Annotated in this window: 51 protein-coding genes and 1 pseudogene (2 of these 52 running past the window's edge); 29 read left to right on the forward strand and 23 right to left on the reverse strand. The window is 61.0% G+C overall.

Annotated elements, in window-relative coordinates; genetic code table 11:
• The 6 genes in view from BK665_RS01495 to BK665_RS01520 are tightly spaced (at most 29 nt apart) and all read left to right on the forward strand, a layout consistent with a single transcriptional unit that may run on beyond the window.
• A protein-coding gene (locus tag BK665_RS01495; protein ID WP_185076397.1) for a hypothetical protein crosses the window boundary here: on the forward strand, positions 1-337 show its 3' portion. It extends 284 nt beyond the left edge of the window; only the last 337 of its 621 coding nucleotides appear in the window; its start codon lies off the left edge, out of view; it ends in the stop codon at positions 335-337.
• The gene (locus tag BK665_RS01500; protein WP_123402527.1) at positions 334-1,530 is read left to right on the forward strand and encodes a beta-ketoacyl-[acyl-carrier-protein] synthase family protein; all 1,197 of its coding nucleotides are present in this window, start codon (positions 334-336) and stop codon (positions 1,528-1,530) included. Before BK665_RS01495 ends, BK665_RS01500 begins: the two co-directional genes overlap by 4 nt.
• Complete coding sequence (locus BK665_RS01505) at positions 1,527-1,985, forward strand: hotdog family protein (protein ID WP_123402528.1); 459 nt, start codon at positions 1,527-1,529, stop codon at positions 1,983-1,985. Before BK665_RS01500 ends, BK665_RS01505 begins: the two co-directional genes overlap by 4 nt.
• Positions 1,985-2,713, forward strand: a complete 729-nt coding sequence (fabG, locus tag BK665_RS01510) for a 3-oxoacyl-ACP reductase FabG (RefSeq protein ID WP_123402529.1) — start codon at positions 1,985-1,987, stop codon at positions 2,711-2,713. The genes BK665_RS01505 and fabG overlap by 1 nt, the downstream gene beginning before the upstream one ends.
• The gene (locus BK665_RS01515) at positions 2,713-3,939 is read left to right on the forward strand and encodes a beta-ketoacyl-ACP synthase (protein WP_123402530.1); all 1,227 of its coding nucleotides are present in this window, start codon (positions 2,713-2,715) and stop codon (positions 3,937-3,939) included. Before fabG ends, BK665_RS01515 begins: the two co-directional genes overlap by 1 nt.
• 29 nt (positions 3,940-3,968) lie before the next feature.
• The gene (locus BK665_RS01520; RefSeq protein ID WP_123402531.1) at positions 3,969-4,415 is read left to right on the forward strand and encodes an excinuclease; all 447 of its coding nucleotides are present in this window, start codon (positions 3,969-3,971) and stop codon (positions 4,413-4,415) included.
• Positions 4,416-4,623: 208 nt separating this feature from the next.
• Here the strand turns inward: BK665_RS01520 and BK665_RS01525 are convergent, their stop codons facing one another.
• Positions 4,624-5,007, reverse strand: a complete 384-nt coding sequence (locus BK665_RS01525) for a type II toxin-antitoxin system PemK/MazF family toxin (RefSeq protein ID WP_123402532.1) — start codon at positions 5,005-5,007, stop codon at positions 4,624-4,626.
• Positions 5,008-5,160: 153 nt separating this feature from the next.
• Complete coding sequence (locus BK665_RS01530; protein WP_123402533.1) at positions 5,161-6,063, reverse strand: LysR family transcriptional regulator; 903 nt, start codon at positions 6,061-6,063, stop codon at positions 5,161-5,163.
• 168 nt (positions 6,064-6,231) lie between these two features.
• On the opposite strand from BK665_RS01530, the gene BK665_RS01535 reads away from it, so the two are divergent.
• Positions 6,232-7,458: an MFS transporter gene (locus BK665_RS01535; protein ID WP_375538921.1), complete on the forward strand. Its 1,227-nt coding sequence runs from the start codon at positions 6,232-6,234 to the stop codon at positions 7,456-7,458.
• A gap of 173 nt (positions 7,459-7,631) precedes the next feature.
• Here the strand turns inward: BK665_RS01535 and hemE are convergent, their stop codons facing one another.
• The 11 genes from hemE to BK665_RS01600 form a co-directional block, all read right to left on the reverse strand.
• Positions 7,632-8,699, reverse strand: a complete 1,068-nt coding sequence (gene hemE, locus BK665_RS01540) for a uroporphyrinogen decarboxylase (RefSeq protein WP_123402535.1) — start codon at positions 8,697-8,699, stop codon at positions 7,632-7,634.
• Between the two features lie 253 nt (positions 8,700-8,952).
• Positions 8,953-10,371: a glutamate synthase small subunit GltD family protein gene (locus BK665_RS01550; protein ID WP_123402536.1), complete on the reverse strand. Its 1,419-nt coding sequence runs from the start codon at positions 10,369-10,371 to the stop codon at positions 8,953-8,955.
• 33 nt (positions 10,372-10,404) lie between these two features.
• Positions 10,405-14,850 (reverse strand): glutamate synthase large subunit, encoded by a 4,446-nt coding sequence (gltB, locus tag BK665_RS01555; RefSeq protein ID WP_123402537.1) that lies wholly within the window; start codon positions 14,848-14,850, stop codon positions 10,405-10,407.
• Between the two features lie 351 nt (positions 14,851-15,201).
• Complete coding sequence (locus tag BK665_RS01565) at positions 15,202-16,785, reverse strand: AAA family ATPase (RefSeq protein ID WP_123402538.1); 1,584 nt, start codon at positions 16,783-16,785, stop codon at positions 15,202-15,204.
• Between the two features lie 10 nt (positions 16,786-16,795).
• Entirely contained in the window at positions 16,796-17,896 is a 1,101-nt protein-coding gene (gene aroB / locus BK665_RS01570) for a 3-dehydroquinate synthase (protein WP_123402539.1), read from the reverse strand.
• Positions 17,897-18,047: 151 nt separating this feature from the next.
• The gene (aroK, locus tag BK665_RS01575) at positions 18,048-18,566 is read right to left on the reverse strand and encodes a shikimate kinase AroK (RefSeq protein ID WP_123402540.1); all 519 of its coding nucleotides are present in this window, start codon (positions 18,564-18,566) and stop codon (positions 18,048-18,050) included.
• Between the two features lie 4 nt (positions 18,567-18,570).
• Positions 18,571-20,646, reverse strand: a complete 2,076-nt coding sequence (locus BK665_RS01580; RefSeq protein ID WP_123402541.1) for a type IV pilus secretin PilQ — start codon at positions 20,644-20,646, stop codon at positions 18,571-18,573.
• A gap of 13 nt (positions 20,647-20,659) precedes the next feature.
• On the reverse strand, positions 20,660-21,187 hold the full coding sequence (locus tag BK665_RS01585; protein WP_123402542.1) for a pilus assembly protein PilP: 528 nt from the start codon (positions 21,185-21,187) through the stop codon (positions 20,660-20,662).
• A complete protein-coding gene (pilO, locus tag BK665_RS01590) occupies positions 21,184-21,807 on the reverse strand; it encodes a type 4a pilus biogenesis protein PilO (RefSeq protein WP_123402543.1) in 624 nt (207 codons plus the stop codon). Before pilO ends, BK665_RS01585 begins: the two co-directional genes overlap by 4 nt.
• Positions 21,804-22,370 carry a PilN domain-containing protein gene (locus tag BK665_RS01595; RefSeq protein ID WP_123402544.1) on the reverse strand — a complete coding sequence of 189 codons (567 nt, stop codon included), beginning with the start codon at positions 22,368-22,370 and terminating at the stop codon, positions 21,804-21,806. Before BK665_RS01595 ends, pilO begins: the two co-directional genes overlap by 4 nt.
• Entirely contained in the window at positions 22,370-23,434 is a 1,065-nt protein-coding gene (locus tag BK665_RS01600; RefSeq protein ID WP_123402545.1) for a pilus assembly protein PilM, read from the reverse strand. Before BK665_RS01600 ends, BK665_RS01595 begins: the two co-directional genes overlap by 1 nt.
• Positions 23,435-23,649: 215 nt before the next feature.
• On the opposite strand from BK665_RS01600, the gene BK665_RS01605 reads away from it, so the two are divergent.
• Complete coding sequence (locus BK665_RS01605; RefSeq protein ID WP_123402546.1) at positions 23,650-26,094, forward strand: penicillin-binding protein 1A; 2,445 nt, start codon at positions 23,650-23,652, stop codon at positions 26,092-26,094.
• 341 nt (positions 26,095-26,435) lie between these two features.
• Here the strand turns inward: BK665_RS01605 and BK665_RS01610 are convergent, their stop codons facing one another.
• From BK665_RS01610 to rpmE, 3 genes are all read right to left on the reverse strand, one after another.
• The gene (locus BK665_RS01610) at positions 26,436-27,704 is read right to left on the reverse strand and encodes a malic enzyme-like NAD(P)-binding protein (RefSeq protein WP_010464435.1); all 1,269 of its coding nucleotides are present in this window, start codon (positions 27,702-27,704) and stop codon (positions 26,436-26,438) included.
• A 183-nt stretch (positions 27,705-27,887) separates the two neighbouring features.
• Complete coding sequence (locus BK665_RS01615; RefSeq protein WP_123402547.1) at positions 27,888-28,688, reverse strand: thermonuclease family protein; 801 nt, start codon at positions 28,686-28,688, stop codon at positions 27,888-27,890.
• 14 nt (positions 28,689-28,702) lie between these two features.
• The gene (gene rpmE / locus BK665_RS01620) at positions 28,703-28,933 is read right to left on the reverse strand and encodes a 50S ribosomal protein L31 (RefSeq protein WP_054054615.1); all 231 of its coding nucleotides are present in this window, start codon (positions 28,931-28,933) and stop codon (positions 28,703-28,705) included.
• Between the two features lie 291 nt (positions 28,934-29,224).
• Here rpmE and BK665_RS01625 point away from each other — a divergent pair, with 291 nt between their 5' ends.
• The 10 genes from BK665_RS01625 to BK665_RS01675 all read left to right on the forward strand — a co-directional run bounded on the left by BK665_RS01625 (position 29,225) and on the right by BK665_RS01675 (position 42,256).
• A complete protein-coding gene (locus tag BK665_RS01625) occupies positions 29,225-31,444 on the forward strand; it encodes a primosomal protein N' (RefSeq protein WP_123402548.1) in 2,220 nt (739 codons plus the stop codon).
• Between the two features lie 237 nt (positions 31,445-31,681).
• Positions 31,682-33,418, forward strand: a complete 1,737-nt coding sequence (gene argS, locus BK665_RS01630; protein WP_123402549.1) for an arginine--tRNA ligase — start codon at positions 31,682-31,684, stop codon at positions 33,416-33,418.
• Between the two features lies 1 nt (position 33,419).
• Positions 33,420-34,127, forward strand: a complete 708-nt coding sequence (locus BK665_RS01635) for an SPOR domain-containing protein (protein ID WP_123402550.1) — start codon at positions 33,420-33,422, stop codon at positions 34,125-34,127.
• Between the two features lie 255 nt (positions 34,128-34,382).
• Positions 34,383-34,913 (forward strand): ATP-dependent protease subunit HslV, encoded by a 531-nt coding sequence (hslV, locus tag BK665_RS01640; RefSeq protein ID WP_007899242.1) that lies wholly within the window; start codon positions 34,383-34,385, stop codon positions 34,911-34,913.
• Between the two features lie 55 nt (positions 34,914-34,968).
• Entirely contained in the window at positions 34,969-36,309 is a 1,341-nt protein-coding gene (gene hslU, locus BK665_RS01645; RefSeq protein WP_123402551.1) for an ATP-dependent protease ATPase subunit HslU, read from the forward strand.
• Positions 36,310-36,459: 150 nt separating this feature from the next.
• Entirely contained in the window at positions 36,460-36,837 is a 378-nt protein-coding gene (locus tag BK665_RS01655) for a gamma-butyrobetaine hydroxylase family protein (RefSeq protein ID WP_092274514.1), read from the forward strand.
• A gap of 259 nt (positions 36,838-37,096) precedes the next feature.
• Entirely contained in the window at positions 37,097-38,776 is a 1,680-nt protein-coding gene (phaC, locus tag BK665_RS01660; protein ID WP_123402552.1) for a class II poly(R)-hydroxyalkanoic acid synthase, read from the forward strand.
• 148 nt (positions 38,777-38,924) lie between these two features.
• The gene (gene phaZ, locus BK665_RS01665) at positions 38,925-39,779 is read left to right on the forward strand and encodes a poly(3-hydroxyalkanoate) depolymerase (RefSeq protein WP_123402553.1); all 855 of its coding nucleotides are present in this window, start codon (positions 38,925-38,927) and stop codon (positions 39,777-39,779) included.
• A gap of 114 nt (positions 39,780-39,893) precedes the next feature.
• Positions 39,894-41,576 (forward strand): class II poly(R)-hydroxyalkanoic acid synthase, encoded by a 1,683-nt coding sequence (gene phaC / locus BK665_RS01670; protein ID WP_123402554.1) that lies wholly within the window; start codon positions 39,894-39,896, stop codon positions 41,574-41,576.
• Between the two features lie 59 nt (positions 41,577-41,635).
• Complete coding sequence (locus BK665_RS01675) at positions 41,636-42,256, forward strand: TetR/AcrR family transcriptional regulator (protein WP_123402555.1); 621 nt, start codon at positions 41,636-41,638, stop codon at positions 42,254-42,256.
• A gap of 266 nt (positions 42,257-42,522) precedes the next feature.
• Here BK665_RS01675 and BK665_RS01680 read toward each other — a convergent pair whose 3' ends face one another.
• The 3 genes from BK665_RS01680 to BK665_RS01690 all read right to left on the reverse strand — a co-directional run bounded on the left by BK665_RS01680 (position 42,523) and on the right by BK665_RS01690 (position 44,351).
• On the reverse strand, positions 42,523-43,395 hold the full coding sequence (locus BK665_RS01680; protein WP_123402556.1) for a phasin family protein: 873 nt from the start codon (positions 43,393-43,395) through the stop codon (positions 42,523-42,525).
• A gap of 10 nt (positions 43,396-43,405) precedes the next feature.
• Positions 43,406-43,828 carry a phasin family protein gene (locus BK665_RS01685; RefSeq protein WP_123402557.1) on the reverse strand — a complete coding sequence of 141 codons (423 nt, stop codon included), beginning with the start codon at positions 43,826-43,828 and terminating at the stop codon, positions 43,406-43,408.
• A gap of 247 nt (positions 43,829-44,075) precedes the next feature.
• Positions 44,076-44,351, reverse strand: a complete 276-nt coding sequence (locus tag BK665_RS01690) for a polyhydroxyalkanoic acid system family protein (RefSeq protein WP_123402558.1) — start codon at positions 44,349-44,351, stop codon at positions 44,076-44,078.
• Between the two features lie 155 nt (positions 44,352-44,506).
• On the opposite strand from BK665_RS01690, the gene ubiE reads away from it, so the two are divergent.
• The 11 genes and pseudogenes from ubiE to BK665_RS35295 all read left to right on the forward strand — a co-directional run bounded on the left by ubiE (position 44,507) and on the right by BK665_RS35295 (position 52,704).
• On the forward strand, positions 44,507-45,277 hold the full coding sequence (gene ubiE, locus BK665_RS01695; RefSeq protein WP_007948968.1) for a bifunctional demethylmenaquinone methyltransferase/2-methoxy-6-polyprenyl-1,4-benzoquinol methylase UbiE: 771 nt from the start codon (positions 44,507-44,509) through the stop codon (positions 45,275-45,277).
• Positions 45,277-45,900, forward strand: coding sequence for a ubiquinone biosynthesis accessory factor UbiJ (locus BK665_RS01700; protein ID WP_123402559.1), 624 nt, complete (start codon positions 45,277-45,279; stop codon positions 45,898-45,900). Before ubiE ends, BK665_RS01700 begins: the two co-directional genes overlap by 1 nt.
• Positions 45,897-47,501 carry a ubiquinone biosynthesis regulatory protein kinase UbiB gene (ubiB, locus tag BK665_RS01705; protein ID WP_123402560.1) on the forward strand — a complete coding sequence of 535 codons (1,605 nt, stop codon included), beginning with the start codon at positions 45,897-45,899 and terminating at the stop codon, positions 47,499-47,501. Before BK665_RS01700 ends, ubiB begins: the two co-directional genes overlap by 4 nt.
• 78 nt (positions 47,502-47,579) lie before the next feature.
• On the forward strand, positions 47,580-47,981 hold the full coding sequence (gene hisI / locus BK665_RS01710; protein ID WP_054054645.1) for a phosphoribosyl-AMP cyclohydrolase: 402 nt from the start codon (positions 47,580-47,582) through the stop codon (positions 47,979-47,981).
• Complete coding sequence (locus BK665_RS01715; RefSeq protein WP_007899279.1) at positions 47,974-48,306, forward strand: phosphoribosyl-ATP diphosphatase; 333 nt, start codon at positions 47,974-47,976, stop codon at positions 48,304-48,306. Before hisI ends, BK665_RS01715 begins: the two co-directional genes overlap by 8 nt.
• Positions 48,307-48,331: 25 nt before the next feature.
• Positions 48,332-48,610: a twin-arginine translocase TatA/TatE family subunit gene (locus BK665_RS01720; protein WP_123402561.1), complete on the forward strand. Its 279-nt coding sequence runs from the start codon at positions 48,332-48,334 to the stop codon at positions 48,608-48,610.
• Between the two features lie 10 nt (positions 48,611-48,620).
• Positions 48,621-49,073 (forward strand): Sec-independent protein translocase protein TatB, encoded by a 453-nt coding sequence (gene tatB, locus BK665_RS01725; RefSeq protein WP_123402562.1) that lies wholly within the window; start codon positions 48,621-48,623, stop codon positions 49,071-49,073.
• On the forward strand, positions 49,070-49,864 hold the full coding sequence (gene tatC / locus BK665_RS01730) for a twin-arginine translocase subunit TatC (protein ID WP_123402563.1): 795 nt from the start codon (positions 49,070-49,072) through the stop codon (positions 49,862-49,864). The genes tatB and tatC overlap by 4 nt, the downstream gene beginning before the upstream one ends.
• Positions 49,861-50,568, forward strand: coding sequence for a 16S rRNA (uracil(1498)-N(3))-methyltransferase (locus tag BK665_RS01735; RefSeq protein WP_123402564.1), 708 nt, complete (start codon positions 49,861-49,863; stop codon positions 50,566-50,568). Before tatC ends, BK665_RS01735 begins: the two co-directional genes overlap by 4 nt.
• Positions 50,569-50,787: 219 nt before the next feature.
• Positions 50,788-51,846: pseudogene (locus BK665_RS35290) on the forward strand (methyl-accepting chemotaxis protein); the annotation flags it as partial.
• Positions 51,847-51,990: 144 nt separating this feature from the next.
• On the forward strand, positions 51,991-52,704 hold the full coding sequence (locus BK665_RS35295) for a methyl-accepting chemotaxis protein (protein ID WP_375538922.1): 714 nt from the start codon (positions 51,991-51,993) through the stop codon (positions 52,702-52,704).
• Between the two features lie 159 nt (positions 52,705-52,863).
• Here the strand turns inward: BK665_RS35295 and BK665_RS01745 are convergent, their stop codons facing one another.
• From BK665_RS01745 to mdoH, 4 genes are all read right to left on the reverse strand, one after another.
• Positions 52,864-53,598 carry an amino acid ABC transporter ATP-binding protein gene (locus BK665_RS01745; protein WP_123402566.1) on the reverse strand — a complete coding sequence of 245 codons (735 nt, stop codon included), beginning with the start codon at positions 53,596-53,598 and terminating at the stop codon, positions 52,864-52,866.
• A complete protein-coding gene (locus BK665_RS01750; protein ID WP_123402567.1) occupies positions 53,591-54,550 on the reverse strand; it encodes an amino acid ABC transporter permease in 960 nt (319 codons plus the stop codon). Before BK665_RS01750 ends, BK665_RS01745 begins: the two co-directional genes overlap by 8 nt.
• A 139-nt stretch (positions 54,551-54,689) precedes the next feature.
• On the reverse strand, positions 54,690-55,487 hold the full coding sequence (locus BK665_RS01755; RefSeq protein ID WP_123402763.1) for a transporter substrate-binding domain-containing protein: 798 nt from the start codon (positions 55,485-55,487) through the stop codon (positions 54,690-54,692).
• 290 nt (positions 55,488-55,777) lie between these two features.
• Positions 55,778-57,671, reverse strand: partial view of a glucans biosynthesis glucosyltransferase MdoH gene (mdoH, locus tag BK665_RS01760; protein ID WP_123402568.1) — the 3' portion only. The gene runs 677 nt beyond the window's last position; 1,894 of the gene's 2,571 nt are visible here — the last part of the coding sequence; its start codon lies off the right edge, out of view — the gene reads right to left on this strand; the stop codon is at positions 55,778-55,780.

Raw genomic sequence — 57,671 nt, forward strand, 5'->3', positions numbered from 1 at the left:
GTTGGTGATTCAGCAGGAAGGCCCGGCCCTGCGTTGGTCGATGATGGATTTGCTCGGCATTCCCCAGGCCCGGCAGAAGCTGATCGACGGTGAGTGGAAGGCCGATGGTCTGTTGCCGCCCAATCCGGAAGCACGAGAGCTGTTCGCCGCGCTGCTGTTCGCGTTGACGCCTGAAGGCGAGTTGCAGAACAACTATCCCGCTGCCTGGCAACATGGCGGGCAACGCTCTCTTCCAGAGCATTGGGATGTACGTTATTCACGCCCCATGAGTTTTGAATTGAACCTGCCCAAAGGCCCTAAATACCAAGTCACGCCACTGAGCGGGGACACGCCATGACCGTCTGGCTGAACGCCCTCGGGGTGATCTGCGCCTTGGGTCGCGACAAGCAGGAAGTCGCGCGCAATCTGTTTGCCGGCGATTGCTCCGGCATGCGCAATGAGGCCGGTTGGGTGGCGGAACGTTCGTTGCCGGTGGCGGCGGTTCAGGGTGAATTGGCGCCCATTCCGCCGGAGCTGGCCGACCAGCAAAGCCGTAACAATCAACTGCTGCTGGAAGCGGCGCTGCAAATTCGTCCGGACATCGACCGGGCGATCCAGACCTACGGTCGTGAGCGCATCGGCATTGTGCTTGGCACCAGCACTTCGGGCATCGACGAAGCCAGTCGCGGCCTTGCCCATTACATTCGCGAGCATGAGTTCCCCGCCGACTACGACTACCAGCAACAGGAACTCGGCGCGCCGGCCAATTTCCTCGCCGACTGGCTGCAACTGAGCGGCCCGGCCTATGTGATTTCCACGGCCTGCACCTCCAGCGCCCGGGCCTTGATGAGTGCTCAGCGCTTGCTTGAACTGGGCATGTGCGACGTGGTGCTGTGCGGCGGCGTCGACAGTTTGTGCCAGCTGACCCTCAATGGTTTCTCGGCCCTGGAAGCGGTGTCCGGGCAGCGCTGCAATCCGTTTTCCGTCAACCGCAACGGCATCAACATCGGCGAAGCGGCGGTGCTGTTTTTGATGAGCAAAAGTGCCGGCGATGGCCCATCGATTGCCCTGCTCGGCAGCGGTGCCAGTTCCGATGCGCACCACATTTCCGCGCCGGAACCCACCGGCCGTGGCGCCCAGCAGGCCATGCACAAGGCCTTGGCCCGCGCCCACCTGCAACCGTCGCAGATCAACTACCTGAACCTGCACGGCACCGCCACCCAGCACAACGACGCCATGGAAAGCCTGGCGGTCGCGGCGCTGTTCCCGGACGGTGTGCCCTGCTCGTCGACCAAACCGATGACCGGCCACACCCTCGGCGCCGCCGGCGCCCTGGAAGCGGCGTTCTGCTGGTTGAGCCTGAGCGCGGACAACCCCGAGCACGCCCTGCCACCGCACATCTGGGACGGCCAGCCCGACCCCGACCTGCCGCCACTGAACTGGGTGACCCCGGCCCATCGCCTGGCGTCCATTGCACCCCGCTACCTGATGAGCAATTCGTTTGCCTTCGGTGGCAATAACGTCAGCCTGATTATCGGAGACGCCCCATGATTGACTGGCCGCTCGCCGAACTGCTGCCTCACGCTGGCGACATGATCCTCATCGAGCAGATCCTGTCGTTCGATGACGAGCAGATTCACACCCGCCTCACCGTCAAGCCCGGTGGCCTGTTCAACCGTCCCGACGGCAGCCTGCCGGCCTGGGTCGGCATCGAACTGATGGCCCAGAGCGTGGCCGCCTACGCCGGTTGCCATGCACGGGCCCGTGGCGATGCGGTGGAACTGGGCTTTTTGCTCGGCACCCGCAAATTCGAATGCAATGTGGAACACTTCCCAGCCGGCACCGAACTGACCATCCACGGTGTGCGCTCCCTGGAAGACGACAGCGGCATGGGCGTGTTCGAATGCCACATCAACGCGCCCGGCATCCACGCCACCGCCCGGCTCAACGTGTACCGCCCGCCGCAAGCGGCGCAATACCTTCAAGAAATCCAAGGAGTCGAGTGATGACTGAATCCGTACTGGTCACCGGTTCCAGCCGTGGCATTGGCCGCGCTATCGCATTGCGTCTGGCCCAGGCCGGGCACGACATCGTGCTGCATTGCCGCAGTGGGCTGGCCGAGGCTATCGCCGTTCAAGGCGAAATTCAGGCGTTGGGCCGCAATGCTCGCGTGCTGCAATTCGACGTGTCCGACCGCGCCAGTTGCAAAGCCATTCTCGAAGCCGACGTCGAAGCCCACGGCGCCTATTACGGCGTGGTGCTTAACGCCGGGCTGACCCGCGACGGTGCTTTTCCAGCGCTGAGCGAGGATGATTGGGACGTGGTGATGCGCACCAATCTCGACGGTTTCTACAACGTGCTGCACCCGGTGATGATGCCGATGATCCGTCGTCGCGCCGCCGGGCGGATTGTCTGCATCACTTCGGTTTCCGGGTTGATCGGCAATCGCGGGCAGGTCAACTACAGCGCCTCCAAGGCCGGTTTGATCGGCGCCGCGAAAGCGTTGGCGATCGAACTGGGCAAGCGCAAGATTACCGTCAACTGTGTCGCACCCGGCCTGATCGACACCGCAATGCTCGACGAAAACGTGCCGGTGGAAGAACTGATGAAAATGATCCCCGCACAACGCATGGGCACCCCTGAAGAGGTGGCCGGCGCGGTGAATTTCCTGATGTCGGCGGAAGCCTCGTACATCACCCGCCAGGTTCTGGCCGTCAATGGAGGCCTGTGCTGATGAAGCGCGTCGTCGTCACCGGCATGGCCGGCATCACCTCACTGGGCAGCGATTGGGAGACCATCGCCGGCAACTTCGCGGCCAACCGCAGCGGCATTCGCCGGATGGACGAGTGGGATCGCTTCACCGAACTCAATACGCGGCTGGCCGGGCCGATCGACGACTTCAAAGTCCCGAGCCACTGGACCCGCAAACAACTGCGCAGCATGGGCCGCGTCTCCCGGCTCGCTGTCGGCGCGGCGGAACAAGCACTGGCCGACGCCGGGCTGTTGGGCGATGAATCGATCAAGGACGGACGCATGGGCGTCGCCTGCGGTTCGTCCACCGGCAGCACCGACGAGATCAAGGCATTCGGCAACATGCTGCTCAACTCGGTGGCCGAAGGCCTGAACGCCAACTCCTACGTGCGCATGATGCCGCACACCACGGCGGCGAATATCAGCATCTTCTTCGGCCTCACCGGCCGACTGATCCCGACCTCCAGCGCCTGCACCAGCGGCAGCCAGGGCATCGGCTACGCCTACGAGTCGATCAAGTTCGGTCGCTTGCCGTTGATGCTCGCCGGCGGCGCCGAAGAACTGTGCCCGACCGAAGCCATGGTCTTCGACGCGCTCTACGCCACCAGCCTGAAAAACGACGCGCCGCAAACCAGCCCACGCCCGTACGACAAGGGCCGCGATGGCCTGGTGATCGGCGAAGGCGGCGGCATGCTGGTGCTCGAAGAACTCGAACACGCGTTAGCACGCGGTGCGCACATCCACGCCGAACTGGTCGGCTTCGGCAGCAACGCCGACGGCCAGCACACCACTCGCCCCGAGCAAGCGACCATGCGCCGGGCCATGGAACTGGCCCTGGAAGACGCTGGTTTGCAGCCGTCGGACATCGGCTACGTCAACGGTCACGGCACCGCTACCGAACAGGGCGACATTGCAGAAACACTGGCCACCAGTGCGTTGTTCGGCGAACACATGCCGATCAGCTCGCAGAAGAGCTTCCTCGGCCACACCCTCGGGGCCTGCGGCGCGCTGGAGTCCTGGTTCAGCATCGAAATGATGAACCGTGACCTCTACGCCCACACCTTCAACCTCGACGAAGTGGACCCGCACTGCGGCAAGCTCGACTACCTGCGCGGCGAGTTCCGGCAGATGAGCAACCAATACGTCATGAACAACAACTTTGCCTTCGGCGGCGTCAACACTTCGCTGATCTTCCGCCGCTGGTCGTAACCGAATTAATCCGGGTCAAGGAGACCTCCATGCACTTCAAGAAACTCGCTACCGCCGCCACCCTGCTGATCTGCGCCCTGCCGGCCGTCAGCCAGGCCCGTGACACCGCCGTGTACCTGCCCTTCGACAAAGCCGTCGCCGAAGCCACCCGCACCGGCAAAATCGACGGCAGCGTGAAGTTCTACCTGGCGGGCCACAACCCGACCGGCAACGTCACCATCGTCAGCGCCGGCTCGGTCACCAACAAGAAAACCAACGCCTTCAACAAGACCGACCAAGTCGCCTGCGAATGGGTCGCGCAATCGGCTATCATCAGCCTGCACCAAGCGGCCAAAAGCGCCGGCGCCAATGCCGTGACCAACATCGTGAGTTTCTACAAGAGCAATGAACGCAAAGACGCCACCAACTATGAATGCCACGCCGGGGCGATCATGGCGGGTGTTGCGTTGAAAGGGGATTTGGCGAAGGTTCAGTAAGGCCAGAAACGACAAAGGGCGCCTTTCGGCGCCCCTTCACAAACAGGTCGGCTTGTCATCGCCCTTCACCTGTCTGGCTCTGCGATGGCTGGTTACCCAGGATCCTCAGAGTCTCACAAGCCCCTTTCGGGAACGCCCGCAGTATTGCTTTAAATTGAACGAGCGACAACCGCTGGCAATTCGCCGTGTCGTGCCACTTCTGATGACATCACAGGCCCAGAGCACTGCGCACCGCAGCTTTGATCGCAAAAAACTCATCTGTTGCAAGTTGTGAAATGAGATAAACGCGCTTTCCCTGGCGATCCCTGCTTTTGATCCGATCCAACCTGGAGAGACTCACTGTCGCAACCATGTCGCATTTTGCCCAACAAATCGGACTGGCACCCTGCAGATGACTCGCGAGCTTCAGATGGTGGTCCAACACACTGTCCGGGGCGGTGGTACTCAGTGGCACGACGGTCACCAGTAGGCTATTGGTCCTGTGTTTGCGTATCACGACAACAGGTCTGACCTTGATCATCTCGGGGATCTCATACCCCCTGAAGTCGCAAATCAGCACGCTGCCTTCCTTAGGCTGATATCGAAGTGTCATCCATTGCACTCATCGAAAAAAAAATCGATTTTGCTCAAGAAATGGCTAAATCACTAAGGCATATCCGTTACCTCAAATGTCCCATCCTTGAGACGCTCAGGCCAGGGTATGGTCTGGAGCAAGCGAACCTGCTCGCGAATGATGGCGAAGCCGTCAAACTGTTAACGGCTCAACCTTCCTCGTCAACAACTCCACAAACGCCTTCGCCATCGGCGACTTCTGATCCTTGCGCTGTACCAGCCACACCGCCGATACCGCTTCCGGATCAAGCAATGGCCGGTAGACCACGCCATCAATCCTCATCCGCTGGTACGACGCCGGCAGCACCGACACCCCAAGCCCCGCCGCCACCAATCCAATAATCGTCATCGCCTCGCCGGCCTCCTGGGCGAAGTGCGGGCTAAACCCGGCATCTCGCGCCAGGCTGAGTAATTGGGCGTACAGACCACTGCCATAGCTGCGTGGGAAAAAGACGAAAGGTTCGAGGGCAAGGGCTGACAGAAACAGGCCTTCTTCGCTGTCGTTCGCCAATGGATGCTTGGAACTGAGCACCGCCACCAGGGGCTCGCGCATCAGTTCCACGACGCAGAGGGAATCCGGCAACCCAAGCGGTCGCATGATCCCGACTTCGATCGACTCATCCACCAGCGCGTCGGCCACTTGGGTGCTGCTCATCTCCCGCAAGTTCAGGTGCACAGCGGGAAAGCGCTGGCGAAACGAGAAAATCGCTTGGGGGATGGTCGAGTTGAACGGCGCCGAGGAGGTGAAGCCGATTTTCAACTCGCCCAGTTCACCGAGTTGCGCTCGACGGGCGACATCCGCAGCTTTATCGACCTGGGCCAATACCAGCCGCGCCTCTTCCAGAAACAGCCGACCGGCCTCGCTGAGTTCGACCCGACGATTGGTCCGCTCGAACAGGCGTGCGCCAACCTCGGCTTCCAATGCCTGAATCTGCTGGCTCAGCGGTGGTTGGGAGATGCCCAACACCTGGGCGGCGCGGCCGAAGTGCAGTTCTTCGGCGACGGCGATGAAGTAGCGCAAATGGCGCAATTCCATGAAAACTCCATTAGGTCGTAAAACGTCTTAAACAGGTCGAATAATATATTGGATTGAATCGTTAGGCAGCTATATGCTTTTTTCCATTGCCTGACCGGCTGCGCCCTCCCGAGGTCCGAAGTGAAAACTGCTGTCGCCCCACTCGCCCATGAAGTTACGCCCACTGCGCTGGACGATGTCGTCGCCGAGCTGAACGAGATCTACATCGAGAAAGGCACGCCGATGTTCATGCGCACGGTGCTGGCGCTGTTCTCCGGCGGCTTCGCGACGTTCGCCCTGCTGTATTGCGTGCAGCCGATGATGCCGCTGCTGTCCCACGAGTATTCGATCAACGCGGCGCAGAGCAGCCTGATTCTGTCGGTGGCTACGGGCATGCTCGCCATCGGTCTGCTGATCACCGGCCCGATTTCCGATAGGGTCGGGCGCAAACCGGTGATGGTGACCGCGTTGTTCGCCGCAGCGCTGTGCACCATGGCCAGCGCGATGATGCCGAGCTGGGAAGGCGTGTTGATCATGCGGGCGCTGATCGGGTTGTCGTTGAGCGGTCTGGCGGCAGTGGCCATGACTTACCTGAGCGAAGAAATTCATCCGCAGCACATTGGTCTGGCGATGGGCCTGTATATCGGCGGCAACGCCATCGGCGGGATGAGCGGACGGCTGATTACCGGCGTGTTGATCGACTTCGTAAGCTGGCACACGGCGATGCTGGTCATCGGCGGCCTGGCAATGATAGCGGCGACGGTGTTCTGGAAAATCCTTCCCGAATCCCGCAACTTCCGCGCTCGTTCGATGCACCCACGCAGTCTGCTCGACGGCTTCACCATGCACTTTCGCGATGCCGGCCTGCCGCTGTTGTTCCTCGAAGCCTTTGTGCTGATGGGCGCGTTTGTCACGCTGTTCAACTACATCGGCTATCGCCTGCTGGCCGAGCCTTACAACATGGATCAGGCCTTTGTCGGGTTGCTGTCGGTGGTGTACCTGTCGGGGATTTACAGCTCGGCGAAAATCGGTTCGCTGGCGGACAAACTGGGGCGGCGCAAAGTGCTGTGGGCAACGATCACCTTGATGCTCGCAGGCCTGGCGCTGACCCTGTTTACGCCGCTACCGCTGGTGATCATCGGCATGCTGATCTTCACCTTCGGCTTCTTCGGCGCGCACTCGGTGGCCAGTAGCTGGATTGGGCGGCGGGCGATCAAGGCCAAGGGGCAGGCGTCTTCGCTGTATCTGTTTAGCTACTACGCCGGATCAAGTATTGCCGGGACGGCCGGCGGCGTGTTCTGGCACCTTGGTGGGTGGAACGGGATTGGGTTGTTTATCGGCGGGTTGCTGGTGATTGCGCTGTTGGTGGCGTTGAAGCTGGCGAAGTTGCCGCCACTAGGCAATGTAAAAGCCTGACACAGACCCTGTGGGAGCGGGCTTGCTCGCGAAAGCGGTGGGTCAGTCGACATCAATGTTGAATGTTCAACCGCTTTCGCGAGCAAGCCCGCTCCCACATTGACCGCGTACGATCTGATATCCCAAACAAAAACGCCCGGCATAAGCCGGGCGTTTTCATTTTCGGGCGACGGTCACTCGTGATACTGCGCCGACAGTTCATGCACAGCACGCAGGAACGCGCCGGCATGCTCCGGATCGACTTCCGGGGTAATCCCGTGACCCAGGTTGAATACGTGCCCGCTGCCCTTGCCGTAGCTGGCGAGGATGCGGCCGACTTCGGTGCGGATGGCTTCTGGTTTGGCGTAGAGCACGGTCGGGTCCATGTTGCCTTGCAGGGCGACTTTGTTGCCAACGCGGGCGCGGGCGTTGCCGATGTCGCAGGTCCAGTCCAGGCCCAACGCATCAGCGCCGGCATCGGCGATGCTTTCCAGCCACAGTCCCCCGCCCTTGGTGAACAGGATGACCGGCACCTTGCGGCCTTCGTGTTCGCGGATCAGGCCGCTGACGATTTTGCGCATGTAGGCCAGGGAAAACTCCTGGTACGCCGCTGCCGAGAGGTTGCCGCCCCAGCTATCGAAGATCTGCACCGCTTGGGCGCCGGCCATGATCTGGCCGTTGAGGTAGCTGGTGACCGACTGAGCCAGCTTGTCCAGCAACAAGTGCAGGGCCTGCGGGTTGTCGTAGAGCATGGTTTTGGTCTTGCGATAGTCTTTCGACGAGCCGCCTTCGACCATGTAGGTGGCCAGGGTCCAGGGGCTGCCGGAGAAGCCGATCAGCGGCACGCGGCCGTTCAGTTCGCGGCGGATGGTGCTGACAGCGTCCATGACGTAGCCGAGGTCTTTGTGCGGATCCGGGATCGGCAGGGCTTCGATGTCGGCCATCGTGCTGACGACTTTCTTGAAGCGCGGGCCTTCACCGGTTTCGAAGTACAGGCCTTGGCCCATGGCGTCCGGGATGGTCAGGATGTCGGAGAAGAGGATCGCCGCGTCCAACTGCGGGTAGCGGTCGAGCGGTTGCATCGTGACTTCGCAAGCGAACTCCGGGTTCATGCACAGGCTCATGAAGTCACCGGCCTTGGCGCGGCTGGCGCGGTATTCCGGCAGGTAGCGACCGGCCTGACGCATCATCCATACCGGCGTGACGTCTACGGGTTGCTTGAGCAGGGCGCGAAGGAAACGGTCGTTCTTCAGGGCAGTCATGTCGGCATCCGGAAAAAAAGTGCGGGCATTTTCTCAGAGCGCGACGCAAAAGGCACGGTTGCAGGTCAGCCTTTTGTCTATCGGGTCAATTTGTCGCGGTGAAAATCCGGTATTCGCAACACCCTGAAACCAATGTGGGAGCGGGCTTGCTCGCGAAAGCGGTGTGTCAGTCGACATCAATACTGACTGTTACACTGTCTTCGCGAGCAAGCCCGCTCCCACATTTTGATCGCATTCCAGTTCAGGAAAGCGATCAGACCTCCAGGTAATCCAGGATCCCTTCAGCCGCATTGCGGCCTTCGAAGATCGCCGTCACCACCAGGTCAGACCCGCGAACCATGTCGCCACCGGCGAAGATTTTCGGGTTGCTGGTCTGGTGCTTGTATTTACCCTGCTCCGGGGCCACGACGCGGCCCTGGCTGTCGGTCTGGATCTCGAACTGCTCGAACCACGACGCCGGGCTTGGACGGAAGCCGAAGGCGATGACCACGGCATCCGCCGGGATGATCTCTTCGGAACCCGGGATCGGCTCAGGGCTGCGACGGCCACGGGCGTCCGGTTCGCCGAGACGGGTCTCGACCACTTTCACGCCTTCGACACGGTCTTCACCGACGATGGCGATCGGCTGGCGGTTGTAGAGGAATTTCACGCCTTCTTCCTTGGCGTTCTTCACCTCTTTGCGCGAGCCCGGCATGTTCGCTTCGTCGCGACGATACGCACAGGTCACCGACTTGGCGCCCTGGCGGATCGACGTGCGGTTGCAGTCCATCGCCGTGTCGCCGCCGCCCAGGACCACAACCTTCTTGCCTTTCATGTCGACGAAATCTTCCGGCGACTTTTCAAAGCCCAGGTTGCGGTTGACGTTGGCGATCAGGAAGTCGAGCGCGTCATGTACGCCCGGCAGGTCCTCGCCGGCAAAGCCGCCCTTCATGTAGGTGTAGGTGCCCATGCCCATGAACACGGCATCGTATTCTTCGAGCAGTTGCTCGATGGTCACGTCCTTGCCCACTTCGGTGTTGAGGCGGAACTCGATGCCCATGCCGGTGAAGACTTCGCGACGATTGCTCAGCACGGTCTTTTCCAGCTTGAACTCGGGGATGCCGAAGGTCAGCAAACCACCGATTTCCGGGTTCTTGTCGAACACCACCGGGGTCACGCCGCCACGTACCAGCACGTCGGCACAACCCAGGCCGGCCGGGCCTGCGCCGATGATCGCAACACGCTTGCCGGTCGGCTTGACCTTGGACATGTCCGGGCGCCAGCCCATGGCGAACGCGGTGTCGGTGATGTACTTCTCCACCGAACCGATGGTCACCGCGCCAAAACCGTCGTTAAGGGTGCAGGCACCCTCGCACAGACGATCCTGCGGGCACACCCGGCCGCACACTTCCGGCAGGGTGTTGGTCTGGTGCGACAGCTCGGCAGCCTGGAGGATGTTGCCCTCGGCCACCAGTTTCAGCCAGTTGGGAATGAAGTTGTGCACCGGGCACTTCCATTCGCAATACGGGTTACCGCAACCCAGGCAGCGGTGGGCCTGGTCGGCCGAATGCTGGGGTTTGAAGGGTTCGTAGATTTCCACGAACTCTTTCTTGCGTTGACGCAACAGTTTCTTCTTCGGATCTTTGCGCCCGACATCGATGAACTGGAAGTCGTTATTCAGACGTTCAGCCATTGTTAAAACCTCATCAAACTCTTCAGGCGCATATCACTGCGGATTGGCACGGGTGCTGGAAAGCAACGATTTCAGGTTGGCAGCCTTGGGCTTGACCAGCCAGAAACGACGCAGATAGTCATCGAGGTTTTCAGCGAGGTTACGACCCCATTCGCTGTCGGTTTCCGCGACGTATTCGTCCAGCACGCGTTGCAGGTGGCTGCGATAGGCTTCCATCGCTTCGCCGCTGATCCGCTGGATTTCCACCAGTTCGTGGTTGACCCGGTCAACGAAGGAGTTGTCCTGATCGAGCACGTAGGCGAAACCGCCGGTCATGCCTGAACCGAAGTTGTAACCGGTCTTGCCCAATACGCAGACGAAACCACCGGTCATGTACTCGCAGCAGTGATCGCCAGTGCCTTCCACCACGGTGTGGGCACCGGAGTTACGCACGGCGAAACGCTCGCCCGCGGTGCCAGCGGCAAACAGCTTGCCGCCGGTGGCGCCGTACAGGCAGGTGTTGCCGATAATCGCACTGTCCTGGGTTTTGTAGACGCTGCCCTTCGGCGGAACGATGACCAGTTTGCCGCCGGTCATGCCTTTGCCGACGTAGTCGTTGGCGTCGCCTTCCAGGTACATGTTCAAGCCGCCGGCGTTCCACACACCGAAGCTCTGACCGGCCGTCCCTTTGAAGCGGAAGGTGATCGGCGCGTTCGCCATGCCTTGGTTGCCGTGCTTGCGCGCAATTTCACCGGAGATCCGTGCGCCGATGGAACGGTCGCAGTTGCAGATATTCAGCTCGAAATCAGCACCGCTCTTGTCGTTGATCGCCGAGGTGGCCATGTCGACCATTTTCTCGGCCAGCAGGCCCTTGTCGAACGGCGGGTTGCGGTCGACCTGGCAGAATTGTGGCTTGTCTGCCGGGATGTGATCGCTGCCGAGCAACGGGGTCAGGTCCAGGTGTTGCTGCTTGGCGGTCTGGCCCTCGAGAATTTCCAGCAGATCGGTACGACCGATCAGCTCTTCGAGGGAACGCACGCCCAGCTTGGCCAGCCACTCACGGGTTTCTTCGGCGACGTAGGTGAAGAAGTTCACCACCATGTCGACGGTGCCGATGTAGTGATCCTTGCGCAGCTTCTCGTTCTGAGTGGCGACGCCGGTGGCGCAGTTGTTCAGGTGGCAGATGCGCAGGTATTTGCAGCCCAGGGCGATCATGGGCGCGGTGCCGAAGCCGAAGCTTTCAGCGCCGAGGATCGCAGCCTTGATCACGTCGAGGCCGGTTTTCAGGCCGCCGTCGGTTTGTACCCGGACTTTGCCGCGCAGGTCGTTGCCGCGCAGGGTCTGGTGGGTTTCGGCCAGGCCGAGTTCCCACGGTGCGCCCGCGTATTTGATCGAGGTCAGCGGCGATGCACCGGTGCCGCCGTCGTAGCCGGAGATGGTGATCAAGTCCGCGTAGGCCTTGGCCACACCGGCAGCGATGGTGCCAACGCCCGCTTCTGCCACGAGTTTCACCGAGACCAGGGCCTTCGGGTTGACTTGTTTCAGGTCGAAAATCAGCTGCGACAAGTCTTCGATCGAGTAGATGTCGTGGTGCGGCGGCGGCGAAATCAGGGTCACGCCCGGCACTGCATAACGCAGCTTGGCGATCAGACCGTTGACCTTGCCCCCTGGCAACTGACCACCTTCGCCGGGCTTGGCGCCCTGGGCGACTTTGATCTGCAGCACTTCAGCGTTGACCAGGTATTCCGGGGTCACACCGAAACGGCCGGTCGCAACCTGCTTGATTTTCGAGCTCTTGATGGTGCCGTAGCGCGCCGGGTCTTCGCCGCCTTCGCCGGAGTTGGAACGCGCACCGAGGCGGTTCATGGCTTCGGCCAGGGCTTCGTGAGCCTCAGGCGACAGGGCGCCCAACGAGATGCCGGCGGAGTCGAAGCGCTTGAGCACCGATTCCAGCGGTTCGATCTCGCTGATGTCCAGCGCCGTGTCCAGGGTCTTCACCTTGAACAAATCGCGGATCATCGACACCGGGCGGTTGTCCACCAGCGCCGTGTATTCCTTGAACTTGCTGTAGTCGCCCTGCTGCACAGCGGCTTGCAGGGTGCTGACCACGTCCGGGTTGTAAGCGTGATATTCGCCACCGTGGACGAACTTCAGCAAACCGCCCTGCTGGATCGGCTTGCGCGGGCTCCAGGCTTCGGCGGCGAGGGCTTTTTGCTCGGCTTCGATGTCGACGAAACGCGCACCCTTGATGCGGCTCGGCACGCCACGGAAGCTCAGTTCGCAAACTTCTTCGGACAGGCCGATGGCTTCGAACAACTGCGCACCGCGGTACGACGTAATGGTCGAGATGCCCATCTTCGACAGGATCTTCAGCAGACCTTTGGTGATGCCTTTGCGGTAGTTCTTGAACACCTCATAGAGGTCGCCCAGCACTTCGCCGGTGCGGATCAGGTCGCCCAGCACTTCGTAGGCCAGGAACGGATAGACCGCCGAGGCGCCGAAACCGATCAGGACCGCGAAGTGATGCGGGTCGCGAGCGGTGGCGGTTTCTACCAGGATGTTGGAGTCGCAACGCAGGCCTTTTTCGGTCAGGCGGTGGTGCACTGCACCCGTGGCCAAGGATGCGTGGATCGGCAACTTGCCCGGGGCAATGTGACGGTCACTCAATACAACCTGGGTACGACCGGAGCGCACGGCTTCTTCAGCCTGATCGGCAACGTTGCGGATCGCCGCTTCGAGGCCGACGCTTTCGTCGTAGTTCAGATCGATGATCGCGCGCTCGAAGCCCGGACGATCGAGGTTCATCAGCGAACGCCACTTGGCCGGGGAAATCACCGGCGAGCTGAGAATCACGCGCGAGGCGTGTTCCGGCGACTCCTGGAAGATGTTGCGCTCGGCACCGAGGCAGATCTCCAGCGACATGACGATGGCTTCGCGCAGCGGATCGATCGGCGGGTTGGTCACCTGCGCGAATTGCTGGCGGAAATAGTCGTACGGCGTGCGCACGCGCTGGGACAGCACGGCCATCGGCGTATCGTCGCCCATCGAGCCAACGGCTTCGTAGCCTTGCTCGCCGAGCGGACGCAGCACCTGGTCGCGCTCTTCGAACGTGACCTGATACATCTTCATGTACTGCTTGAGCTGGTCGACGTCGTAGAAAGCCGAACCGTGGTCGTTGTCTTCCATGGTCGCCTGGATGCGCAGGGCATTCTTGCGCAGCCATTGCTTGTACGGATGACGGGACTTCAAGCGGTTGTCGATCGCATCGGTGTCGAGGATCTGACCGGTTTCGGTGTCCACGGCAAAGATCTGGCCCGGGCCTACGCGGCCCTTGGCGATCACGTCTTCAGGCTGGTAGTTCCAGACACCGATTTCCGAGGCCAGGGTGATGAAACCGTTCTTGGTGGTGACCCAACGCGCTGGACGCAGACCGTTACGGTCGAGCAGGCACACCGCGTAGCGACCGTCGGTCATTACTACGCCGGCCGGGCCGTCCCACGGTTCCATGTGCATCGAGTTGTATTCGTAGAACGCCCGCAGATCCGGGTCCATGGTTTCGACGTTCTGCCACGCAGGCGGAATGATCATCCGCACGCCACGGAACAGGTCGATGCCGCCGGTGACCATCAGCTCGAGCATGTTGTCCATGCTCGAAGAGTCGGAACCCACGCGGTTCACCAATGGGCCGAGTTCTTCCAGGTCCATCAAGTCGTTGGTGAACTTGGTGCGACGGGCCACGGCCCAGTTGCGGTTACCGGTGATGGTGTTGATCTCGCCGTTGTGGGCGAGGAAGCGGAATGGCTGGGCCAGCGGCCATTTCGGCAGGGTGTTGGTCGAGAAGCGCTGGTGGAACACGCAGATCGAGGTTTGCAGGCGCTGGTCGCTGAGGTCTGGATAGAAGGCGGTCAAATCCGCCGGCATCATCAGGCCTTTATAAATGATGGTCTTGTGAGAAAAGCTGCAGACGTAGTGATCGGTGTCGGCGGCATTGGCCACGGACGAGCGACGACGGGAGGTGAACAGCTTGACGGCCATGTCCTGATCGCTCAGGCCTTCGCCGGCGATGAACACTTGCTCGATCTGCGGCAGGCGCTCAAGGGCCAGACGGCCAAGGACGCTGGTGTCGATCGGCACTTTGCGCCAGCCGACCAGGGTCAGGCCGGCCGCAATGATCTCGCGGTTCATGTTCTCGCGAGCGGCTTCGGCTTTCACCGGGTCCTGGTTGAAGAACACCATGCCCACGGCATATTGCTTGGGCAGCTCGACGCCGAAGGTTTCCTGGGCAATGGCTCGCAGGAACACATCCGGCTTTTGAATCAGCAAGCCGCAACCGTCACCGGTCTTGCCGTCGGCGTTGATCCCACCGCGGTGGGTCATGCAGGTCAGGGCCTCAATGGCCGTTTGCAAAAGGGTATGACTGGGCTCGCCCTGCATATGGGCTATCAGGCCAAAACCACAGTTATCCTTGAATTCATCTGGTTGGTACAGACCTGCTTTCATAGACACTTTCTCACCAGGCTGCCTCTTTTCGAGGCAAATTTCTTTTCAATTCAACCACTTGCCATCCACGCCGAACGTACGTCGGCTTTGCGGGGGCAAAAGGGAGGTCATTGTACACACCGACACTTACGCTCACAAATTTGACGACGAAATGTCGCAAATCTATGTCGCATTTGTGAAAGGTTTAAAGCGATATGCTGTGCTAGTCAAAACTTTTTTAATTTTGACCGCAACGACTCAAAGACCACTATGACGCAGACACCACAAGGCACGCGGCCTGTAGAGGCGGCATGCGCTTGCGGAATATTTTGAGGTGCCGGGAGAGGCGGCCTGGGTAAGGCCGCCGAATCATCAGCGAGCTGTAGCCAGTTCCTGTTGGACGCTGGCGACGGAGCGAGGCCAAGGTTTACCAGCCTGAACCTTCGCTGGCAAGGCCTTGATAGCGGTAACGGCTGCATCGCGGTTGGCGAAGCTGCCGTAGGTGATGACGTAAAGCGGTTTGCCGTTCAGCACTTTCTTGAAATAACGGTACTCGCCGCCCTGCTCCTTGACGAAGGTTTGGGCAGTGGCTTCGGAGCTGGTGCCGAGGATCTGCACCACGTAGTTGCTCGTCGGCTGCCCGGCGTACCAGGTGCCACCGGCAGCCTTGGCCACGGTAACCGGCTTCTCGGCCGGTTTGGCGGCGACCACAGGCTTGGCTGGCGCTGGCGCCGGTTTGGCCACTGGCGCAGGCGCTGGCTTGGCGGTAGCGACCTGGGTCGGTGCCGGGGCCGGTTTGGCGGCAGGCGTCGGCGCAGGGCCAGGCTGGATGCCCGCAGGCGGCGCAACAGTGGTCACAGTCGGCGGTGTAGCGCTGGAGCCTTCGACCGGCACGCCGTCGTCGCCTTCAGTGATACCACCGGCCGCTTCGGCCAGTGGGCTGCGCATGACCGGTTGCTGCTGGCCGACCAGCGGCAACGGCATCGGTTGCGTGTTACCGGCGAACTCCACCGAAGGCGCGCCCCCGGCAGCGTTAGGTTTTGGCGTGCCCAGTGGCAACTGCGCCTGTTCGTTGGCCGGTGCGCCGGTGGTCGGTGTCTTGCTGCGGCCCGGCATCAGCCAGGCGGCGGCTACCGCGACCACGACTACGGCGGAAATCGCCAATACGTGTTTCTTCGGCATGTTGAACCCCATACTTGGACGCTTAACCGCTGTGCGGCTGGCAATCATGGCTTCGATCATCGCATCGCGGGCGACCTGGTTGATGTTGCCAGGCCAACCGTCGGAGCTTTCGTGAATATCAGAGATCTGATCCGCGGTGAAAAGTTCGATACCCCGACCGGCGCCTTCGAGACGCTGGTCCAGATATTCGCGGGTTTCTTCTTCGGTGTAGGGCTGCAATTCGATGACGTGGAAGCGCTCTTCCTCAAGGCTCAACGCCTCCAGTTGCGCAATCAGCGACGACTCGCCGAACAGGAACACATGAGGGCGACCCTCCGGTGCACCGGCGGCCAGGGCCATCAAGGCTTCCAGGGCGGATTCATCGAGTTGTTCGGCGTCGTCCACCAGCAAATAGACTTCCTGTCCGGTCAGCGCGAGCTGCACCACTTGGGACAGGATCGCGCCGATTTCGGCCTGGGCCACGTTCAGCGCCTGGGCGATTTGACGCAGCACACCCGCCGCATCGCCGGCGCCACGGGCGGAAACCACCACGCTTTGCACGGACTGCTTGTTGGTGCTGGCCACCAGGGCCTGGCGCAACAGGGTCTTGCCGCTGCCTTGCGGGCCAGTGACCACCAGCAGCAACTGGCTGTAACGGGCCAGGTGATGCAGTTGCCCCAGCACCGGTTTGCGCTGGGCCGGGAAGAATTTGAAGCCAGGCACCCGTGGAGCAAAAGGGTCATGACTTAACTGGAAATGGCCGAGGAAAGCCTCGTCGGCATGCAAACTAGTCATCGGGATCTTATTAACCTTTAAGCTGAGCCAGGGCGCGGTAATCCGCTCCCAGCGTGGCCTGTAGAACCTCTTTCGGATAATCGTCGGTCACCACCGCTTCGCCCATGTGGCGCAGCAGCACCAGGCGCAAACGACCGTCGATCACTTTCTTGTCAATTGCCATGTGTTCGAGAAAATCGGCTTCGGTCATCTCCTCAGGTGGGATGACCGGCAGGCCGGCACGCTGGAACAGGCGAATACCGCGATCTCGCTCTTGTTCGCTGATCCAGCCCAGGCGCGCGGACATTTCCAGCGCCATTACGGTGCCAGCAGCGACCGCTTCACCGTGTAGCCACACACCATAGCCCATGTGGGTTTCGATGGCGTGGCCGAAGGTGTGCCCCAGGTTCAACGTGGCGCGCACGCCGGTTTCTTTTTCGTCGGCGCCCACTACCTCAGCCTTGGCCTCGCAGGAGCGCTTGATAGCGTACGTCAGGGCGACCTGATCCAGGGCGCGCAGGCGATCGACGTTTTCTTCGAGCCAGGTGAGGAACGGCTCGTCGCAGATCAGCCCGTACTTGATGACTTCGGCCAGGCCCGCAGACAGTTCGCGGGCCGGCAGGGTATTGAGGGTGGCGGTATCGATCAGCACCACGTTGGGCTGATAGAAGGCGCCGACCATGTTCTTGCCCAGGGGATGGTTGATCCCGGTCTTGCCGCCCACCGAAGAGTCGACTTGCGACAGCAGTGTGGTCGGCACCTGGATGAAATCGACGCCGCGCTGGTAGCAGGCGGCAGCAAAACCGGCCATGTCACCGATCACGCCGCCACCGAGGGCGATGACCGTGGTGCGGCGGTCGTGCCGGGCGGTCAGCAGGCCGTCGAAAATCAGTTGCAGGGTTTCCCAGGTCTTGAAGGCTTCGCCGTCGGGCAACACCACCGAGACGACGGAGAACTGTGCGAGGCTTTTGGTCAGACGTTCGAGATAGAGCGGCGCCACGGTCTCGTTGGAGATGATCGCCACTTGCCGCCCGCGAATATGCGGGGCCAGCAGCTCGGGCTGATCCAACAAACCTTCGCCAATATGAATCGGGTAGCTGCGCTCGCCTAGATCGACCTTGAGTGTCTGCATGTGTCCCCACAGTGAAGATGGAATCAGGCGTCCTGCCTTGAGTTAACAAATGTGCGCGGCGCCTGCTGGTGTAACGCCGTTTGATAGCCATCCGCCACAACCTCGGGCGGCCATGACAGGACGCCGAGGATAGCGCATTTCGCGCCGCGCTTTAACGGGGCGGAAGTTGCTGCAAGCGTTCGAGGATGTCTAGCACGACCATTCGCGGCGGCCGCTCATCGGTTTCCACCACCAGATCGGCGATTTCCCGATAAAGCGGATCGCGGATCGCCAGCAGGTCACGCAGGGTCTTGGCCGGATCGGCGGTGCGCAACAGCGGACGATTGCGATCACGGGAAGTGCGACCGACTTGCTGCTCGACGGATGCGTGCAGATACACCACGCGCCCCCCGGCATGCAGCGCCCGACGATTGGCTTCGCGCATCACTGCACCGCCGCCAGTCGCCAGCACCACGCCGTCGCAGGCGCACAGCTCTTCGATCATCGCTTGCTCGCGATCACGAAAGCCGGGCTCGCCCTCTTTATCGAAGATCCACGGGATATTGGCGCCCGTGCGCAATTCAATTTCCTTGTCGGAATCTTTGAATGGCAGGCGCAGCTCTTTGGCCAGCAACCGGCCGATGGTGCTTTTTCCAGCCCCCATCGGTCCAACAAGAATCAAATTTCGCACAGAATCAATGACTCACAGCAATCGCCTGGTTGTTCATGATACGCGGAGTGAGAAATACCAGCAGCTCGGATTTTTTCTCCGAAACCACGTCACGCCGGAAAAGGCGGCCAAGATACGGCACATCGCCCAGAAATGGCACCTTATCTACAACCTTGCTCTGAGTATTTGAGAAAACCCCGCCGATGACGATGGTCTCGCCGTCGTTGACCAGCACCTTGGCGTTGACCTCGTTTTTCTTGATCGGCGGCACGTCCTGGACCTTGTTGAGGTAATCCGGTTCGTCCTTGGTGACCTTGACCTCCATGATGATGCGGTTGTCCGGGGTGATTTGCGGCGTCACTTCCAGGGACAGCGAGGCTTCCTTGAACGATACCGACGTGGCGCCGCTGGAGCTGGCTTCCTGATAGGGAATCTCGGTGCCCTTGAGGATTTTCGCGGTTTCCTTGTCGGAGGTGACCACCTTGGGCTGCGAGACAATTTCGCCGTTGCCGGTCTTCTCCATCGCCGTCAATTCAAGGTCGAGCAGCACGTTGTCGGTGATGAAGGCGATGCCGATCCCCGAGGTGTTACCCGCCGTGCCCATGTCGACGAACGGCGAGTTGGTACTGGTGCTGCCCGGCGTGCCGATGGTGGTGGAAGAACCGTTGCTGACACCCGAAGTGTTCCAGTTACCCTTGTTCTGCACCGAGCCGCCCCAGCGCACACCGAGACTCTTGTCGTAATCGACGTTGGCTTCGACGATCCGCGCTTCGATCATCACCTGGCGCACCGGGATATCCAGTTGCGCGACGATCCGCCGAAGCTCGTCGAGGCGATCCTGGGTCTGGTAGGCGATGATGTTGTTAGTCCGCTCGTCGACGGTGATCGAACCACGCTCGTCGATTTTGGCCTCGGCACTGGTCACCGAGGTAAAGAGCTTGGCGATATCGGCAGCCTTGGCGTAGTTGACCTGCAACAGCTCCCGACGCAGCGGCGCCAGCTCGGCAATCTGTTTCTGCGATTCCAGTTCCTGGCGCTCACGGGCGGCGATTTCATCCGCCGGCGCGACCAGCAGGACGTTGCCGATCATGCGCTTGTCCAGGCCTTTGGTTTTCAGCACCAGGTCCAGCGCCTGATCCCACGGCACGTTCTGCAGACGCAAGGTGATGCCGCCCTGCACCGTATCGCTGGCCACCAGGTTGAGGTTGGTGAAGTCGGCGATCAGTTGCAGCACCGAACGCACGTCGATGTCCTGAAAATTCAGCGAGAGCTTCTCGCCGGTATAGGCAAACCGTTCGGCGTTGCGCTTTTGCAAGTCGTCGGGGGTCACCGGGCGGATGCTGACGGTCAGTTTGTTGTCGGTCTGGTAGGTCGAGTACTCGTAGGCGCCGACAGGCTCGATGCTGATCACCGCCCGATCTCCCGTGGCACTGGCGTTGACGAACTGCACCGGTGTGGCGAAATCCTTGACGTCCAGGCGCACGCGCAACGGGTCAGGCAATTGGGTCCGGGCGAAACCGAGGATGATCTTGCCGTCATGCTCCTGGATGTCCGGGGCAATGGATGGGTCCGACAAATCGATCACCACATTGCCTTCGCCCTGGGTGCCGCGCTGGAAATCCACGCCGCGAATGGCTTTGCTCACGGGTGCGTAAGTTTTCGCCGGGGCCGGGGTTGCGGTTGCGACGCGCGGGGCGACGGGCTTGGATGCCGTGCTTTTTGCGCCTTGCCCGACAACCACGTACAGCTTGTTACCTTCGACCCGGGAGCTGTAGGGCGTCAGTTGGGTCAGGTTGATGATCAGGCGCGTGCGGTCCTTGGCCTCCACGACGGTGGCGCTGCGGGCATTGCCGCCGCCCAGGTCGCGATTCTTGCTGGCCAGTTTGCTGACCACACCCGGCAGATCCAGGGCAATGCGCGCCGGTTGCTCGGTGGTGTAGCCATGGGGCGGCGGTGGCGGCCCGTCGAAGGTCAACTTCAACTCGACGCGGTCACCCGGCAGCGCGGCGACATCCAGCGCGTTGAGAGTGGCCGCTTGGACCATCGGCGACAGCAGCGCTATCCATAGCGAAATACCGAGGGTTGAGAAAATCCTGTTCATTATTCGAGTTCCACTATGAGTGCTCTTTCAAAGGGATGGTCCGTGGCCGTTCCAGCCAGGCGCCTTCGCCGTCGGGAACGATTTCGACCACATCGACTTGCGAGCCGCTGATGGCGACGATCCGCCCATCGTTACGCCCCAGGTAATCGCCGACTTTCAACCGGTGCACACCGCCCGCCCCGCGCAGCAGCGCAAAGGAGCCGGTGGCATTGGAGATCGTGCCGACCATTTCAAACTGCTCGATGTTAAAACCTTCGAGGTATTGCTTGACCCGGTTGGGGTCAGGCTTAACGTTGCGCGAGCCGTGTTTCTGGCCGGCCACGTCAAATTTGACCTGCCGGGAAAACGGGCTGCGCAGGTTGGCGGCGCTGTAGGTGAATGTGGGGTAAGACCGGAATGTCGGGGTTGGTTCAATCTTGCCCGGCGGACGCAGGCGCATTTCGTTCATGTACGCGTCCAGGTCGCCGAAGCTGTTGTCACCGCCGCAACCGGCCAATCCGGCCAGCAACACCACTGTCGAGATGCAACGAAAAGGGGTCATTTTTGCAGCCCCTTGTCGTTATAGCGGTAGGTCTTGGCGAGGATGCTCATGCGCAGCTTCGTGCCGCCATCGGGATTGGCTGGCGCCAGATCGAAGTCATGCAAGGTGACGATTCGCGGCAGCCCGGCCACACCGCTGACGAACGTCGCGAGGTCGTGGTAGGCGCCGGTGACGGTGATCTGGATCGGCAACTCAATGTAGAACTGCTGGGTGACTTCCGGCAGCAACTTGATCTCTTCGAACTCCAGGCCACTGCCCAGGCCGGTGCGGGTGATGTCTTCCAGCAGGCCGGGCACTTCGGTGTCGCTGGGCAATTGTCGCAGCAGGACGCCGAAGGAGTTCTCCATCTCCTTCATCTGCTGGGTGTAGAGCTCCAGGTTGGCCGCCATGCTGGCCTTGCTGGCGAACTGGTCCTTGAGCGTCGACTCTTCAGCGCGTTTCAGATCAAGCTCGTTTTCCAGGTCGCTGATGTAGAAGTTGTAACCCAGGCCCAGCACCACGGCCATCAGCAGAATACCCGCCAGCGCCTTGATGGCCGGCGGCCAGGAGCCGATGTTGTTGGTGTCCAGGTCGTTGATGTCGATCTTGCGCAGGCCGTCGAACCATTCGGATGGACTCATTTGGCGACCTCCATCGTGGCAGGCTGGGTCTGACGAACGGTCAGTTGGAACACATTCGCCTGGTCCAGCTGACCGGCGGTCGTCGCCTTGACCTCGGTCAGGCTCGGCGCGTCGAACCAGTCCGAGGCGTCAAGATTGCGCATCAGCTCTGAGACTTTGTTGTTCGACTCCGCCGCGCCAGTGATGGACAGGGTCTTGCCGCTCATTTTCACTTCGGTGAAATACACGCCGTCCGGCAGGGTCCGCGCCAACTGGTCGAAAATCCGCCCGCTGATCTGCCGGTTGCCTTGCAGGTCCTGGATGATGCGCATGCGCTCCACCAGTTGCTGGCGCCGGGCCTTGAGCTCGCTGATTTGCTTGATCCGTTCATCGACCACGGCAATCTGTTTGTTCAGGTAATCGTTGCGCGCCACTTGCTGGTTGATGGCGCCGCTGATGACTTGGTCGGCTATCAGCACCAGCCCCACCGAACCGACCAACACGCCGACCAACGCCAGCAAAAAGCGCTTTCGGCGTTCTTCGCGCAGTTCTTCGCGCCAGGGTAAAAGGTTGATCCGCGCCATCAGTCGAAACTCCTGAGGGCCAGACCGCAGGCAATCATCAGGGCCGGCGCATCGCTGGCCAGGGCACCGGCGTTGACCTTGCTGCTCAGGGCCATGTCGGCGAAGGGGTTGGCGACCTGGGTCGGCGTGCCCAGGCGCTGCTCGATCAATCGATCAAGCCCGGGCACCGAAGCCGTGCCGCCAGCCAGCAAAATATGATCGACCGAGTTGTACTGGCCGGACGCATAGAAAAACTGCAATGAGCGCGAAACCTGTTGCACCAGGGCTTCGCGAAACGGCTGCAACACCTCGCTGACGTAGTCGTCCGGCAAACCGCCCTGCTTCTTCGCCAGCCCGGCCTGCTCGACGGTAAGGCCATAACGGCGCTGGATTTCTTCGGTGAGCTGGCGACCGCCGAACAATTGCTCGCGGGTGTAGATGATGCGGCCGTTGTGCAGCACGCTCAGGGTGGTCATGGTCGCGCCGATGTCCACTACCGCGACGGTCGGGCGTTCCTGATGGGAGGCGAGTTGGGTCGCCAGCAAACCGAAGGAGCGTTCAAGTGCGTAAGCCTCGACATCCACCACTTTAGCGGTCAGCCCGGCCAGGGCCAGGGCCGCCTCGCGCACTTCGACGTTTTCTTTCCGACAGGCGGCGAGCAGCACATTGACCCGTTCAGGGTTGCGCGCCGACACGCCCTGAACTTCGAAATCGATGGCGACTTCGTCCAGTGGGTATGGAATGTATTGGTCGGCCTCGATCTTGAGCTGGTTTTCCATCTCGTCGTCGGAGAGCCCGGCGTCCATCTCGATGGTCTTGGTGATCACCGCCGAACCGGCCACGGCCACCGCGACATTGCGGATGCCGGTGCGGGCCTTGAGCAGCACGCGAGACAGGGCCTGGCCCACGCCTTCGAGCTCGGCGATATTTTTCTCGATCACGGCGCTGGCCGGCAGCGGTTCCACTGCGTAAGCCTCGACGCGATAGCGGTCGCCCTGGCGGCTCAGCTCCAGCAGCTTCACCGACGTGGAGCTGATGTCGATCCCCAGAACCGTTCTGGTCTTTTTGTTGAAGAGTCCTAGCACTACCAATTCCCTATGACTATCCGTGAGTTACGGACTCTGTAATGTGTATTGCGTTCAATCACCCCGTCTTGACAGAAGCGCCAATGACGCCCCCTGCGGAAAAATGCTTATAATGCCCAGCGTTTTTTTCCGCTTTTACTGCCAGCGCGGGTCTTTCTCTATGTAGTCGAGACCCTGACGCCAAATTCATTCTTTGCCCTGGATGTCCAAACGCCTTGATTCGTCTGCTGAAATTTTTCGGTTGGTCCATCGTCGCCGTTTTCTGCGGACTGCTTTTAGGTCTCAGTGGCGCCTATCTTTACCTTAGTCCGGGTTTGCCGTCCGTGGAGGCGCTGAGAAGCATTCAGTTGCAGATTCCTCTACGGGTATACAGCAGCGACAACAAGTTGATTGCAGAATTTGGCGAAATGCGCCGCACTCCGATCCGGTTCGCCGACATTCCCCCCAATTTCATCAATGCGTTACTAAGTGCTGAAGACGATAACTTCGCCAACCACTATGGCGTCGACCCGAGCAGTCTGATGCGCGCGGCCACTCAACTGGTCAAGAGCGGGCACATCCAGTCCGGCGGCAGCACCATCACCATGCAGGTGGCGAAGAACTTCTTCCTGACCAGCGAACGCAGCTTCTCGCGCAAAACCACCGAAATCCTCCTGGCCTTGCAGATCGAGCGGCAGCTGACCAAGGACGAAATCCTTGAGTTGTACGTGAACAAGATCTATCTGGGTAACCGCGCCTACGGCATCGAGGCGGCGGCGCAGGTCTACTACGGCAAATCGATTCGGGATGTGAGCCTGGCGCAGATGGCGATGATCGCCGGCCTGCCTAAAGCCCCGTCGCGCTTCAACCCGCTGGCCAACCCGGCCCGCAGCAAGGAGCGCCGCGACTGGATCCTGGGGCGCATGTATAAGCTCGGGAAAATCACCGAAGCCGACTACACCACCGCGATCAACGAACCGCTGAACGCCAGCTATCACGTGCCGACCCCGGAAGTGAATGCGCCGTACATCGCTGAAATGGCCCGGGCCGAAATGGTCGGTCGCTATGGCAGCGACGCCTACACCGAAGGTTTCCGCGTCACCACCACGGTGCCGAGCAACTTGCAGGAAATGGCCAACACCGCGGTCCACGAAGGTTTGATGACCTACGACCAGCGTCACGGCTATCGTGGCCCCGAATCCCGCCTGCCGGGCAAGACCCGCGAGGCCTGGGCCACCGAACTGACCAAACAGCGCACCATCAGCAGCCTTGAGCCGGCCATCGTCACCCAGGTCGACAAGAACGGCGTGCAAGTGATGACTCGCACCGGCGACGAACACGTCAGCTGGGACAGCATGAAGTGGGCACGGCCCTTCCTGAACACCAACAGCATGGGCGCCAATCCGAAGCAGCCGTCGGACGTGGCCCAGGTCGGCGACCTGATTCGCGTGCAGCGCCAGCCGGACAACTCGCTGAAGTTCAGCCAGATTCCGCAGGCCCAGGGCGCATTGGTATCCCTTGATCCGCAGAACGGTGCGATTCGCTCGCTGGTCGGCGGTTTCGCCTTCGAGCAGAGCAACTACAACCGCGCCTTGCAGGCCAAGCGCCAACCAGGTTCGAGCTTCAAGCCGTTCGTCTACAGTGCCGCCCTGGATAACGGCTACACCGCCGCCACATTGGTGAACGACGCGCCGATCGTGTTTGTCGACGAGTACCTGGACAAGGTCTGGCGTCCGAAGAACGACACCAACACCTTCCTTGGCCCGATCCGTCTGCGCGAAGGTTTGTACAAGTCCCGTAACCTGGTGTCGATCCGACTGGTGCAGGCCTTGGGCGTAGACCGCACCATCGACTACATCAGCAAGTTCGGCTTCAACAAGCAGGATCTGCCGCGCAACCTGTCCCTGGCCCTGGGCACCGCGACCCTGACGCCGATGGAAATCGCCACCGGTTGGAGCACCTTTGCCAACGGCGGCTACAAGATCACCCCGTACATCATCGACAAGATCGAAAGTCGCAACGGCGACACGCTGTTCGTCGCCAACCCGCCGAGCGTGCCCCAGGGTGGCGCGGCGACCGCAGGCCTGGCCGCACCGGCCGCGCAGCCGTTCACGGTCAACGCGACCCCGGGCGAAGCGGCAACCGCTCCAGGCACAGTGGCGCAAACCCCGGCCCTGGCCGAGCGTATTGTCGATGGCCGCACCACGTTCATCCTCAACAGCATGTTGGAGGACGTGATCAAGCTCGGGACCGGCCGTCGTGCATTGGCCCTGGGCCGTCCTGATATCGCGGGCAAGACCGGTACGACCAACGAATCCAAGGATGCGTGGTTCTCCGGTTACAACGCTGATTACGTGACCACGGTCTGGACCGGTTTCGACCAGCCTGAAAGCCTGGGTCGCAAGGAGTTCGGCGGCACCGTCGCGCTGCCGATCTGGATGAACTACATGGGCGCCGCGCTCAAAGGCAAGCCGCCACACACGCAAGCGGAGCCGGAAGGCATCCTCAGCCTGCGGGTTGACCCGGTCAGCGGTCGTGCGGCCACGCCAAGCACACCAGGCGCCTACTTCGAGCTGTTCAAGGCCGAAGACACGCCACCATCGGTCAACGAACTGGGTAACGGCACCGCGCCGGGCAGCCCGCTGCCGGCGGACGAAGCGGCGCCGATCGATTTGTTCTGATCCGGTAGCGCGACGCAAAAGCCCCGCCTTCGAGAGAAGAGCGGGGCTGATCGTTCCCACGCTCCGCGTGGGAATGCCTCTACGGACGCTCCGCGTTCGGCTACGAGCAGGGACGCGGAGCGTCCCGGGCTGCATTCCCACGCAGAGCGTGGGAACGATCAAATCATGTCGAATATAAAGCCGTCTTCGCGAGCAAGCCCGCTCCCACAGGGAGAACGCATTCCCATGTGGGAGCGGGCTTGCTCGCGAAGAGGCCGGCACTGACGCGGCAAAACTCCCAGGCATAAAAAAGCCCCGGCTCACTACGAGCCGGGGCTTTTCGGTTGAAGCGCTACAACGACTTAGCCGTTGAACACGTCATCCACGCTTTTCAGCGGGTAGTTCTTCGGATACGGCAGGGTCGCTACGCCGGTCTCGATGGCGGCTTTGGCTACGGCATCGGAGATCACGGTGATCAGGCGGGCATCCATTGGTTTCGGGATGATGTACTCACGACCGAATTCCAGCTTGATGCCGCCGTAGGCGTCGCACACTTCCTGAGGAACCGGCAGCTTGGCCAGTTCGCGCAGGGCGTTGGCGGCGGCCACTTTCATTTCTTCGTTGATGCGCTTGGCGCGAACGTCCAGGGCACCGCGGAAGATGAACGGGAAGCCCAGTACGTTGTTGACCTGGTTCGGGTAGTCCGAACGGCCGGTGGCCATGATCACGTCGTCACGGGTGGCGTGAGCCAGTTCCGGGGCGATTTCCGGATCCGGGTTCGAGCACGCGAACACGATCGGGTTGGCCGCCATGGACTTCAGGCCTTCAGCGCTCAGCAGGTTCGGGCCGGACAGGCCGACGAACACGTCTGCACCGGTCAGGGCGTCAGCCAGGGTGCGCTTGTCGGTCGCGTGAGCGAAGACAGCCTTGTACTGGTTCAGGTCGTCACGGCCGGAGTGGATCACGCCGGTACGGTCAACCATGAAGATGTTTTCGATATTGGCGCCCATGCTCACCAGCAATTTCATGCAGGAGATGGCGGCCGCACCGGCGCCCAGGCAGACGATCTTGGCGTCGGCCAGGGTTTTGCCAGCGATTTCCAGGGCATTGATCATGCCGGCGGCGGTCACGATCGCGGTGCCGTGCTGGTCATCGTGGAACACCGGAATGTCGCACTGTTCGATCAGGGCGCGTTCGATCTCAAAGCACTCAGGTGCCTTGATGTCTTCCAGGTTGATGCCACCGAAGGTGATGGAGATGCGCTTTACGGTGTCGATGAAGGCTTGCGGGCTTTCGGAGTCGACTTCGATATCGAACACGTCGATGCCGGCGAAGCGCTTGAACAGCACGCCTTTACCTTCCATCACTGGCTTGGAAGCCAATGGGCCGAGGTTACCCAGGCCGAGAATCGCGGTGCCATCGGAAATGACTGCAACCAGGTTGCCTTTACCGGTGTATTTGTAGGCCAGTTCAGGATCGCGGGCGATTTCGCGTACTGGTTCGGCTACGCCGGGGCTGTAAGCCAGCGACAGGTCGCGGGCGGTAGCGGTGGCCTTGGTGAGCTCGACACTCAGCTTCCCTGGACGAGGATGGGCGTGATATTCGAGAGCGGCAGTTTTCAAATCAGACATGTGGGCATTCCGCTTTTTACTGTTGGACAGACGGACCGCCGAGGATACGCGTGTCGCAAAGTCCCTACAAGACTGACCGGTCACCCCTGTCAAGCGCCCTGCCCTACGACTTTGGGCCAAGAGCCGCTGAACACAAGGGATAGACTGTTCACAATCGATTTAAAAAATGTCTACAATTTTTTATCAGCGGCCCGTCTGAAGCATCGCCGGATCACTCAACGGTAACATCCAGCGTGGCTGACCCTCCTTGAGTCCACCACGGCGCGAACGATCCAGTACCCAGCCTCGCGCCTCGATTCGCCTGCCCTTGAGTCGCTCCAGCGTGGCGACATCAAACCGATCCAGCAAATTGGGTGCAACACGCAATACAACCGCGTCCTGCAACTCGATCCAAACCCCGCCGCGATTGCGCTGCACCTTGCTGACACGACCGCTGAGCACGGCAAAACCGGAGGCCTTGATCTGCTCCGCTTTCAGTACAGGCGATTGCCGCCACAGGCCGAGGCCGGCCTGCCGGGCCGCACGTTCCGCCGCTTGCTGGCAACGCACCAAATCGACATTCGGCGCTACCGCTACCTGAAAACCCAGGCCTTCGGCGAGCATTTGCGCTTCAAGATTGGCGCCGTCGGCGCTGTAGACATGGGCCAAGGTACGACCGTAGCGATCCCTGGCCTCTTTACCGGGCAGCAAACCGACCCGGCCGTTGCTGGCGGCCACCAACGCTTCCAGGCGTTTGCGCGCCGCCACGGCGAACGGTTCGTCGCTGCGGCCTTGCTTGCCCAGCTCCGGGGTGTTCAAGCCGATCATGCGCACACTGCGGCCATCGCTCAGGCGCAAGGTGTCGCCATCTACCACCCGCTGCACCGCGACTGGCGTCAAACCGCTCGGCGTCGGGCAAAAGGCCTGAGCGCCGCAAAGCCAAATCGCAGACACAAAAAAGGCGCCCACGAGGGACGCCTTTTTCATTAGCAAGGAAAAGCCCATAGGGCCTTTGAACCTTACTCTGCTGCAGCAGCAGGTTTCTTGCCGAAGGCACCGAAACGGTCTGCGAAGCGCTGTACACGGCCGCCAGTATCCAGAGTCTTCTGCTTACCGGTGTAGAACGGGTGGCACTCGTTGCATACGTCGATCGCCAGAGGCTTGGCCAGGTTCGAACGGGTTTCGAACTTGTTGCCACAGCTGCAGGTAACTGCGGTGACTTCGTATGTTGGATGGATATCGGCTTTCATGATGTATTCCTCAGGCTAGCGTGCCGCCACTCAACACCATTGTTGAATACCGCACGTAATTAGGCCGCGGATTCTACCAGACAATGCCAATCACGCAAGCTGTCGCTTAAACCGGTCGTCTGCTAGGCTCCCGGCACTTAACACGATCCCTGTGGGAGCGGGCTTGCTCGCGAAGAGGGCGTGTCAGTCACTATTTATGTCATCTGACACACCGCTTTCGCGAGCAAGCCCGCTCCCACAGGTTATGCGCACAGCCTTTCATTTATTGCCTGCTCAAAGAGATCCCCCCGCGTGCCCGACGCCATTTTGCGCCTCGCCCTGCCATCGCCCCTGCGCCGCCTGTTCGATTACCGTGCCCCGGCCGGAGTCCTGCGCGCCCAGTTGCAACCGGGCATGCGCCTGCGGGTGCCGTTCGGCCGGCGGGAGATGATCGGGATTCTGGTGGAGGTCACCGACACCAGCGAAGTGCCGGTGGAAAAGCTCAAGCCGGCCATCGCCCTGCTCGATGCCACGCCACCGCTGCCGCCGGCGTTGTTCAAGCTGTGCCTGTGGACGTCTCAGTATTACCAGCACAGCCTCGGCGACACCTTGAGCTGGGCGTTGCCGGTGCTGTTGCGCCAGGGCGAACTGGCCGAGGCCCGCCAGGAACGCTTCTGGTCCGCCGCCCCCGGAGCCAGCCTTGATGATCCGCGCATTGCCCGCGCCCCGCGCCAGCGTGAAGCCCTGGCGACCCTGGCCCAGCACCCCCACGGCGTCGCCCATCAGTTGCTGAGCAAACTGATGCTGAGCAAGGACAGCCTCGACCTGCTGCTGGCCAAAGACCTGGTGCAAGTGGAAATCCGCAAGCACGCTCCCGGCGCTCGCCACGAACATTGGCTGGCTCAACCGGAGTTGCCGCTCAACCCCGAGCAGCGCGCCGCCTACGAAGCGATCCGCGCCGGTTTCGACAGTTATCACGCGTTTCTGCTGGCCGGCGTCACCGGCAGCGGCAAGACCGAAGTCTATTTGCAGCTGATCCGCGAAACCCTCGAAGCCGGCAAGCAGGCGCTGGTGCTGATCCCGGAGATCAACCTCGGCCCGCAGACCCTGGCGCGCTTCGAGCAGCGTTTCAACGCACGCATCGCCCTGATCCACTCGGCGGTCAACGATCGCGAACGCCTGGAAGCCTGGCTCGCCGCCCGGGACGGCGATGCCGACATTATTATCGGCACCCGTTCGGCGCTGTTCACGCCAATGAAAAACCCCGGCCTGATCATCATCGACGAAGAGCACGACGGCTCCTATAAACAGCAGGAAGGCCTGCGCTACCACGCTCGCGACCTGGCCTTGGTCCGTGCGCGGCAGGAAAACATCCCGATTGTCCTAGGATCCGCCACGCCTTCGCTGGAAAGCCTGCATAACGCCTACACCGGTCGTTACGGCCTCTTACGCCTGAATGAGCGTGCCGGTGGCGCCAAGCAGCCACGCTTCCTGCGCCTGGATGTGAAAAGTCGTCCGCTGGACAGCGGCATTTCCGGGCCGATGCAGCAAGCCATCGGTCAGACCCTCGCCGCCGGCCAGCAAGTGCTGGTTTTCCTCAACCGCCGTGGTTTTGCCCCGACGCTGCTCTGCCACGATTGCGGCTGGATGTCCGAATGCCAGCGCTGCGATGCACGGATGACCGTGCACCAGCGCTCCGGCGAACTGCGCTGCCACCATTGCGGTTATGTCGAGCGCGTGCCCCGGCACTGTCCGAAATGCGGCAAGGTCGATCTGCGGCCAGTGGGTGCGGGCACCGAGCGCGCCGAGGAACGTTTGGCGATTCTGTTCCCGGATGTGCCGGTGCTGCGGGTCGATCGCGACAGCACCTCGCGCAAGGACGCGATGAATCAACTGTTCGCGACCATCCAGAAAGGCCAGCCGTGCATTCTGGTCGGCACGCAGATGCTTGCCAAAGGGCATCACTTCCCACGGGTAACGCTGGTGTCGATTCTGGATGCCGACGGCGGGTTGTTTTCCGGCGACTTCCGCGCCAGCGAGCGCATGGCGCAGTTGATCGTGCAAGTCGCCGGTCGCGCGGGCCGGGCCGAAGAGCCGGGCCGAGTGATCATCCAGACCCACCTGGCTGACCATCCGCTGCTGGTGCAACTGACCGAACAGGGTTACTTCGCCTTTGCCGAACAGGCTCTGAGCGAACGCCGCGCTGCCGGCCTGCCGCCCTTCGCGCATTTGGCGCTGCTGCGGGCCGAAGCACACAAACCGGGGCAGGCCGAAGGTTTCCTCGATGAGGCGTGCAGCGAGGCGGAACGATTGCTCGCTGAGCAGAATCTGAGCGGTATCGAATTGCTCGGGCCAGTGCCGGCACCGATGGAGCGTCGTGCCGGGCGCTATCGGGCGCAGTTGCTGTTGCAGGCCACGGCCCGGGCGCCGTTGCATCGGTTGCTCAGTAGTTGGTTATTGATGCTGGAACAGATGCCGAGTGGGCGGGCGGTGCGGTGGTCTCTTGATGTCGATCCCGTCGATTTGTATTGATCAGGCGATTGCCTTCGCGGGCAAGCCTCGCTCCTACAGGTTATGTGTCGATCGAAAATGATGCGAACGACCCATAACCTGTAGGAGCGAGGCTTGCCCGCGAAGAGGCCCGAATAGTCACCACATACCCCTAACCTGCCCGCTATAGTTGGCAAGCACGTCCATGCCACGGATAATGCCCAGTTTTTCCACTAGCGCATCCAGGCGCCGCCGCGCTTGCGGTCGAAAGAGAACACCATGAAAGACACCATTCGCCAGCTGATCCAACAAGCCATCACCCAACTCGTCAACGAAGGTGTGTTGCCTGAAGGCCTGTCGCCGGCGATCCAGGTGGAAAACTCCCGGGACAAGAAAAACGGCGACTTCGCCAGCAACATCGCCATGATGCTGGCCAAACCGGCAGGCATGAAGCCCCGCGACCTGGCGGAAAAAATCATCGCCGCCCTGCCCGCCGACGAAAACGTCACCAAGACCGAAATCGCCGGCCCGGGATTTCTGAACTTCTTCCAGAACACCGACGCCCTGGCCTCGCGCCTGGACGCCGCTTTGGCCGACCAGCACGTCGGCGTGCGCAAGTCCGGTCCGGTGCAGCGCACCGTGGTTGACCTGTCGGCACCGAACCTGGCCAAAGAGATGCACGTCGGCCACTTGCGCTCGACCATCATTGGCGACGGCGTGGCCCGGGTGCTGGAGTTCCTCGGCGACACCGTGATCCGTCAGAACCACGTCGGCGACTGGGGCACCCAGTTCGGCATGCTGATGGCGTATCTGCAAGAAAACCCGATCACCAGTGAGGAGCTGTCGGACCTGGAAAACTTCTACCGCGCCGCCAAGCAACGCTTCGACGAATCCGAAGAATTCGCCGACCGTGCCCGGGGCCTGGTGGTCAAGTTGCAGGCCGGCGACGCCGAGTGCCTGGCGCTGTGGACGCGCTTCCGCGACATCTCGCTGTCCCACTGCCAGGCAATCTACGAACAACTGAACGTGAAACTGACCATGGCCGACGTGATGGGCGAAAGTGCCTACAACGACGACCTGATCAACGTGGTCAACGACCTAAAGGCCGCCGGCCTGCTGGTCGAGAGCAACGGCGCCCAGTGCGTGTTCCTCGACGAATTCAAGAACGCCGACGGCGATCCGCTGCCGGTGATCATCGTCAAGGCCGACGGCGGCTACCTCTACGCCACCACCGACTTGGCGGCCGTGCGTTATCGCAGCGGCAAGCTGAAGGCTGATCGTGCGCTGTACTTCGTCGACCAGCGTCAGGCCCTGCACTTCCAGCAAGTGTTCCAGGTCGCCCGTTTGGCCGGTTTCGTGACGCACCCGATGGAAATGGAACACATGGGCTTCGGCACCATGAACGGCGCCGATGGCCGTCCATTCAAGACCCGTGACGGCGGCACCGTGAAGCTGGTGGATCTGCTGAACGAAGCCAAAGACCGCGCCTACACCCTGGTCAAAGAGAAGAACCCGGAGCTGGCCGAAGACGATCTGCGCAACATCGCCAAGGTCGTGGGCATTGGCGCGGTGAAATACGCCGACCTGTCCAAGCATCGCACCAGCGACTACAGCTTCAACTTCGACCTGATGCTCAACTTCGAAGGCAACACCGCGCCGTACCTGCTGTACGCCTACACCCGCGTGGCCGGCGTGTTCCGCAAGCTCGGCAAGGACTTCAGCGAAGTCGAAGGCCAGATCGTTCTCGAAGCACCGCACGAACACGAACTGGCGGCCAAACTGGCGCAGTTCGGCGAAGTGCTGAACAACGTTTCCGACAAAGGGACGCCGCACATCCTTTGCACCTACCTGTACGATGTCGCCGGCCTGTTCTCCAGCTTCTATGAGAACTGCCCGATCCTCAGCGCCGACACCCCGGCGCAAATGCAGAGCCGTCTGCGCCTCGCCGCGCTGACCGGCCGCACACTCAAGCAAGGCCTGGAACTCTTGGGTCTGGAAACTCTGGAGCGTATGTAAGTTGGCTGCCAAGAAAAAACCTGCACCCAAGCGTGGCGCCAGTCGTTACACCGCTCCTGCCAAGCAGCCGATCCCGGGCTGGCTGTGGATGGCCATCGGCCTGACGGTCGGCGCGTTCATCGTGTTCCTGATGAAGCTGGAGCCGGGCAAGGGCAGCGAAAGCGTCAAGCGCGAGAAGATCGAGCAGCAGAAAGCCAGCAAGATCGCCGAGGCCAACAAGACCCCGCCGAGCCCGACGCAACCGGTGAAGCCGAAGTACGACTTCTATACCTTGCTGCCGGAATCGGAAGTGATCGTGCCGCCGGACGCGGTGCCGGAGAAAACCCTGCCGACGCCACAAGTGCCGACGGTGCCGACTACCCCGGTGACGCCAGAGCAAGCGGCGAAGATCGACACCGCACGGGCCCAGGCCGCGCTGGCCGGGATCACTCCGCCACCGCCGCCTCCGGTCTCGAAAGCGGCACCGGTGACCAAGTTCTTCCTGCAGGCCGGTTCATTCCGCAAAGAGGCTGATGCCGACAAAGTGCGGGCGCAGATTATCCTGCTCGGCCAAGCCGTGGCGGTTGAGTCCGGCATGGTCAAGGACGAGACCTGGTATCGCGTATTGGTCGGGCCGTTCAGCAACCGCGAACAACTGACCACCGCCCAGAAACAACTGGCCGGCAGCGGTTTCAGCAACCTGTTGTTACAACAACGCCAGAGCCGCTGATTTCGTCAGCAGTACCGCGTGATCGTTCTTCGCGGGCAAGCCTCGCTCCTACAGGAAATGCGCCGTTCGCCGTATATGCGAACGACATAAACCTGTAGGAGCGAGGCTTGCCCGCGAAGGCGCCAGAACAAACAACACACCCTCCCCCGCTTAACACCGCTCGTCCCCCGCCGCTGCCTACAGTTGAAAAAATCTCCACCACCCCCATATGAGTTGGCATAAGGCATTTTCGCCCCGCTGCGTGGAGACTCTCCCTTGACCACCATCGTTTCAGTTCGCCGCCACGGCAAAGTCGTCATGGGCGGCGACGGCCAGGTTTCGCTCGGCAATACCGTGATGAAAGGCAACGCGAAGAAAGTTCGTCGCCTGTACCACGGCCAGGTCATCGCCGGTTTTGCCGGGGCCACCGCTGACGCCTTCACCCTGTTCGAGCGTTTCGAAGGCCAGCTTGAGAAACATCAGGGTCACCTGGTTCGCGCCGCCGTAGAACTCGCCAAAGAATGGCGCACCGACCGCTCCCTCAGCCGCCTCGAAGCCATGCTCGCGGTCGCCAACAAAGACGCTTCCCTGATCATCACTGGCAACGGTGACGTGGTTGAGCCCGAAGAAGGCCTGATCGCCATGGGTTCCGGTGGCGGCTACGCTCAAGCGGCAGCCAGCGCACTGTTGAAGAAAACCGACCTGTCGGCACGGGAAATCGTCGAAACCGCGCTCGGCATCGCCGGCGACATCTGTGTATTCACCAACCACACCTTCACCATTGAGGAGCAGGACCTCGCCGAGTAAGCCTGTTTAGGCCTTAGTGCCACGGCTCACTTTTGCCAGAGGACCGCCAATTACTATGTCCATGACTCCCCGTGAAATCGTCCACGAACTCAATCGCCATATCATCGGCCAGGACGATGCCAAGCGCGCCGTCGCCATCGCGCTGCGTAACCGCTGGCGCCGGATGCAACTGCCGGAAGAGCTGCGTGTTGAAGTAACACCAAAGAATATTCTGATGATCGGCCCGACCGGTGTCGGTAAAACCGAGATCGCCCGTCGCCTGGCCAAACTGGCCAACGCGCCGTTCATCAAGGTCGAAGCGACCAAGTTCACCGAAGTCGGCTATGTCGGCCGTGACGTCGAGTCGATCATTCGTGACCTCGCCGACGCCGCGATCAAGTTGCTACGCGAACAGGAAATGACCAAGGTTCGCCACCGCGCCGAAGACGCCGCCGAAGATCGCATCCTCGACGCCCTGCTGCCACCGGCACGCATGGGTTTCAGCAACGAAGACGCCGGATCGCCGACCGATTCCAACACCCGCCAACTGTTCCGCAAGCGCCTGCGCGAAGGTCAGCTGGATGACAAGGAGATCGAAATCGAAGTCGCCGAAATGGCGGGCGTCGATATCTCCGCGCCGCCGGGCATGGAAGAGATGACCAATCAGTTGCAAAGCCTGTTCGCCAACATGGGCAAGGGCAAAAAGAAAAGTCGCAAGCTCAAGGTCAAGGAAGCACTGAAACTGGTGCGCGACGAAGAAGCCGGGCGCCTGGTCAACGACGAAGAGTTGAAGGCCAAGGCCCTGGAAGCGGTCGAGCAACACGGCATCGTGTTCATCGACGAAATCGACAAGGTCGCCAAACGCGGCAATTCCGGTGGCGTCGATGTGTCCCGCGAAGGCGTGCAGCGTGACTTGCTGCCGCTGATCGAGGGCTGCACCGTCAACACCAAACTGGGCATGGTCAAGACTGACCACATCCTGTTTATCGCTTCCGGTGCGTTCCATTTGAGCAAGCCGAGCGACCTGGTGCCTGAGCTGCAAGGTCGTCTGCCGATCCGCGTTGAACTGAAGGCGCTGACCCCGGAAGACTTCGAGCGCATTCTCAGCGAACCGCACGCATCGCTCACCGAGCAGTATTGCGCCTTGCTGAAAACCGAAGGTTTGACCATCGAGTTCCAGCCGGACGGGATCAAGCGCATCGCCGAGATCGCCTGGCAGGTCAACGAGAAAACCGAGAACATCGGTGCCCGTCGCCTGCACACGCTGCTTGAGCGTCTACTGGAAGAAGTGTCATTCAGCGCCGGCGACCTGGCCAGCGCCCACGATGACAAGGTGATCCTGATCGACGCCGAGTACGTCAACAGCCACCTGGGCGAATTGGCGCAGAACGAAGACCTGTCCCGTTATATCCTGTAAGCCATACTTACATGGCGGACCCTGTGGGAGCGGGCTTGCTCGCGAAAGCGGTCTGACATTCAACATTGATGTTGAATGTTATGACCCCTTCGCGAGCAAGCCCGCTCCCACATTTGAACCGAGGTCTCCCACACAGACGGACTCCAGGTCATGACCCAACTCCCCACCGACATCAAGCTGCACAAAGCCTCGAAAACCCTGTCGCTGAAATACGCGTCCGGCGAGGAATTTCACCTGCCCGCCGAGTTCCTGCGCGTGCACTCTCCTTCCGCCGAGGTCCAGGGCCACGGCAAACCTATCCTGCAATTTGGCAAGATCGCCGTCGGCTTGAGCAAAGTAGAACCGGCCGGTCAGTACGCACTGAAATTGACCTTCGATGACGGCCACGACAGCGGCCTGTTCACCTGGGAATATCTGTACCAGTTGGCGGTGCGCCAGGAAGACCTCTGGAACGATTATCTTGCCGAGCTTAAAGCGGCCGGCAAAACCCGCGACCCGAGCCAGTCCATCGTCAAGCTGATGCTCTAGGTCAGGCCTCTTGCTCTTTAGAGGGCATTTTCTAATTTCATCTGTTTGAATGCTCCGCTGCGGCGTCGAGGATCGGCCCGCTTGCGAAAAAAATTAAACTCGGGTAACCAATGGAACTGGCAAGTTCCCTGCAGTGCTCGTTGTGTTGAAAAAGCAGCGATGCAGTATTAACGGTCACCCGAGCAGCAGTACCTGGTATTGGTTGTGTGACTACACGGCTGGCCCCGGGTACTCGTCTCAGGACAATGGAGCGTCGTAGATGAGTAACAAGAACAACGATGACCTGAAGTATCAAGCCTCGGAAAACACCCTGGGGCTTAATCCTGTTGTTGGGCTGCGTGGTAAAGATCTACTGGCTTCTGCTCGGATGGTGCTCAGGCAGGCCATCAAACAACCGATTCACAGCGTCAAGCATGTCGCTCATTTCGGCCTCGAACTCAAGAACGTGCTGTTCGGCAAATCCGAACTGCAACCGCCGGGCGATGATCGTCGTTTCAACGATCCGGCCTGGAGCCAGAACCCGCTCTACAAACGTTATCTGCAAACCTACCTGGCGTGGCGCAAGGAACTCCACGACTGGATCGACGACAGCAGCCTGTCACCCAAGGACGTCGCCCGCGGGCACTTCGTGATCAACCTCATGACCGAAGCCATGGCCCCGACCAACAGTGCGGCCAACCCCGCGGCGGTCAAGCGCTTCTTCGAAACCGGCGGCAAGAGCCTGCTGGACGGCCTCTCCCATTTGGCCAAGGACATCGTGCACAACGGCGGCATGCCGAGCCAGGTCAACATGGGCGCGTTCGAAGTCGGCAAGAGCCTGGGCGTGACCGAAGGTGCAGTGGTATTTCGCAACGACGTGCTGGAGCTGATCCAGTACCGGCCGATCACCGAGCAGGTGCACGAGCGCCCATTGCTGGTAGTCCCGCCGCAGATCAACAAGTTCTACGTATTCGACTTGAGCCCGGACAAGAGCCTGGCGCGCTTCTGCCTGCGCAACAATGTGCAGACCTTCATCGTCAGTTGGCGCAACCCGACCAAGGAACAGCGCGAGTGGGGCCTGTCCACTTACATCGAGGCGCTCAAGGAAGCGGTCGACGTGGTGATGGCGATCACCGGCAGCAAAGACGTGAACATGCTCGGCGCCTGCTCCGGCGGCATCACTTGCACCGCCCTGCTGGGCCACTATGCGGCGATCGGCGAGAAGAAGGTCAACGCCCTGACCCTGCTGGTGAGCGTGCTGGACACCACCCTGGACAGCGACGTGGCCCTGTTCGTCGACGAGCAGACCCTCGAAGCCGCCAAGCGCCATTCGTATCAGGCCGGCGTGCTGGAAGGTCGCGACATGGCCAAGGTCTTCGCGTGGATGCGCCCCAACGACCTGATCTGGAACTACTGGGTCAACAACTACCTGTTGGGCAACGAGCCGCCGGTGTTCGACATTCTGTTCTGGAACAACGACACCACCCGCTTGCCGGCCGCGTTCCACGGCGACCTGATCGAGATGTTCAAGAGCAATCCGCTGATTCGCCCTAACGCCCTGGAAGTGTGCGGCACCGCAATCGACCTCAAGCAGGTCACCGCCGATATCTTTTCCCTGGCCGGCACCAACGATCACATCACGCCGTGGAAGTCTTGCTACAAGTCGGCGCAATTGTTTGGCGGCAACGTCGAGTTCGTGCTGTCCAGCAGCGGGCATATCCAAAGCATTCTGAATCCGCCAGGTAATCCGAAGTCACGTTACATGACCAGCACCGAGATGCCGCTGAAGGCTGAGGACTGGCAGGAGAACTCCACCAAGCACACCGATTCCTGGTGGTTGCATTGGCAGGCCTGGCAGGCCGAGCGTTCGGGCAAGCTGAAGAAATCCCCGACGGTCCTGGGCAATAAAACCTACACCGCCGGCGAAGCTGCGCCGGGCACTTACGTACATGAGCGGTAACTGACACACCCCACCACCTTGTAGGAGCGAAGCTTGCTCGCGAAAGCGTCAGGTCAGTCGACATTAACGTTGAATGAATGACCGCTTTCGCGAGCAAGCTTCGCTCCTACAGAGGGGCGGGGATGAATTAACCCACAGGGCCTGAAGCATGCCGCAACCGTTCATTTTTCGTACCGTCGACCTGGATGGCCAGACCCTCCGCACCGCGGTACGCCCCGGCAAGCCTCACTTGACGCCCTTGCTGATTTTCAACGGCATCGGCGCCAACCTGGAGCTGGTGTTTCCGTTCGTCGCGGCGCTGGACCCGGACCTGGAGGTCATTGCCTTCGACGTTCCCGGGGTCGGCGGCTCGTCGACGCCGAACCGCCCCTATCGCTTTCCGGGGCTGGCGAAACTCACGGCACGGATGCTCGACTATCTCGACTACGGACAAGTCAACGTGATCGGCGTGTCCTGGGGCGGCGCCCTGGCGCAGCAATTCGCCTATGACTACCCCGAGCGCTGCAAGAAACTGGTGCTCGCCGCCACCGCCGCCGGTGCGGTGATGGTGCCGGGCAAACCGAAAGTGCTGTGGATGATGGCCAGTCCCCGCCGCTACATTCAGCCGTCCCACGTGATTCGCATTGCGCCGATGATTTACGGCGGCTCGTTCCGCCGCGACCCGACCCTGGCTGCCAGCCATGCGGCGAAGGTGCGCTCGGCGGGCAAGCTCGGTTACTACTGGCAACTGTTCGCCGGCCTCGGCTGGACCAGCATTCACTGGTTGCACAAGATCCACCAGCCGACCCTGGTGCTGGCCGGCGACGACGATCCGCTGATCCCGCTGATCAACATGCGCATGCTCGCCTGGCGCATTCCCAACGCCCAGTTGCACATCATCGATGACGGGCATCTGTTCCTGATTACCCGGGCCGAAGCGGTGGCACCGATCATCATGAAATTCCTCGAGGAAGAACGTCAGCGCGCGGTCATGCATCCGCAACCGTCGCCATTGGGCGGTTAAACAGCCCTATATCGGGCGGCAGGACGCCGCGCCGCGCAACAACCCGTTACAGCGTCTATGGTGTTCTGGTTCGGTGTGTTTGTTTTTGGCCTGAAGACGAAGGAGTGTTGATTCATGCGCGAAAAGCCAGCGAGGGAGTTTTTGCCCACTCCCGCCGCGTTCATCAACGCACAGAGTGCGATTACCGGCCTGCGCGGTCGGGATCTGTTTTCGACCCTGCGCAGCGTGGCCGCCCACGGTTTGCGCAACCCGGTGCACAGTGCCCGGCACGCCCTGAAACTGGGCGGCCAGTTGGGTCGTGTGCTGCTGGGGGAAACCCTGCATCCGACCAACCCGCATGACAGTCGCTTTGCCGACCCGTCATGGAGCCTCAACCCGTTTTACCGGCGCAGTTTGCAGGCGTACCTGAGCTGGCAGAAGCAGGTCAAAAGCTGGATCGACGAAAGCAACATGAACCCGGACGATCGCGCCCGCGCCCACTTCGCTTTCGCCCTGCTCAACGACGCTGTGTCGCCCTCCAATACCTTGCTCAATCCGCTGGCGATCAAGGAGATATTCAACTCCGGCGGCCACAGCCTGGTGCGCGGGGTCGGGCACCTGATCGATGACTTCCTGCACAACGATGGCTTGCCCCGGCAGGTCACCAAGCAAGCCTTCGAGGTCGGCAAAACCGTCGCCACCACTACCGGCTCCGTGGTGTTTCGCAACGAGCTGCTGGAGCTGATCCAGTACAAGCCGATGAGCGAAAAACAGTATTCAAAACCGCTGCTGGTAGTGCCGCCGCAGATCAACAAGTACTACATTTTCGACTTGAGCCCACACAACAGCTTCGTCCAGTTCGCCCTGAAGAATGGCCTGCAAACCTTCATGATCAGTTGGCGCAACCCGGATGTGCGCCATCGCGAGTGGGGGCTGTCGACCTACGTTGAAGCGGTAGAAGAAGCGATGAACGTCTGCCGGGCAATTACCGGCGCCCGGGAAGTGAACCTGATGGGCGCCTGCGCCGGCGGGCTGACCATCGCCGCATTGCAGGGCCATCTACAGGCCAAGCGGCAGTTGCGCCGTGTATCGAGCGCGACTTACCTGGTGAGCCTGCTCGACAGCCAGATGGACAGCCCCGCCACCCTGTTCGCCGACGAACAAACCCTGGAGGCGGCCAAGCGTCGCTCCTATCAGAAAGGCGTGCTCGATGGTCGCGACATGGCCAAAGTGTTCGCCTGGATGCGCCCCAACGATTTGATCTGGAGCTACTTCGTCAACAACTACCTGCTGGGCAAGGAGCCACCGGCGTTCGACATCCTCTACTGGAACAACGACAACACACGCCTGCCCGCAGCGTTCCACGGCGACTTGCTGGACTTCTTCAAGCACAACCCGCTGAGTCATCCGGGCGGTCTTGAGGTGTGCGGCACCCCGATCGATTTGCAGAAGGTCACGGTCGACAGCTTCAGCGTGGGTGGCATCAACGACCACATCACGCCGTGGGATGCGGTGTATCGCTCGACCCTGCTGCTGGGCGGCGAGCGGCGCTTTGTGCTGTCCAATAGCGGGCATGTGCAGAGCATCCTCAACCCGCCGTCGAACCCGAAAGCCAACTTCATCGAAAGCCCGAAACTGAGCAGCGACCCACGGGCCTGGTACTACGACGCCAAGCAAACCGACGGCAGTTGGTGGACGCAATGGCTGGCCTGGATCCAGGAACGCTCCGGCGCACAAAAAGAAACCCACATGGCCCTCGGCAACCAGAACTATCCACCGATGGAAGCCGCACCCGGCACTTACGTGCGCGTGCGCTGACGCTCAACCCACCACGGCCGGCACCGGCCGTGGCCTGACTCGACCATTAAGAAGACTGGATGAAAACCCGCGACCGGATCCTCGAATGTGCCCTGCAGTTGTTCAATAACAAGGGCGAACCGAACGTTTCCACCATGGAAGTTGCCAACGAAATGGGGATCAGCCCCGGTAACCTCTACTACCACTTCCACGGCAAGGAGCCGCTGATCCTGGGGTTGTTCGACCGCTTCCAGAATGAACTGGCGCCACTGCTCGATCCGCCGCCTGATGTTGAACTGAACCCCGAAGATTACTGGCTGTTCCTGCACTTGATCGTCGAGCGCCTGGCGCACTATCGGTTCCTGTTCCAGGACCTGTCGAACCTGGCCGGGCGCCTGCCGAAACTGGCCAAGGGCATCCGCAATTTGCTCAATGCGTTGAAGCGCACGCTGGCGTCATTGCTGGCACGGTTGAAGGCTCAAGGGCAGTTAGTCAGCGATACCCAGGCGTTGGGGCAACTGGTGGAACAGATCACCATGACGTTGCTGTTTTCCCTGGACTATCAGCGGATTCTGGATCGCGAGGGTGAAGTGAGGTTGGTGGTGTACCAAATCATGATGCTGGTGGCGCCGCACTTGCTGCCGCCGATCAAGGCTGCGACGGAGCAATTAGCCCTGCAATACCTGGAAGAACACGATTAAACATGTGGGAGCGGGCTTGCTCGCGAATGCGCTGGGTCATTCAACATTTATGGTGGCTGACACACCGCTTTCGCGAGCAAGCCCGCTCCCACAGGGGATCTGCGGTGTTCATGGAATCGCGCATAAAAAACGCCCGACCTTTGCAGGCCGGGCGTGATCGTTCCCATGCTCCGCGTGGGAATGCAGCCGGTGACGCTCTGCGTCACTGCCGCAGTGAACGCGGAGCGTCCGTTGAGGCATTCCCACGCAGAGCGTGGGAACGATCATCAGGACTGACTGGTTGGCGTCGATGGAGCTGGCGCGGCAGTCGGGGTCACAGCAGGGGTCGGCGCTGCAGCGGAATTCGCTGAGGTGGCCGGGGTTGCCGGTTTGGCGGCAGCCACTGCTGGTTTTGGCGCGGCGGCTTTTGGTGCTGCCGGTTTCTTCACTGCAGGTTTTGCCGCTGGCTTGGCTGCAGGTTTGGCCGCTGCGGTTTTGGCAGCCGGTTTAGCCGCAGGTTTGGCTGCGGCCTTGGCGGCGGCGACCGGTTTGGCGGCTGCTTTGGTAACGGCCTTGGCGGCCGGTTTAGCAGCAGCGGTTTTGGCAGCGACTTTAGCGGCAGGCTTGGCAACTGCTTTGGCAGCGGCCTTCACCAGTGGCTTGGCGGCGGTTTTGGCTGCCGGTTTGGCGGCCGCAGTTTTAGCAGCAGGTTTGGCCGCTGCGGTTTTCGCCGCAACAGGCGCAACCTTGGCACCGGTGAGTTTTTCGATTTGCTTGGTCAGGGTATCGACCTTGCTGTGCAGCGCTTTGACTTCGTTGCGGCTCGGTACACCGAGGCGCGAAATGGCGCTGTTCAGGCGCTTGTCGAAAGCCCCTTCCAGCTCATCCCACTTGCCCAGTGCGCGGTCTTTCACGCCGCTGATGCGCGACTTGGCCGAGGAAGCGGAGTCCTTGGCGGCGTCGACTTTTTTGCCAACAGCGCTTTTGGTGAGCTTCTCGGCTTTCTCGCCGTCTTTAACCAATGTATCGAAGAGTTTGCTGCCGTCAGTGTCGATCTTCGAGTACACGCCTAAACCAGCCAGCCAGATTTTGCGGGAGTAGTCTTCGACTTTCCCGATCCACGAGCTGCCTTCTTTTTCAGTATTCTTTTTACCAGCCATCCCGTTCTCCTTAAGATTTACGCGCGACACGTTCGAGCAATGCCGTCAGCTCATCGAGCTTAGCAGAGAGTGTCTCAACGTCATGTTTAGACGGAATGCCGATACGATTCAAGGCACTTGCGACACGCGAGTCAAAAGCCTTCTCGACCTTGTCGAGTTGCACTTCGACCTTGCCTTTGAAAGTACTCACTTCACTCTTGGCTTCATCGATCTCGGCATTGGCCGCTTCGAGTTTTGCCTCGACTACCTTTTTGCCTTTCTTTTCAACAGTTTGACCAGCCTTGATCAACTCTTGAAAGTACTCGCTGCCCTCGATTCCAACCTTGGTGTAGGCACCCAGGCCTGCCAGCCAGATCTTGCGGGCATACGATCTGACGTCTTGCAGGGCGTTAGTCGATGCGTCGATTTTTTTCTTCAAAATAACTTTGGCCATGGTGCACCTCACGCGCAGAAGGTTTGAGGAACTGCCCGCGAAAGTGTCGGGCTCATGCACAAAGTAGGGAGAAAAATTAGAAACGGCACCCTAACAACTGACATAAACCTTTGGCCACACCACACACAAATGTGGGAGCGGGCTTGCTCGCGAAAGCGGTGGATCAGTCAACATCATCGTTGAATGAAACACCGCCTTCGCGAGCAAGCCCGCTCCCACAGGGAATGCATTCGCAAATCGATGCCGGTTACACCAGGGCCTTGTCGAGGGCCTTCTCGATTTCCGATTTGATCATGCCGCTCATGGCCGACATCATCAGGCCCAGCTCGACATCTACCTTGATCGAATCCTCGCCTACCAGCACCGCACCTTTCACGCCCGAACGCTTGAGGTTCAGGGTGTCGCCGGACCACGACGGTTCCAGCCCATATTGCTCGGACAGTTTCTGCGCCAACAGGTCGGCCTTCTCGCGAGCCGCTTCCTTGCCCAGGCTGTGGGCACGTTCAACACTAATTCGGGCCATCGAATGACTCCTGCTTGATGGATACTTTCCTGAAGCATCTTGACCGCTGCTGCGTCAAAACGTCCCGGCGGTTCTACATCTTACCTTCAGCCTTGCCAAGACAAAGCAGGCCACCGGGATTAGAATGTCCCGCATTCTCTTCTGGTGACAGCGATATGACTGATCAGCGCAAAGGCAGCGATGCCGAACCCACCACTCACTTCGGTTTCAAAAACGTTCCGGAAAGCCAAAAAGCGGAAAAAGTCGCTGAGGTTTTCCACTCGGTAGCCGCCAAGTACGACTTGATGAACGACCTCCTGTCGGGCGGTATGCACCGTCTGTGGAAGCGTTTCGCGATCGAACTGTCGGGCGTTCGCACCGGTAACCGCGTGCTGGACATTGCCGGCGGCACCGGCGACCTGACCAAGAAATTCTCGCACCTCGTCGGCCCGACCGGCCAGGTGGTGTTGGCCGACATCAACGAATCCATGCTCAAGGTCGGTCGCGACCGCCTGCTGGACCTCGGTGTGGCCGGCAACGTCGAATTCGTTCAGGCTGACGCGGAAAAACTGCCGTTCCCGGACAACCACTTCGACTGCGTGACCATCGCTTTCGGCCTGCGCAACGTCACCCATAAAGAAGACGCACTGCGTTCGATGCTGCGCGTGCTCAAGCCCGGCGGTCGCCTGCTGGTGCTGGAGTTCTCCAAGCCAACCAACGCGCTGATGTCCAAAGCCTACGACGCCTACTCGTTCGCCTTCATGCCGCTGATGGGCAAGCTGATCACCAACGACTCGGAAAGCTATCGCTACCTGGCCGAATCGATCCGCATGCACCCGAATCAGGAAACCCTGAAGTCGATGATGGTCGAGGCCGGTTTCGACCGCGTGACCTACCACAACATGACCGCAGGCATCGTCGCCCTGCACCGCGGCATCAAGCCCTGATGTTGCTGGCCGGCCTGCTCGCCAGCGTCGAACTCGGCCTGAACCGGGTGCTGCGTCTCGACAGTACCGCGCTGCCGCGCCTGGCACATTTGAGCGGCCGGGTGATTGCCGTCGATTGCCGCAGCCCGGCGCTGCAATTGTTCATCCTGCCCAGCGATGAAGGCCTGATGCTCGCCTCCCAATGGGAATCCGGCGCCGACTGCACCTTGCGTGCACCGGCCTCGAGCCTGTTGAAACTGGCCCTGAGCAAGGACAAGACCTCGGTGCTGCATGGGCCGGACGTCGAGCTTGACGGTGACAGCGGCGTGCTGCTGGAACTGGCGGCCATCCTGCAAGACCTTGAGCTGGACTGGGAGTACGAACTCTCGCGCTGGCTCGGCCCGCTGGCCACGCAACTGGTCGGCGGTCACCTGCGCAGCCGCGCACGCTTTTACCAGCAAGGGTTCGCCAGCCTGAACCAGAATCTGGGCGAATACCTGGCCGAAGAATCGCGCACCCTCGTCGGTCAGCGCGAAGCCGAAGCCCGTTTCAGTGAACTGGACCAGATCAAACTCGATCTGGAACGTCTCGAGGCGCGTTTCGAGCGCCTTTCCCGATCCCTCGACCCAAGCGATAACGCATGAAGCTGCTTGCCGTCCGCCGTTTGTTGCGCATCCAGCGCGTCGTGATCCGCTACCGCCTCGATGACCTGCTGTTCGCCTTGCCGCTGCCCTGGTTTCTGCTGGCGCTGCGCTATGCCTTGCCGTGGCGCTGGTTCCCGCGCAAAACCCTGGACCTGACCCGTGGCGCGCGATTGCGCCTGGCATTGCAGGACCTGGGGCCGATCTTCATCAAGTTCGGGCAGATTCTGTCCACCCGTCGCGACCTGTTGCCGGAAGACATCGCCGATGAGCTGATGAAGCTGCAGGACCGCGTCCCGCCGTTCGACTCGCAAGTGTCGATCAAGCTGATCGAAGAGCAGCTCGGGAAAAAGATCAGCGAAGTCTTCAGCCGTTTCGACGTCGAACCGCTGGCCTCGGCCTCGGTGGCGCAGGTGCATGCCGCGCAGTTGAAAACCGGCGAAGAAGTGGTGGTGAAGGTGATCCGCCCGGGCCTGAAGCCGATCATCGCCCAGGATCTGGCATGGCTGTTCATCCTCGCCCGTGCCGCTGAAAAACTTTCGGCCGATGCACGTCTGCTGCACCCGGTGGACGTGGTCCAGGATTACGAAAAAACCATCTACGACGAACTCGACCTGCTGCGCGAGGCGGCCAACGCCAGCCAGTTGAAGCGCAACTTCGAAGGCTCGGAGCTGCTGTACGTGCCGCAAGTCTATTGGGACTGGTGCCGGCCGAAAGTGCTGGTGATGGAGCGGATCTACGGGATTCAGGTCACCGACCTGGCGACCCTGGCCGACCAGCGCACCGACATGAAAATGCTCGCCGAACGGGGCGTGGAAATCTTCTTCACCCAGGTGTTCCGCGACAGCTTCTTCCACGCCGACATGCACCCGGGCAACATTTTCGTCAGCACCGTCAACCCGTGGAGCCCGCAGTACATTGCGATCGACTGCGGCATCGTCGGCAGCCTGACCCCGGAAGACCAGGATTATCTGGCGCGCAACCTGTTCGCCTTTTTCAAGCGCGATTACCGGCGCGTGGCGCAGTTGCACATCGATTCGGGCTGGGTCCCGGCGGAAACCAAGCTCAACGAATTCGAAGCGGCGATTCGTACCGTTTGCGAGCCGATTTTCGAAAAACCGTTAAAAGATATTTCCTTCGGCCAGGTGTTGATGCGCCTGTTCCAGACCGCTCGGCGCTTCAACATGGAAGTGCAGCCGCAGCTGGTTTTACTGCAAAAAACCCTGTTGAACATCGAAGGTTTGGGCCGTCAGCTGTACCCGGACCTGGATCTGTGGAACACCGCCCAACCGTTCCTCGAACGCTGGATGCGCGAGCGCGTCAGCCCGAAAGCCTTGCTCGGCAACGTGCAGAGCCAGTTCGAGCAACTGCCGCACCTGGCCAACATGGCCCGCGACCTGCTGGAACGCATGTCCCAGCCCCACGCCTACGACCCGCCACCGCCGTGGCATCGGCGCAAGGACGACTGGTTCCTGCGCCTGCTCGGTTGCGCGCACCTGGGCGGTGGCGCGGTACTCGCGGCCGGTGGTCCGTTGAGCGATCTCGGCCATTGGCCGGCCGGGATCATGATGATTGTCGGTTTGTATCTGGTCGTTCGCCGATAGCCAGCGCCATCGCACGCTGGCACACTGTTTGAACGCCTGCCCGACTAATGAAGTGTCGGGCCGCTGTCGGAGTCGAAGATGAAAAACTGGCTGGACGAGATCAAGTGGGACGCTGACGGACTGGTGCCGGCGATTGCCCAGGATCACAAGACCGGGCGCGTCCTGATGATGGCCTGGATGAACCGCGAAGCGCTGGAACTGAGCGCTGCCGAGAACCGCGCCATTTACTGGTCACGTTCCCGTGGCAAGTTGTGGCGCAAGGGTGAAGAGTCCGGCCATGTGCAGACCCTGCATGAGATGCGCCTGGACTGTGACGCCGACGTGATCATCCTGATGGTCGAGCAGATTGGCGACATCGCCTGCCATACCGGCCGCCAGAGCTGCTTCTACCGCGTCTTCGAAAACGGCGACTGGAAAACCGTCGACCCGGTGCTGAAAGATCCGCATGCCATCTATTCCGCAGGACACACACATGAGTGACACTCTCACGCGTCTGGCGCAGGTTTTGGAAGAGCGCAAAGGCGCCGCCGCCGACAGCTCGTATGTCGCCAGCCTGTACCACAAGGGTTTGAACAAGATTCTGGAAAAAGTCGGCGAAGAGTCGGTCGAAACCATCATCGCCGCCAAGGACGCCGCCATCAGCGGTGACTGCAGCGACGTGATCTACGAGACCGCCGATTTGTGGTTCCACAGCATGGTCATGCTCGCCCAACTGGGGCAGCATCCACAGGCTGTGCTCGATGAACTGGACCGTCGCTTCGGTCTGTCCGGACACGCCGAGAAAGCCTCGCGTCCGTCCGCCTGAATAACTATTTGAGAGGAGCAGCAACATGGGCATTTTTGACTGGAAACACTGGATCGTCATCCTGGTTGTCGTGGTGCTGGTGTTCGGCACCAAGAAACTGAAAAACCTCGGCACTGACGTTGGCGAGTCGATCAAGGGCTTTCGCAAAGCCATGAACGACGAAGAGAAGCCGGTTGACCCAACCGTGACCCCGGCGCAACCGGTGCCACCTGCTCAACCAACCACGACCTCGCCACTGAACCAGCCGCACACCATCGACGTGCAGGCACAGAAAGTCGAAGAGCCGATCCGCAAAGACGTGTGAGCACAGACTAATGTTTGGTATCAGCTTCTCTGAACTGCTGCTCGTCGGCCTCGTTGCCCTGCTGGTGCTGGGCCCCGAGCGTTTGCCGGGCGCTGCGCGCACCGCCGGTCTGTGGATCGGGCGGCTGAAGCGCAGCTTCAACGCGATCAAACAGGAAGTTGAACGTGAAATCGGTGCCGACGAGATTCGTCGGCAACTGCACAACGAGCACATTCTGTCGCTGGAACAGGAGGCGCGGAAGATTTTCACGCCGACCCAGCAGGAAGCGACGCCGGTGCAGCCGGTTGAACCGGTGGTCGAGCCGACGATTCATGCGCCGGGCACTGAACCGGTGCCTACCATGGGCGGCGTCGAGCCTGCGCCAGTTGTCCCCGCGCCGACACCCGTAGAACCTGTAGCTCCTGCGGCGGCGCCCATCGCTCCCGCTCCTCATGACCCAACACTGCCGCCGCGAGCCCCATGAGCGAACTTCCTGAAAACGACCAGCACATGCCGCTGGTTTCGCACCTCACCGAGTTGCGTACTCGCCTGCTGCGTTGTGTAGCGGCGATTTTCATCATCTTCGCCGGGTTGTTCGCGTTCACCCAGCAGATCTATACCTTCGTCTCGACACCGCTGCGGGCGTACCTGCCTGTCGGCGCAACGATGATCGCCACCGACGTCTCATCGCCGTTCCTGACGCCGTTGAAACTGACGATGATGGTTTCGCTGTTCCTGGCGATCCCGGTGATCCTGCATCAGATCTGGGGTTTCATCGCACCGGGTCTGTATAAACACGAGAAACGCGTTGCCGTGCCGTTGCTGGTCTCCAGCATCCTGCTGTTCTATACCGGCATGGCCTTCGCCTACTACCTGGTGTTCCCGCTGATCTTCAAATTCTTCGCCGCCGCCACCCCGGCCGGCGTGGAAATGATGACCGACATCACCAGCTACCTCGATTTCGTCATGACCCTGTTCTTCGCCTTCGGCGTGGCGTTCGAGATCCCGGTGGCCGTGGTGCTGCTGGTATGGATTGGCGTTGTCGACGTCAAATACCTGAAGAAAATCCGCCCGTACGTGGTCATCGGCTGCTTCGTGGTCGGCATGATCCTGACCCCGCCGGACATCTTCTCCCAGACGCTGTTGGCCGTACCGATGTGGATGCTGTTTGAAATCGGCATCCTGTTCGGCAGCCTCGTCAGCAAGCGCGGCGAGCACCGGGATGACCAACCGGTTGACGATCACAACGACCAGCCGCCAGCGACCCAGCCGTGAACCTGCTGCTCCTCGAAGAAGCCGATTTCATTGCGGTCGACCGGGTGATCCTGCGTGATCGGCGCTTGACCCACATGCAGGAAGTCCACCGCTGTGAAGTGGGCGACAGCATGCGCGTCGGGCGGATCGGCGGGCTGATGGGTTCGGCCGAAGTGCTGCGCCTGGACGCCGACGAAGCTGAATTGCGCGTCGTTCTCGATCAACCGCCACCGACCAAGCTGCCATTGACCCTGGTATTGGCTCTGCCACGCCCGAAAATGCTCCGTAGGGTGTTTCAGACCGTGGCGGCCATGGGTGTGCCACGGATCGTGCTGGTGAACAGCTATCGCGTCGAGAAGAGCTTCTGGCAGACCCCATTCCTGGAACCCGAGGCGATTCGCGAGCAGTTGATCCTGGGTCTGGAACAGGCCCGGGACAGCGTGCTGCCGGAAGTCGTCATCGAGAAGCGCTTCAAGCCGTTCGTCGAAGACCGGCTGCCCGGAATCACCGAGGGCACCCTCGGTCTGGTCGGCCACCCCGGAAATTACCCGCCCTGCCCTCGCGGCCTGGACGAACCGGTAACGCTGGCGATCGGCCCCGAAGGTGGCTGGATTCCTTATGAAATCGAATTGCTGGGCAAATCCGGGCTGAATCCGGTGCAACTGGGCGATCGCATCCTGCGCGTCGAAACCGCCGTCACCGCCCTGCTGGCACGCCTCTTCTAACTCAACACATCTCCCTCTGTAGGAGCTGCCGAAGGCTGCGATCTTTTGATCTTGATCTTCGTCGCGCTCACCGCAGCCAAGGTCAAAAGATCGCAGCCTTCGGCAGCTCCTACAGGTGCGTGTCGCGCCCGGTAATTCGCGTTGCTGCGCTACAGATTCCCGCTCGCGCGCCGATACAGCTCCCATAAAACCAAATTGTGGTCCGAGGGGAGTAGCAGCATGTACCGTTGGCTAGCCGAGAAACTGGGAAACGTAAGCGTTAATCGCAAACTGGGTGTCGGCTTCGGTCTCGTCCTGCTCCTGACCTTGTTGATCACGTTCACCGGCTGGACCGGGCTGACGGGTGTGATGAGCCGTGGCGACAAGCTCGGGTTCATTGCCAGCATCAATGAGCTGGCCAAGGATTTACGCGTGGCGCGCCTGGACTACGAAATGCGCCGTGGCGAACAAGGCCCGAGCGCGGTCAACGGCTATTTGGATCAGATCGAAGCCGGCCTGCAAACCGCACGCAAGATGATCGAGCAACCCGCCGACGTCGCGATGATCGACCAGCAACTGGCCGGCGTCAGCCAGTACCGGCAAGCCTTCACCGCCATGATCCAGGCCGGTGCCAACCGCGAAGATGCCCGCAGCAAACTCGGCGCCACCGCCGACAACGCCGTGGCCAAGGTGTCTGAGGTTGAGAAGGCACTGCTGCAAGGTGACAGCGTCGCCCAGTTCAATAGCGTGATCGACCTGAGCAAGCTGATCCAGCAAGCGCGCTTCCAGGTCCGCGGCTACACCTACAGCGCCAAGACCGAGGCCGAACAGCCTGCGCTGGACGCCATCGATAACGCCCTGAAAAACCTCGAAAGCCTGCCGGCCAAACTGCCGGAACAGTTCAGCGCCAACCTGCAACAGGCCTCCGATTCGCTGAAGGCCTACCGCGCCGCTGTCAGCCAGTACCGCGACTCTCAGGTCGCCAGCGCTGCCGCCCTCAAGCGTATGGCTGACCAAGGCGACAATCTGCGCGAACTCAGCAAGAAACTGACCATTTCGCAAACCGTCGTGCGTGACACCGATGCCGCCCACGCCAAGAACCTGCTGCTGATGGCCACCGTCCTCGCCCTGGCCTTCGGCTTGCTCGCCGCTTGGGCGATCACCCGCCAGATCGTCATTCCATTGAGCCAGACCCTGAAAGTCGCCGAGCGCGTGGCCGCTGGCGACCTGACCCACAACCTGATCTCCGAACGCCAAGACGAACTCGGCCAGCTCCAGCGTGCCATGCAGAGCATGACCCTGGGTCTGCGCGAGTTGATCGGCGGCATCAGCGATGGCGTCACGCAGATCGCCAGCGCCGCCGAAGAGCTGTCCGCCGTGACCGAGCAAACCAGCGCCGGGGTCAACAGCCAGAAAGTGGAAACCGATCAGGTGGCCACCGCCATGCACGAAATGACCGCCACCGTGCAGGAAGTCGCGCGCAACGCCGAGGAAGCGTCTGAAGCGGCGCTCGCCGCCGATCAGCAGGCCCGCGAAGGCGACAAGGTTGTCGGCGAAGCCATCGCCCAGATCGAACGCCTGGCCATCGAAGTCGGCAACTCCACCGTCGCCATGAGCGATCTGAAACGCGAAAGCGACAAGATCGGCAGCGTGCTCGACGTGATCAAGTCCGTGGCGCAACAGACCAACCTGCTGGCGCTCAACGCCGCCATCGAAGCCGCCCGTGCCGGTGAAGCCGGACGCGGTTTTGCGGTGGTCGCCGATGAAGTCCGCAGCCTGGCCCAGCGCACCCAGAAGTCCACCGAAGAGATCGAAGAGCTGATCGTTGGCCTGCAAACCGGCACCCAGCAAGTCGCGACCATCATGGACAACAGCCGCAGCCTGACCGACAGCAGCGTCGAACTGACTCGCCGCGCCGGGGGCTCGCTGGAAAGCATCACCCGCACGGTGTCTGCGATCCAGTCGATGAACCAACAGATTGCTGCGGCCGCCGAGCAACAGAGCGCCGTGGCCGAAGAGATCAACCGCAGCGTACTGAACGTGCGCGACGTGTCCGAGCAGACCTCGGCGGCGAGTGAAGAGACTGCGGCGTCCAGCGTTGAGCTGGCGCGGTTGGGGACGCATTTGCAGATGTTGGTTGGGCGGTTCAAGGTTTAAGGCGATTCAGAGGCCTCGGCTGGCTTTGGACCGAGGTGATGCCATTCGCGAGCAAGCCCGCTCCCACATTAGATTTTCGGTGAACACATTTTTTGTGCTTAACCGAGATCCACTGTGGGAGCGGGCTTGCCCGCGAAAGCGATCTGACAGACAACGCGACTAAAGAACCTGCCGCAAAAACGCCTGCGCCCGAGGATCCTTCGGCGCATCGAAGAACTCGGCCGGCGAGGCATCTTCCAGCAATTTGCCGTGATCGAAGAACAACACCCGATCCGCCACTTCCCGGGCAAAACCCATTTCGTGGGTCACGCAAACCATGGTCATGCCTTCCACGGCCAGGGTTTTCATCACGTCCAGCACTTCGCCGACCATTTCCGGGTCCAGCGCCGAGGTCGGCTCGTCGAACAACATGACCTTCGGTTCCATGGCCAGCGCCCGGGCAATCGCCACACGCTGTTGCTGACCGCCGGACAGGCGTGACGGAAACTCATTGGCCTTCTGCGCGATACCGACCTTTTCCAGCAACGCCAGGGCCTTGGCCTCACGCTCCTTTTTGCCGCGTTTGCGCACGACTTTTTGCGCCAGGCAGAGGTTTTCCAGCACGGTCATGTGCGGGAACAGGTTGAAGTGCTGGAACACCATGCCGACTTCCCGACGATAGGCATTCACGTCGGTTTTCGGGTCGGCCAGTTGCAAACCGTCGATGCTCACCGAGCCCGAATCAAACTCTTCCAGGCCATTGAGGCAGCGCAGGAAGGTCGATTTGCCGGAGCCGGACGGCCCGATCACCACCAGCACTTCGCCCCTGGCCACGGTCGTGGACACGTTATCCACCGCGCGCACCACCTGGCCACGGGTGTCGAAGACTTTTACCAGATCGCGGACTTCAATCACTTTGCGCGAGCCTCCGCTCAAGCCGGCTGGCGATTTTCGACAGCGGCAGGTTGATCAACAGGTACAGCCCGGCCACGCAGAACAGGATTTCGAACGGCGAGAACGAGGTGGTGATAACTTCGCGACCGCTTTTCAGCAGCTCGGTTATGGCAATCACCGACACCAGCGACGTGTCTTTCACCAGGCTGATGAACTGCCCGGCCAGTGGCGGCAACACGCGTTTCAATGCTTGCGGCAGCACCACATGACGCATCGACTGGCCGGCGCTCAAGCCCAGGGAACGCGCGGCCTCGTTCTGGCCACGGGCGATGGACTGGACGCCGGAGCGGATTATTTCCGCCACGTAGGCGCCAGTGAACAGCGACAGCGCGGCGATCCCGGCGAACTCCCGGGACAGGTTCATCACCGTGCCGATGAAGAAATAGAAAATGAAGATCTGTACCAACAGCGGCGTACCGCGCACCAGTTCGACATAAATGGTCGAGAGGTCACGCAGGGTCGGGTTGTTGGAGAGACGGCACAGGCCCGTAGCGAGGCCGATCAACAGCCCGAGCACGCCAGACACCACGGACAGCCACAACGTGGTCCACAGGCCCCACAGCAGTGGACCGGCGGCCCAATGCCGGGTGACGCCGATCACGTCGCCCTCTGCCACGTCATCGCCCTGGGCGACTTGCAGGCTGTTTTCGTCGACGCTCAGGTGCTGCTCATCGCCAGCGTCATTGCGCAGGGTGACTTCGGCCTTGTCGCCCTGGCGCACCAGTTCGCTGACCGTGGAAATGTCGGCGGCGCGCTGGGATTCTTCGGCGTGGTAGGCGAAGTACTGCGGCACGCGGTTCCAGCGCCATTCGTAGGACATCAGCGAGGTGGCGTAATACAACGCGCCGGCCAGACCGATGAGCACGAGCACGGTCAGGACGTGCCAGGGCAGTTGGGATTTTTTATGTTTCATTTGCTTTGAAGATTCCGGATTTTGTGTCGCCAGGGAGGCCGTCTTCGCGAGCAAGCCCGCTCCCACAGGAGTACGCATTCCCATTGTGGGAGCGGGCTTGCTCGCGAATGAGGGCGACGCGGTCTAGCTGACCGGGCCCTTATTCCATGTCCTTCTGCCAAGCGGTGTCTTTGAACCACTTGTCATGAATGCGATCGTAGGTGCCGTCTTCGTGGATCTGGTGCAGGAAGTTGTTGATGAAGTTGAGGCTGTCGTAGTCGCCTTTCTTCAGGCCGAAGGCCAGGGGTTCGTAGGTGAACGGCTTGTCGAGGAACACCAGTTTGCCGGCGCCGACCTTGTTCACCGCGACCACGTTGTACGGGGCGTCATAGATGAAGGCGTCGGCCTTGCCGTTGACCACGTCGAGCACGGCTTCCTGCTCGTTGTCATAGCCGTGGTACTTGGCTTTGGAGATCAGCTTCTTGGCAACCATCTCGCCGGTGGTGCCGAGCTTGGAGGTGATGCGGTACTCGTCGGTGTTCAGGTCTTTGTAGGACTTGATGGTGCCTTCCAGCTCCTTGCGGATCAGCAGGGTCTGGCCGACGACGATGAACGGTTCGCTGAAGTTCAGGCGCAGGTTGCGTTCCTGGGTCAGGGTCATGCCGCTGCCGATCATGTCGAACTTGTCAGTCATCAACGCCGGGATGATGCCGTCATAGCCGGTGGACACCAGCTCCAGCTTCACGCCCATGGCCTTGGACATGGCCTTGAGGATGTCGACTTCGAAACCGATGATCTCGCCGCGCTTGTTGGTCATTTCGAACGGCATGTAGGTCGGGTCCATGCCGACTTTCAGCGTGCCGCGCTTGACCGCGTCATCGATGGCCCCGGCCTGCGCCGCGTTGACTGCAACCAATGCCGTGACGCCGACCAGCAGCATCGACAGATACTTCTTCATCATCAAGTCCCCAAACCATTGCGTTGTGAGGCGCGCAATCGGCGGGTTTTCCTTGGAAAACCGGCAGATACGAACAGAAAGCTGTCCGGGCGCACCAATTCGGGGACGGATCCTAACGTACTGGGTTGTTTGCACAAGGGTTTACGCTGGATTTGTTGGTTCTTGCGGGGCCGCAAAAGCAAAAGATCGCAGCCTTCGGCAGCTCCTACGCGGTGTACGTCCGTAGGAGCTGCCGAAGGCTGCGATCTTTTAAGGCTTCCCCCGCTTCTGAAGGAAGCGGGGGCTTTTCGTTATGCCAACTGAGGCTGTGCGCTCAATGGCTTGAGCGGCAGCAGCGGCGCATGGGGATCGGCTTTCACCGATTTCCGCCACGCATCCAGCCACTCGGCGTGGCCTTCGTTCCAGACCGCCTCGTGCAGGCGACCCAATGCCACCGGATCGCTCAACAGTTGCAGGCGTTCATGGTTGTTCAGCCCGGCAGGCCCGACCTTCAACGCATGACGAACCCGCTCGACGCGCAACCACTCGATCGGCTCGGCCTGACCGTGACGGGACGTCGCCAGCGAGCACGCCAGGGCGTTCTGCTGTGGATCGACCACGGCGCGGATGAAGCCGTCTTTCAACTGGTGATAACGGTTTTCGTGGGTGTACTGGTCGGTCGCCAGCAGCGCTTGTGGCGGATTGTATTCCTCAGGGATCAGGAACAGGCTCTCGTCGCGGGACTTGAGGCCCAGGCCGACACGGCTGGAAATCACCGACACCGGGATCGACAGCATCAGCGAACCGACGATCGGCACCAACCACCATAGGAAGCTTGGGTTCAGCCAGATCACCAGCAGGGCCCAGAAGAAGCCCAGCAAGGTTTGCGGGCCGTGACGCTTGACCGCTTCGCTCCATGGCGTGGAGTCGTCGTCACGTTGCGGCGAGTTCCAGGTCGCGGCCCAGCCGAGGAACGCGGCGAGGACGAAACGGGTGTGGAAAATCATCCGCACCGGCGCCAACAGCATGGAGAACAACATCTCCAGCAGCATCGAGAACGTCACCTTGAACTTGCCACCGAACTCTTTTGCGCCCTTGGCCCAGATCAGGATGATGCTCAGCAATTTCGGCAGGAACAGCAGCACGATGGTCGTCGAGAACAACGCGACGGCCTTGTCCGGATGCCATTGCGGCCACAGCGGATACAGCTGTCGCGGCTCCATGAAGTACTGCGGCTCCATCAACGTGTTCACCGCCAGCAACGCCGTGGACAACACGAGGAAGAAGAACCACAACGGCGCCGACAGGTAAGACATCACGCCGGTGAGGAACACCGCACGGTGCACCGGGTGCATGCCTTTGACCAGGAACAGGCGGAAGTTCATCAGGTTACCGTGGCACCAGCGACGGTCACGCTTGAGTTCGTCCAGCAGGTTCGGCGGCAGTTCTTCGTAGCTGCCCGGCAAGTCGTAGGCAATCCACACGCCCCAGCCGGCACGGCGCATCAGCGCAGCTTCGACGAAGTCGTGGGACAGGATCGCACCGGCGAAGGCCCCTTTACCCGGCAACGGCGCCAGGGCGCAGTGCTCGATAAACGGCTTCATGCGGATGATCGCGTTGTGGCCCCAGTAGTGGGATTCACCCAACTGCCAGAAATGCAGGCCGGCGGTGAACAGCGGACCGTACACCCGGGTAGCAAACTGCTGCATACGCGCATAAAGGGTGTCCATGCCCGACGCACGTGGCGCGGTCTGGATGATCCCGGCGTCCGGCGTGGCTTCCATCAAGCGCACCAGACTGGTCAGGCATTCGCCGCTCATCACGGAGTCCGCGTCGAGCACGACCATGTACTTGTAGTCACCGCCCCAACGACGGCAGAAGTCGTCGAGGTTGCCGCTCTTGCGCTTAACGCGACGGCGACGACGGCGATAGAAGATCTTGCCGAAGCCCTTGGCTTCGCGGCAGACGTCGAGCCAGGCCTGTTGCTCGGCGACGCAGATATCGGTTTCGTTACTGTCGCTGAGGACGAAGAAGTCGAAACGATCCAGGTCACCGGTGGCCGCTACCGACTCGAAGGTCGCCCGCAGACCGGCGAATACACGCGGCACGTCTTCGTTGCAGATCGGCATCACCAGTGCGGTGCGTGCGTCCTTGGCAATCGGCTCGTTGCCGGCGCTTTTGCCGGAGATACGGTATTTATCGTGA

The sequence above is a fragment of the Pseudomonas frederiksbergensis genome (assembly GCF_003732665.1).
Classification (GTDB): Bacteria; Pseudomonadota; Gammaproteobacteria; order Pseudomonadales; family Pseudomonadaceae; genus Aquipseudomonas; species Aquipseudomonas frederiksbergensis_G.

Bases quoted from the DNA above. Each gene is read 5' to 3' on its own strand.
- BK665_RS01500 (WP_123402527.1), top strand. From the start codon at position 334: ATGACCGTCTGGCTGAACGCCCTCGGGGTGATCTGCGCCTTGGGTCGC.
- BK665_RS01505 (WP_123402528.1), top strand. From the start codon at position 1,527: ATGATTGACTGGCCGCTCGCCGAACTGCTGCCTCACGCTGGCGACATG.
- fabG (WP_123402529.1), top strand. From the start codon at position 1,985: ATGACTGAATCCGTACTGGTCACCGGTTCCAGCCGTGGCATTGGCCGC.
- BK665_RS01515 (WP_123402530.1), top strand. From the start codon at position 2,713: ATGAAGCGCGTCGTCGTCACCGGCATGGCCGGCATCACCTCACTGGGC.
- BK665_RS01520 (WP_123402531.1), top strand. From the start codon at position 3,969: ATGCACTTCAAGAAACTCGCTACCGCCGCCACCCTGCTGATCTGCGCC.
- BK665_RS01525 (WP_123402532.1), bottom strand. From the start codon at position 5,007: ATGACACTTCGATATCAGCCTAAGGAAGGCAGCGTGCTGATTTGCGAC.
- BK665_RS01530 (WP_123402533.1), bottom strand. From the start codon at position 6,063: ATGGAATTGCGCCATTTGCGCTACTTCATCGCCGTCGCCGAAGAACTG.
- hemE (WP_123402535.1), bottom strand. From the start codon at position 8,699: ATGACTGCCCTGAAGAACGACCGTTTCCTTCGCGCCCTGCTCAAGCAA.
- BK665_RS01550 (WP_123402536.1), bottom strand. From the start codon at position 10,371: ATGGCTGAACGTCTGAATAACGACTTCCAGTTCATCGATGTCGGGCGC.
- gltB (WP_123402537.1), bottom strand. From the start codon at position 14,850: ATGAAAGCAGGTCTGTACCAACCAGATGAATTCAAGGATAACTGTGGT.
- BK665_RS01565 (WP_123402538.1), bottom strand. From the start codon at position 16,785: ATGACTAGTTTGCATGCCGACGAGGCTTTCCTCGGCCATTTCCAGTTA.
- aroB (WP_123402539.1), bottom strand. From the start codon at position 17,896: ATGCAGACACTCAAGGTCGATCTAGGCGAGCGCAGCTACCCGATTCAT.
- BK665_RS01580 (WP_123402541.1), bottom strand. From the start codon at position 20,646: ATGAACAGGATTTTCTCAACCCTCGGTATTTCGCTATGGATAGCGCTG.
- BK665_RS01585 (WP_123402542.1), bottom strand. From the start codon at position 21,187: ATGACCCCTTTTCGTTGCATCTCGACAGTGGTGTTGCTGGCCGGATTG.
- pilO (WP_123402543.1), bottom strand. From the start codon at position 21,807: ATGAGTCCATCCGAATGGTTCGACGGCCTGCGCAAGATCGACATCAAC.
- BK665_RS01595 (WP_123402544.1), bottom strand. From the start codon at position 22,370: ATGGCGCGGATCAACCTTTTACCCTGGCGCGAAGAACTGCGCGAAGAA.
- BK665_RS01610 (WP_010464435.1), bottom strand. From the start codon at position 27,704: ATGTCTGATTTGAAAACTGCCGCTCTCGAATATCACGCCCATCCTCGT.
- BK665_RS01615 (WP_123402547.1), bottom strand. From the start codon at position 28,688: ATGGGCTTTTCCTTGCTAATGAAAAAGGCGTCCCTCGTGGGCGCCTTT.
- rpmE (WP_054054615.1), bottom strand. From the start codon at position 28,933: ATGAAAGCCGATATCCATCCAACATACGAAGTCACCGCAGTTACCTGC.
- argS (WP_123402549.1), top strand. From the start codon at position 31,682: ATGAAAGACACCATTCGCCAGCTGATCCAACAAGCCATCACCCAACTC.
- hslU (WP_123402551.1), top strand. From the start codon at position 34,969: ATGTCCATGACTCCCCGTGAAATCGTCCACGAACTCAATCGCCATATC.
- BK665_RS01655 (WP_092274514.1), top strand. From the start codon at position 36,460: ATGACCCAACTCCCCACCGACATCAAGCTGCACAAAGCCTCGAAAACC.
- phaC (WP_123402552.1), top strand. From the start codon at position 37,097: ATGAGTAACAAGAACAACGATGACCTGAAGTATCAAGCCTCGGAAAAC.
- phaZ (WP_123402553.1), top strand. From the start codon at position 38,925: ATGCCGCAACCGTTCATTTTTCGTACCGTCGACCTGGATGGCCAGACC.
- phaC (WP_123402554.1), top strand. From the start codon at position 39,894: ATGCGCGAAAAGCCAGCGAGGGAGTTTTTGCCCACTCCCGCCGCGTTC.
- BK665_RS01675 (WP_123402555.1), top strand. From the start codon at position 41,636: ATGAAAACCCGCGACCGGATCCTCGAATGTGCCCTGCAGTTGTTCAAT.
- BK665_RS01680 (WP_123402556.1), bottom strand. From the start codon at position 43,395: ATGGCTGGTAAAAAGAATACTGAAAAAGAAGGCAGCTCGTGGATCGGG.
- BK665_RS01685 (WP_123402557.1), bottom strand. From the start codon at position 43,828: ATGGCCAAAGTTATTTTGAAGAAAAAAATCGACGCATCGACTAACGCC.
- BK665_RS01690 (WP_123402558.1), bottom strand. From the start codon at position 44,351: ATGGCCCGAATTAGTGTTGAACGTGCCCACAGCCTGGGCAAGGAAGCG.
- ubiE (WP_007948968.1), top strand. From the start codon at position 44,507: ATGACTGATCAGCGCAAAGGCAGCGATGCCGAACCCACCACTCACTTC.
- BK665_RS01700 (WP_123402559.1), top strand. From the start codon at position 45,277: ATGTTGCTGGCCGGCCTGCTCGCCAGCGTCGAACTCGGCCTGAACCGG.
- ubiB (WP_123402560.1), top strand. From the start codon at position 45,897: ATGAAGCTGCTTGCCGTCCGCCGTTTGTTGCGCATCCAGCGCGTCGTG.
- hisI (WP_054054645.1), top strand. From the start codon at position 47,580: ATGAAAAACTGGCTGGACGAGATCAAGTGGGACGCTGACGGACTGGTG.
- BK665_RS01715 (WP_007899279.1), top strand. From the start codon at position 47,974: ATGAGTGACACTCTCACGCGTCTGGCGCAGGTTTTGGAAGAGCGCAAA.
- BK665_RS01720 (WP_123402561.1), top strand. From the start codon at position 48,332: ATGGGCATTTTTGACTGGAAACACTGGATCGTCATCCTGGTTGTCGTG.
- tatB (WP_123402562.1), top strand. From the start codon at position 48,621: ATGTTTGGTATCAGCTTCTCTGAACTGCTGCTCGTCGGCCTCGTTGCC.
- tatC (WP_123402563.1), top strand. From the start codon at position 49,070: ATGAGCGAACTTCCTGAAAACGACCAGCACATGCCGCTGGTTTCGCAC.
- BK665_RS35295 (WP_375538922.1), top strand. From the start codon at position 51,991: ATGCACGAAATGACCGCCACCGTGCAGGAAGTCGCGCGCAACGCCGAG.
- BK665_RS01750 (WP_123402567.1), bottom strand. From the start codon at position 54,550: ATGAAACATAAAAAATCCCAACTGCCCTGGCACGTCCTGACCGTGCTC.
- BK665_RS01755 (WP_123402763.1), bottom strand. From the start codon at position 55,487: ATGAAGAAGTATCTGTCGATGCTGCTGGTCGGCGTCACGGCATTGGTT.